The sequence below is a fragment of the Metabacillus sp. 22489 genome, assembly GCF_052044855.1.
In the GTDB taxonomy this organism is placed as follows: domain Bacteria; phylum Bacillota; class Bacilli; order Bacillales; family Bacillaceae; genus Metabacillus; species Metabacillus niabensis.
In genome coordinates this window covers 1-57671 of sequence record NZ_JBQENT010000019.1, presented here as the reverse complement: position 1 = coordinate 57671, position 57671 = coordinate 1, and the positions used below count along the sequence as shown (strand labels likewise).

Here is a 57671-nt window from a genome sequence, read left to right as displayed (position 1 = left end):
TGGTGATGACGTACATCATATTTCACGTGTCCTTCGCATGACACAGGGGAATAAAATTGTATGTTGTACAAAAGATGGATATGAAGCTCTATGTGAAATTGCTGAAATTACCAGTGATCAAGTGAACTGTTTTATATTAGAATGGATGACAGTTAATCGTGAATTACCTGTTTCTATTTCCATTGCGAGCGGGTTGCCTAAAGGGGATAAGCTTGAATGGATTATACAAAAGGGTACCGAATTAGGTGCTTCTTCCTTTATCCCTTTTAATGCTGCCCGTTCTATTGTGAAAATTGAAGATAAAAAGGTTCAAAAAAAGCTTGAACGTTGGCAAAAGATAGCGAAGGAAGCGTCAGAACAATCATATCGCAATAAGGTGCCAGATGTTTCTGAACCTTTGCAATTTAATCGTTTATTAGAGATTTCTAACAACTACGATGTAAAAATCGTTGCATACGAAGAAACAGCTAAACAAGGTGAAAGTAAAAATCTTGCTAAATCACTTTCTGCTTTAGAAGAAGGTGGATCATTAATCGCTGTATTTGGTCCTGAAGGTGGATTAACGGAAAAGGAAGTAGCAAGTCTTGAAGAGATAGGTTTTGTAACCTGTAGCTTTGGACCTAGAATTTTAAGAACTGAAACAGCCCCTTTATATTTATTATCAGCTGTTTCTTATTATTTCGAACTATCGAGGTGAGAACATGCCTACTGTTGCATTTCATACTTTAGGTTGTAAAGTAAATCATTATGAAACAGAAGCTATATGGCAATTGTTTAAAGAAGCAGGCTATGAAAGAACTGATTTTGAACGAATTGCTGATGTATATGTAATTAATACTTGTACTGTTACGAATACAGGCGATAAGAAAAGTCGTCAAGTTATCCGTAGAGCGATCCGGAAAAACCCAGATGGTGTTATTTGTGTAACGGGTTGTTATGCTCAAACATCTCCTGCAGAAATTATGGCAATTCCAGGAGTTGACATAGTTGTTGGTACTCAAGACCGTGTGAAAATGTTGGAATATATTGAGCAATATAAACAGGAACGCCAACCAATTAATGGTGTGCGAAATATTATGAAAACAAGAGTATACGAAGAGCTTGATGTTCCGGCTTTCACAGACCGTACAAGAGCATCGTTAAAAATCCAAGAGGGTTGTAACAATTTCTGTACGTTTTGCATAATCCCTTGGGCTCGTGGTTTAATGCGTTCAAGAGATCCGAAGGAAGTTGTATCACAAGCAAAACAATTAGTACAAGCCGGTTATAAAGAAATTGTATTGACAGGAATCCATACTGGTGGATATGGTGAGGATTTAAAGGATTATAACTTGGCAATGCTTTTACGTGACTTAGAGGAGCAAGTGGATGGCTTAAAACGGATACGTATTTCTTCAATTGAAGCTAGCCAAATTTCTGATGAGGTCATTGAAGTATTAAAGAATTCTAAAAAAGTAGTTAGACACCTTCATATTCCAATTCAATCAGGATCTGATACGGTATTAAAACGTATGCGCAGAAAATATACAATGGAATTTTTTGCAGAAAGAATTGAACGCCTAAAAGAGGCATTGCCTGGATTAGCAATTACTTCTGATGTTATTGTAGGCTTTCCTGGTGAGACTGAAGAGGAATTTATGGAAACGTATAATTTTATTCAAAAACATAAATTTTCTGAGCTACACGTTTTCCCATATTCAAAACGTACGGGTACTCCTGCAGCAAGAATGGATGATCAGGTCGACGAAGAAATAAAAAATGATCGTGTACATCGACTCATTCAATTATCAGATCAGCTAGCTAAAGAATATGCTTCAAAATTTGAAGATGAAGTGTTGGAAGTGATTCCAGAGGAACGTTTTAAAGAGGAAGAAAATGATGATTTATTTGTAGGGTATACAGATAATTATTTAAAAGTTGTTTTCCAAGCGACTGAGGAAATGATTGGGAAAATTGTGAAAGTGAAAATTTCAAAAGCTGGATATCCATATAATGAAGGACAATTTGTTAGAGTTGTAGAAGATTCATTTGATACATTATCTCAAGTTCGTTTATCTTCATAAGTGTAAATAAAGGATTGGTGATATTAATCATCAATCCTTTATTTATGTGGAGTATCTTGGATTTCGAATCCATTAATGATAAGATGTTAGAAGTCAGACATCTTATTTAATGAAAGGAGATATACATATGGTAAATATAGCAAATATGATTGATCACACTGCACTAAAAGCTGATACAACTGCCGCTACAATTAAGCAACTTTGTGAGGAAGCAAAAGAATATCAATTTGCATCTGTCTGTGTTAACCCAACCTGGGTAAAGAAAGCTGCTGAATTACTTCAAGGGAGTGACGTAAAGGTTTGTACGGTAATTGGCTTCCCATTAGGAGCATCTACTACTGAAACAAAGGCTTTTGAAACAAAGGATGCTATTGAAAAGGGTGCAACAGAAGTTGATATGGTTATTAATATCGGCGCTCTAAAGGATAAAAATGATGACTTAGTGGAACGTGATATTAAAGCTGTTGTTGATGCAGCAAGAGGAAAAGCATTAACAAAGGTAATTATCGAAACAAGCTTGTTATCAGAGGAAGAAAAAATACGTGCTTGTCAACTTGCAGTAAAGGCAGGCGCAGATTTTGTAAAAACATCTACAGGATTTTCTACCGGTGGTGCGACAACAGAAGATATTAGTCTTATGCGCAAAACCGTCGGAGAAGGAATTGGTGTAAAAGCTTCTGGAGGAGTTAGAGATACGGCTGGTGCCGAAGCAATGATTAAAGCAGGGGCTACTAGAATTGGTGCTAGTTCAGGGGTATCGATTGTAAAAGGTGAAACATCAAATTCAGATTATTAATAAGGTAAATAAAGCAAAAAAATATCGATACAAACAGTTGAATACGAGCAAAAGAATAAATTATATAAAATAAACAACATTTAACACGGATCTTTTTACTATATGAGTTGACCTTAATAATTCGTTATATTATAATTGCAAAGTACATGTTATCTTTTAAGACATGTTTTATTTAAAGATGTCGATTGGTTGTATTCGGAGGGAGGGAAAGAGAATGTCAAAAACGGTCGTTCGTAAAAACGAGTCGCTTGAAGATGCTCTTCGTCGTTTCAAACGTACTGTATCTAAAAGTGGTACAATACAAGAAGCAAGAAAGCGCGAATTCTATGAAAAGCCTAGCGTAAAGCGTAAGAAAAAGTCTGAAGCAGCTAGAAAGCGCAAATTCTAAAAGAGGGTGTACTTATGAGTCTTCTTGAGCAATTGAATCAAGATATGAAACAAGCGATGAAAAATAAAGAAAAAGACAAGTTAATTGTCATTCGAATGGTCAAGGCTGCGTTGCAAAATGAAGCAATAAAACTTGGTAAAAATGAATTGTCGGAAGAAGATGAATTGACAGTTCTTTCTCGCGAATTAAAACAACGTAAAGACTCCCTCCAGGAATTTAAAAATGCTGATCGTTTGGACTTGGTTGAAAAAACACAAGCGGAAATCGATATTTTAGTCGATTATATGCCTGAACAGCTTTCTGAAGAAGAAGTATCGGAAATTGTTAAACAAACAATTGTAGAAGTAAATGCTACTTCTAAAGCAGATATGGGGAAAGTTATGGGAGCACTTATGCCCAAGGTGAAGGGAAAAGCAGACGGAAGTCTTGTTAATAAACTTGTGTTAAAACAGCTATCATAAAATAATAAAACACCTTGCTATGCAAGGTGTTTTTTATTTTGTAATTCAACGAAACTTCACAAAGTATTCTTTTTTATAAAAAACATGAAACTATCCTTATTTATAAACGTATTACATATTACATAAGTCAAAGGAGAAAGGAGGGAGAAACTACATGAGAAAACCCTTTTATCAATTTTTATTTACTTTTGCAATTATTCTTGCTCTTTTCAATAGTTCACAATCTATCATAAAGGCTGATACTGGAAATGAAGTATTTGTCATTAAATTAGAGGGTACTGTAGAAAAAGGATTGTCACAGTATATTAAAAAAGCAATTTCTGAGGCAAAATCAAATAATGTAAGCCAGATTGTATTAGAAATAGATACATTAGGCGGAGAGGTTGAAGCAGCATTAGAAATAGCAGATTCACTCCGCGCTAGTGATATACCAATAACTGCATTTATTAATAAAAGGGCTATCTCAGCGGGGGCATATATTGCCTTAAATGCAGATGACATTTATATGGCTCCTGGAAGTAAGATCGGTTCTGCTGCGATTATTACTGGAGATGGAAATGCTGCAGATGATAAATCACAATCATTATGGTTAGCCGAGATGAAGGAAGCTGCGGAACATAATGGGAGAGACCCTAAGTTTGCATTAGCAATGGTAGATAAGGAAATTGATCTACCTGAATATGGTGCAGCAAAAGGGGATTTGCTTACACTAGAAACTAAACAAGCTAAAGATGTTGGTTATTCTGAAGGAACGGTCGAAAATATCCATGAACTTTTGGAGAAAAAAAAATTATCAACTGATGCAATTACTTATGCAGATGAGGGTTTAGCTGTTAAGATCGCTCGATTTTTAACTAACCCTGTAGTTGTACCGATATTATTATCGATCGGAAGCTTAGGGTTAGTTGCAGAACTATATTCTCCAGGGTTTGGATTACCAGGGCTCACAGGTTTAACTTCTTTGCTGTTATTTTTTTATGGTCATTATGTAGCAGGATTAGCTGGGATGGAGGCAATTGTCTTTTTTGTATTAGGGATTGCTTTTATCGTTGCAGAATTATTTGTTCCTGGTGGTATACTAGGTGTATTAGGATTTGCAAGTATTGTTGCAAGCCTTTATATTGCTTCTGGAAATGTTATGAATATGACTATCTCATTATTGATTGCATTTGTAATTGCAATCGTAGCATCTATTTTATTAGTAAAGGTGTTTGGAAAGCGTATGAAACTGTTTAATAAATTTATCTTGCGTGACTCTACAAATACTAAAAGTGGCTATGTCTCAAATAAGTCAAGAAATGATTTAATTGGTAAAGAAGGTACTGCATTGACGATATTAAGACCGTCTGGTACAGCTCTCATTATAGATGAACGAGTAGATGTTGTATCAGAAGGGACATATATTGAAAAAGGGCAAAAGATCAAGGTAGTGAAAGTTGAAGGCTCACGTATCGTTGTAAGAGAAATTTAACAATGGATGAAAACGAAAAACAAGTTGGAGGTTCAAAATGGAAGCATCGTTAATTTTACCAATAGGATTAATTATCCTCGGAATTATTGTATTAAGTGTATTTTTTACATTTGTACCAATTGCACTTTGGATTTCTGCATTAGCAGCTGGTGTGAAAATTAGTATTTTCACATTAATTGGAATGAGGCTTCGAAGAGTTATTCCAAGTAGGGTTGTAAATCCCCTTATCAAAGCACATAAAGCTGGCTTAAATGTAACGACAAATCAATTAGAGAGTCATTACTTAGCAGGGGGGAACGTTGATCGCGTCGTAAATGCGCTTATTGCTGCAGAACGTGCGAATATTGAGTTAACCTTTGAACGTTGTGCTGCAATCGATCTTGCTGGACGTGATGTATTAGAGGCTGTACAAATGAGTGTAAATCCAAAAGTAATTGAAACACCTTTTATCGCTGGTGTTGCAATGGATGGTATTGAAGTGAAGGCGAAAGCTAGAATTACTGTAAGAGCAAATATTGAACGCTTAGTCGGGGGAGCCGGAGAAGAAACAATTATTGCTCGTGTCGGTGAAGGGATTGTTTCAACGATAGGTTCGCAAACGGATCATAAAAAAGTTCTAGAAAATCCAGATATGATTTCGCAAACTGTTTTAGGTAAAGGGTTAGATTCAGGAACAGCCTTCGAAATTCTGTCCATTGATATTGCTGATGTAGACATCGGTAAAAACATTGGGGCTGAGCTTCAAACTGAGCAAGCTGAAGCGGATAAAAAGATTGCTCAAGCTAAAGCGGAAGAACGAAGAGCAATGGCTGTTGCACAAGAGCAAGAAATGTTAGCGCGAGTACAGGAAATGAAAGCAAAGGTAGTTGAAGCGGAAGCGAAAGTACCTTTAGCAATGGCTGAGGCGTTACGTTCAGGAAATATAGGTGTTATGGATTATATGAATTTTAAAAATATATCTGCTGACACTGATATGAGAGATTCTATCGGAAAAACTAATCAAGACTATAATGATAATAATGAGTATTAAAAAGTAAAGCTTAGTAATGTAACTAAATCTTAAGGTTGTTTACAGGTAAAGAAAAACTGGCTGTTAATTGCTAGTAAACACTTATAGACCGAAAAAAACGTGTTAAATGATGATGGAAGTACCGAATGACATGGACAATGTATTTTCGGCTCAAAATCCTTCATAAAAAGGAGGGATCTCGTATGGATTTGTTTGAGATTTTTACAAATCCTTTAGTTTGGGCAATAATAGTAGGTTTGATTACGAAGCTATTTTTTTCAAAAGATGAAGATTCTAACAAGAAAAAGGAACAGACGAACAATAAACCGAAGCAAAAACTACCAAAGCCAGTTATGACAACCGTTGAACGCCCTAAAGAAAAAAGAGAAAAACACAAAACGAGACAAACTGTACAGCAGGCATATGAGAAAATGCAAAAAGCAGAAGTTGGGAACTATCAAAAAAACATAGATGCTACGCAAAAAATTCGGGGAAAATCAAATAAGCAAGTGAAGCAAAATCCCTCCCCAGTTAGAGATAATCGATTAATAGTAGACCGCAGGAATGCAATACAAGGTGTAATCTGGAGTGAAATATTAGGGCCACCAAGGTCAAAAAACCCACATTATACAAGAAATAAACGACATTCTTAACTTCTCATCATAATCATGTTATAAGACTCTACTTTCTCTCATACATATGAGATGAAAGGGGGTCTTTTTTTTGGCGAAAAAATGGCGACAACAGCTAACAAAATGGATAACAAATACAATTGACCTTCCTCCCGACGTCATGATGGATCTTCCTAGAATTACGATGGTAGGACAGCTTCATATATACATAGAAAATCATCGCGGACTCCTTGCTTTTACCGATACAGAGCTTCGACTTTTATTAAAACAAGGACAATTATTAATTAAAGGTGAGGCTTTTGTCATAAAAACAATTTTACCGGAAGAAATCCTTCTAGAAGGAAAAATAAGTCAAGTGCAATTTTTAAATGAATAAAGATATATCGTCAGAAATAAAAATGCACAGATTCGTCTGCTGTGTTTCCCAAAAAATGCACAGCAGATCTATTTACATATAAAACAGTTAAGATAGGGGGAGAAGGATGAGAAATCAATGGACGAGTTATTTATACGGTATAATTAAAGTTAGTATTAGTGGTAGGGGAACAGAGCGGTTCTTAAATGAATGTGTACGGGAAAAAATTGTTGTTTGGAAAGTGAAAAGAACGAGTAAGGAAACAATGAGCTTTTTTGTTAGCCTCAAAGATGTACATGCCTTAAGAAAGGTTGTAAGAAATCATGACTGTTCATGTAAATTTGAGCGGCGAATCGGAATGCCATTTTTTGTAAAAAGGACATATCGTAATAGTGGCTTTGTAATAGGATTACTTGCTTTTTTACTTGTTATTTTCGCTTTATCAAATATGATTTGGGGGATAAAAATTGAAGGCGCAACTCCTGAGACGGAACATTTAATCAAAAAAGAACTTTCTCGAATTGGAGTAAAAACTGGTAAATTTCAATTTTTCGTTGATAATCCAGATGAAATTCAAAAATCCTTAACAGATAATATTAATCAAATTACATGGGTTGGGGTAGAACTTACTGGAACCACATACCATTTAAAGGTTGTAGAAAAGAATCAACCAGAAGAAACAGAAAAGGTAAGTCCGAGACATATAATTGCTGAAAAGGAAGCAACTATTGCTAAAATGTTTGTTGAACAAGGACAGCCAATGACAACTTTACATGAGCATGTGAAAAAAGGGCAAATATTAGTATCTGGATTGATAGGGAAAGAGGATGAACAGCAGCAAGTTGCTGCTAAAGCAGAAATTTTCGGGGAAACCTGGTACAAATCAACAATTACAATTCCATTAAAGACATCGTTTCAAGTTTTTACTGGTGAAAATAAAGTTAAACATCATATTAAGGTGGGGTCACTCAACATCCCTGTTTGGGGTTTTGGTAAACCGGAATATGGAGAGTATGAAGTTGAAGATGATGTTAGATATTTAAAGTTTTTAAATTTTACTTTGCCAATAGCTTATTCAAAAGATATTTATCGCGAAAAGGAAGAAGTATCTAGAGATTATTCTGTAGAACAAGCTAAAGAGGCTGCATTAGATCGCGGCAAAAAGGATATTGAAAAAAATTTAGATGAAAAAGAACAAGTAATTGGAGAAAAAATTTTGCACGAGACTACAGAGAATGGTAAAGTTAAATTAACCGTTCTTTACCAAGTGTTAGAAAATATCGTAAAAACTACACCAATTGTTCAGGGAGATTAAAGAATGCCAGAAGAATTAGTGACATTAAACCAGCAGTTAGAAAATCCAAATGAAGCAGTTGCTCTATTTGGTAATCATGATGTTCATCTTAAACGAATTGAAGATGAACTAAATGTCTCCATCGTTACGCGTGGTGAAGCAGTATTTGTTTCCGGAGAGTCGGAAAATGTTAATTTGGTCGATGAATTACTAAAATCGCTACTGCTTATTATTCGTAGAGGAATAAATATTAGTGAGAGAGATGTTCTTTACGCAATCACTATGGCGAAAGAACAGCAGTTAGAACAGTTTGAACAATTATATGTACAGGAAATTTCAAAAACTGCTAAAGGGAAATCAATAAGAGTTAAAACTCTAGGACAGCGCCATTATATTGCTGCAATTCAGAAAAACGATTTAGTTTTTGGAATTGGTCCAGCTGGAACTGGTAAGACTTATTTAGCAGTTGTGATGGCTGTTAATGCATTAAAAAATGGGAGTATTAAAAGAATTATTTTAACTCGTCCTGCTGTAGAAGCAGGGGAGAGTCTTGGTTTCTTACCAGGGGATTTAAAGGAAAAGGTAGATCCTTATTTAAGACCCCTCTATGACGCCTTGCATGATGTTTTAGGGATGGAACATACTCAAAGGTTAATCGAGCGGGGAACAATTGAAATTGCCCCCTTAGCTTATATGCGTGGGAGAACATTGGACGATGCATTTGTCATTCTAGATGAAGCGCAAAATACAACACCAGCTCAAATGAAAATGTTTTTAACAAGATTAGGATTTGGATCTAAAATGGTGATAACAGGCGATATTACTCAAGTAGATTTACCAAAGGGAGTAAATTCTGGCTTAGCAGTAGCAGAAAATACCCTTTCAAATGTTCAAGGAATATCGTTTATAACTTTAGAGCAATCAGATGTAGTTCGACACCCACTCGTTGCAAAAATAATTGCTGCATATGAAAATTCAAATGAAAGCAAGTGACCCGAACCGATAATTCGGGTCACTTTTCTGTTATTCTTTTAAAACACGAGATAATGTCACCCATAAAAAAGGGGTTAAAAAGTCATGATTTTAATTGTAAAATGATTTTAAGAGTTGAACAATGACTGATAAAAGAAAATAATGGACAAGAAACGACTATTGAATGATGATAATATGGAGCTTTATTTGTAGATAAGGTGGTGTCTTTCCTTGAAAAAAGAGAAGAAAAATAATAAAAAACCAAATGTATTAGAGAAGTTTAAAAATCATAAATTTTTACATGCTATGATATATGTCGTACTTGCAATTATCATTTATGCTGCATTGTTTAGCAATGTAAAACCTGAAACTCTCGATATTGAACCTTTTACACCTTCAAAAGAAACAATTTATGCACCAACGACTGTTGTTGATAAAGAAGAAACAGAAAGGAAAAAGAAGGAGGCATATGACTCTGTTGAGGATCAATATGTTCTAGATAAGAATATTTCTGAAGATCAAGTAAATCTTATCTCATCGATTTTTGATGCAATAATCGAGGTAAGAAAAGAAGGCGCCAACACTGAAACCTCTGATAAAGAGGAAACCATTCTTACTCCAGAAGAAAAAGTTAACCGCCTAGTAAACGAAAAATTAACGGATACCATAAATGAAAAAATTCCTAAAGAAACGTTCTTGCCATTGATGAGTGCGTCAGATGAGGATGTAACACTAGCTAAGAATGCTGTTGTTACTGCAGTAAATAATGCTATGAGCAAGGAAATACCTATCGTCCAGTTAACGGAAGCAAAGAATCAGGTGGAGGAGGAATTAAAGTCCTACTCTTTAAAAAAGGATGTCCTCCAATCTTCAATAACCCTTGCAAGATTTGCTATAGCCCAGAATTACTTCCTAGATTTGGATGCTACTAATCAGAAAAGGCAACAGGCATCAGAAGAAGTTAAGGAAGTACAAATTAAACAAGGTCAAATCATTGTAGATGAGGGCGAACTTATTAGTCGGGAAGTATACCGTAAATTAGGCTTGGTTGGCTTACTAGATGACCAGATATCTTACAAACCTTTCATAGGATTAGGTATTCTCGTTTTACTAATAATAACGGGTATCATTTACTTTTTTGAAAAAAAGGATAATAAAATTAAAAATAATTCCTTACTTCTATATTGTTTTATTTTTACAATTACCCTTTTATTAATGAAAATTTTAAGCTTATTTCAGAAAATCGATTATAACCATATCGGTTATATAGTACCTGTTGCAATGGGCGCTATGCTTGTAAAGCTACTGCTTAATGAGAGAATAGCCTTTTTAACCTCAATGATTTTTGCAATTTGTGGCAGTATCATTTTTAATGAAGGAGTTACAGGGAGCTTTAATTTTTCAGTAGGTGTTTATTACTTATTTGCTTGCCTAGTAGGTATATTATTTTTAGGTGACCACAATCTCCGTTCAAAAATCTTACAAGCTGGTTTATTTGTTTCAATTATGAATTGTTTAGTTCTTCTTGCGATATTGCTAATCCGAAATGGAAGCTATACAAATGTTGAAATTGGAACTTACTTTATTATGGCATGTGTTTCTGGGTTAGTGGCATCTGTGTTAACAATAGGCTTTATGCCATTTTTCGAAACCGGATTTGGTATATTATCAACAATGAAATTAATTGAGCTGTCGAATCCGAATCATCCATTATTAAGGAAGATTTTAACGGAAACACCTGGAACGTATCACCATAGTGTAATGGTTGCAAATTTAAGTGAATCTGCTTGTGAAGCAATAGGGGCAGATGGGTTATTAGCGAGAGTTGGTGCTTATTATCACGATATCGGTAAGACAAAGCGGCCACAGTATTTTATTGAAAACCAAATGAATATTGAAAATCCACATAATAAGCTGTCACCACAGTTAAGTAAAAATATTATTATTGCACATGTGACAGATGGTGTGGACATGCTAAAAAAACATAAAATGCCTAAGGAATTTATTGATATTGCAGAACAGCATCACGGTACTTCCCTGTTAAAATATTTTTATCATCAGGCAAAACAAACAAATGATTCAATCTATGAGGAAGAATTTCGATATCCAGGTCCAAAACCACAAACGAAGGAAATCGCCATCATCTCAATTGCTGATAGTGTTGAAGCAGCTGTTCGATCAATGTCAAATCCAACTCCGGATAAAATTGAAAAATTAGTCCGTTCGATTATTGCTGATCGACTACAGGATCATCAGCTGGATGAATGTGATTTAACGTTAAAAGAATTAGATATTATTGCGAAGTCATTTTGTGAATCACTTAAAGGGATATTTCATTCAAGAATTGAATACCCCGAATTAACGAAAAAGCAGAAGGTGAAACAATCATGAGATTAATCATCGATTTAATTGATGAAACGAACGAATTAGTCGAAGAACAACTTAAAACAATAGAGGATTTATTACAATATGCTGCTGACATGGAAGAGGTTGCCCAAGATGCTGAAATTTCAGTCACGTTTGTAACGAATGAGCGTATACAAGAAGTAAACCGTGAATATCGAGATAAGGATCAGCCTACCGATGTTATTTCATTTGCTCTTGAAGAAATGGGAGAGGGAGAAATTGAAATCATTGGTATAGAGCAACCACCAGTATTGGGGGATATTATTATTTCTATCCAACGAGCAAAAGAACAGGCTGAAGAATATGGACATACCTTTTTAAGAGAACTTGGCTTCCTTGCAGTCCATGGATTTTTACATTTATTAGGTTATGATCATATGACAGAGGAAGACGAGAAAGTAATGTTTACTAAACAAAAGGAAATTTTAAATAGTTATGGACTTAAAAGAACCTCGGAACTCTGAATGGAAGCGTTTTTACAAAAGCTTTTGGTTTGCTTCGACCGGTATCGTACAGACATTTAAAACAGAGCGCAATTTTCAAATACATGTTGTTGTATCAATTTTGATGCTTATTATCGGTTTACTGCTGTCATTTACAAAACTTGAGTGGGTTATTTTACTATTTTTAATCGGTGGGATGCTCTCACTTGAGTTAATCAATACAGCTTTAGAGCATGTCGTGGATTTGGTTACAAAAGAAAAAAGACCCCTTGCAAAGGCTGCAAAGGATGCAGCAGCTGGTGCGGTTTTGGTGTATGCAATACTTTCGGTTATAATAGGATTAATTATTGTTTATGGACATTTACCTATTTGAATGAAATCCAGTTTTATTGTGGTGGATTTCGAAAATTCTTACAATTAAATAACAAAATAGAAGAAAACGTGAAATTACTGATTGGTTTAGGTAAAATAATAGTAAGAAATGGATAGTTAATTTAGAAAGGAAGAAATGTTGTGAATATTGAACATCTCATCAGTGAAGCGAAAGAAGCACGTAATATGGCTTATACTCCCTATTCTAAATTTAATGTTGGTGCGGCTTTGTTAACAAAGGATGGAAAAGTCTATAAAGGTTGTAATATAGAAAATGCATCATATAGCATGACAAATTGTGCTGAGCGCACAGCATTGTTTAAAGCCATTTCTGAAGGAGACAAAGACTTTGTTGCATTAGCAGTTATTGCTGATACGAAAAGACCTGTTTCCCCTTGTGGAGCTTGTCGTCAAGTTATTTCAGAGCTTTGTCCCAAAGATATGAAGGTAATACTAACCAATTTACAAGGTGATATACAGGAAATAAATGTAGAAGATTTACTACCAGGAGCGTTTTCAGCGGAGGACTTAGATGAGTAATAATCAAGGATTTAAATCAGGATTTGTATCAATTATTGGAAGACCAAATGTAGGGAAATCTACATTTATAAATAGAGTTATTGGTCAAAAGATAGCTATTATGAGTGATAAACCACAAACAACACGTAATAAAATTCAAGGTGTTTATACTACTGAAAATTCACAGACGATATTTATCGATACACCAGGGATTCATAAACCAAAGCATAAGCTTGGAGATTTTATGATGAAGGTAGCCCAAAATACATTAAAAGAGGTTGACCTTATACTTTTTATGATTAATGCGGAAGAAGGATATGGCAGAGGGGATGAATTTATTATTGAACGGTTGAAGCAGACGAATACGCCTGTTTTTCTAATCATCAATAAAATTGACCAAATTCACCCAGATGAGCTTTTACCAATTATCGAAGAATATAAAAATTTATATCCTTTTAAAGAAATCATTCCGATATCTGCTTTACAAGGTAATAATGTTGATACTTTATTAAAACAAATTGAATCATTATTACCAGAAGGACCACAGTATTACCCAGATGATCAAGTAACAGACCATCCAGAAAGATTTATTATAACAGAATTAATTCGCGAAAAAGTACTTCATTTGACTAGAGAAGAGATACCGCATTCTGTTGCTGTTGTAATGGATTCACTTGAGCGAAGGGAAAATAATAAGGCTATATATGTTGCAGCTACAATTATTGTAGAGCGAGATTCACAAAAGGGAATTATTATTGGAAAACAAGGAAGTATGCTAAAAGAAGTAGGGAAACGCGCACGCGTCGATATCGAAGCACTTCTAGGTTCAAAAGTATTTTTAGAGCTATGGGTAAAAGTTCAAAAAGATTGGCGTAATAAGGCATCACAGTTGCGAGACTATGGATTTAGAGAAGATGAATATTGAGGATAAAAGAATTATTCATAAATGTTGTTAGCAAAAAATGTTTGACATGAAATGATGAAATGCAGGTCAAGATAATGGTAATGAAATTGGATTTATTGTTTGCTAGTCTTAACAACTGAAAGGTGGGGTTTTTATGTTGGATTTTACCTGGAAAGTTTTTTCTCAGACAGGTAGCATTGATACTTATCTTCTTTTTAAAGAATTAGAAAAGGAGAATGAAGAAGGACCCGATTCTCAAGAGGATGAACTAGCTGAAATGGATTTTCCAATTTCCTGATCTTGCCTAAACCTTTGGAAGGTGAGGGAATTTGCTTCAAAAATGTGAAGGTATCGTCATTCGATCGACGGACTATGGTGAAACAAATAAAATTGTAACAATATATACGAGAGAACTTGGAAAAGTTGGGGTTATGGCGAGAGGCGCTAAAAAACCGAATAGCCGCCTTACGTCTATTACCCAACTTTTTACTTATGGAACGTTTTTGTTTCAAAAATCAACTGGTTTAGGAAGTTTGCAGCAAGGTGAAACAATTTTTTCGCATCGGTTTATACGTGAGGATATTTTTTTAACAGCTTATGCCTCTTACATATCAGAATTACTTGATAAAAGTACTGAGAACTTTGAAAGCAATCCTTTTTTATTTGAATTATATAAGCTGACCCTTGATTATTTGAATGAAGAAGTTGACCCGGATATTTTAATGAGCATATTTGAAATAAAAATATTACCTTTGCTAGGATTGAAGCCACAATTTGATTGCTGCACTAATTGTGGAAATAAAGAAGGAACATTTCACTTTTCAATTAGAGAAGCAGGATTCATTTGTCATCGTTGCTTTGAAATTGATCCGTATAGAATTCCTATTTCCCAAACAACCGCTAAATTACTTAGATTATTTTATTATTTTGACTTAAATCGATTAGGGAAGATTTCCTTGAAATCAGAGACAAAAAAAGAGATCAAACATGTCATAGAAGCGTATTACCAAGAGTATTCTGGTCTGACTCTTAAATCAAAGCGTTTCTTAAACCAATTAGATTCCTTAAAGGGGAAGCTATGATACCTATGTACAAAAATATACAGTATATTGACATCGGAGAATTTTTAGATTAATATGCAATTAGAATTTAACAGTTTGCGTTGAAGGAAAGAAGTAGTTACGAATAACCATTAATAGCGACCTTAGGACGGTGAAAGCTAAGGATTGGCTCGTAATGAAAGGCGTTCTGGAGCAGTAATTGAAAGTGGCTTGCCTTTATAATTAGGTGAGCAAATAGGGTGGAACCGCGGGTAAGCTCTCGTCCCTATGTCGATTTTTGGCATAAGGATGGGAGCTTTTTGTTTTCTTCACTAATTATTTATAATATGGAAAACTTTATGGAGGTGTATCAATAATGAATATACAAGAAATGATTCTTACACTACAAAAGCATTGGTCTGATCAAGGGTGTATTTTAATGCAGGCATATGATACTGAAAAAGGTGCTGGAACAATGAGTCCATATACATTTTTACGAAGTATCGGGCCAGAACCATGGAATGTTGCATATGTGGAACCGTCAAGACGACCTGCAGATGGGCGTTATGGCGAAAATCCAAACCGTCTCTATCAGCATCACCAATTTCAAGTTATTATGAAACCATCACCAGACAACATTCAAGAGCTTTATTTAGATTCCTTACGTGCTTTAGGAATAGACCCATTGGAGCATGATATTCGTTTTGTAGAGGACAACTGGGAAAACCCTTCTTTAGGCTGTGCAGGATTGGGATGGGAAGTATGGTTGGATGGAATGGAAATTACTCAGTTTACATATTTCCAACAAGTAGGTGGAATAGAATGTAAACCCGTTTCTGCCGAAATTACCTATGGGATTGAGAGATTAGCTTCATATATACAGGATAAAGAAAATGTATTTGATCTTGAATGGACTGAGGGATTTACTGTTCGCGACATCTTTTTGATGCCGGAATATGAACATTCTAAATATACGTTTGAAACATCGGATACAGAGATGTTGTTCCAATTGTTTTCAACTTATGAAAAGGAAGCAATTCGTCAAATGGATGAAGGCTTAGTCCATCCAGCTTATGATTATGTTTTAAAATGCTCCCATACATTTAATTTATTAGATGCTAAAGGAGCCATTTCCGTCACTGAACGCACAGGCTATATTGCTAGAGTGCGGAACTTAGCTCGTAAAGTTGCAAAAACATTTTATGAGGAACGAGAAAAACTAGGTTTTCCAATGTTAGTGAAGGAAGGAGGAGAAGCAAATGAGTAAACAGGATTTACTTATTGAGATCGGGTTAGAGGAAGTACCTGCACATTATGTGACAGATGCGTCTAATCAATTTACTACTAAAGTTTCTGAGTGGCTAAATGATAAAAAGCTTTCTTATGGAGAGGTCAAATCTTATTCTACACCTCGTAGATTAGCTGTCTTAGTAAAAGAGGTTGATGAAAAACAACCTGATATTGAAGAAGAAGCAAAAGGCCCTGCAAGGAAAATTGCTGTTGATGAGAATGGGAATTGGACAAAGGCTGCAATTGGTTTTTCAAAGGGTCAAGGTGCAAATGTAGAAGATATTTATTTTAAAGAAATAAATGGTGTCGAATATGTCCATGTGCAAAAATCGATTAAAGGACAGGAAACAAAAACATTATTAACAGAATTACGTCAAATTATCATAGGACTAACATTTCCTAAAAATATGCGTTGGGGTAACCAAGACATGCGTTACATTCGTCCAATTAAGTGGATTGTTGCCTTGTTTGGCAAAGAAATCATCCCATTTGAAATAGCTGGAGTAACAACTAATTCATATACTTTTGGCCATCGCTTTTTAGGAAGTCAGGTTGAAATAGCTGCACCTTCTTTATATGAAGCGCTATTGTTAGAGCAATTTGTATTAGCAGATCCTATCAAAAGAAAAGAAGCAATTGTTAATCAGCTTTCTGAGATGGAAGCAGAGCAAAATTGGGTTATTCCAATTGATGCTGAATTATTGGAAGAAGTAAATAATCTTGTTGAGTATCCAACTGCGTTGTTTGGAAAATTCGAAGCGGATTATTTATCTTTACCTGATGAAGTATTAGTTACGACTATGAAAGAGCACCAACGATATTTTCCTGTAAGAAATCAGAGCGGAGAATTACAACCATTTTTTGTCACAGTTCGAAATGGTGACCACAATCATCTTGAAAATGTAGCAAGAGGAAATGAAAAAGTTTTACGTGCAAGATTATCAGATGCAAATTTCTTTTATAAAGAAGACCAAAAGCTAAAAATTGAAGATGCTGTTTTGAAATTAGATAAAATTGTCTTCCATGAGGAATTAGGAACACTTGGAGAAAAGGTAAAACGAATTGTTAAAATTGCAGAAATATTATCAGATAAATTAAAGGTATCTGAAGAAGAAAAGAAAGATGTTGCCCGTGCTGCATCAATTTGTAAATTTGACCTCGTTACACATATGGTTTATGAATTCCCTGAATTACAAGGAAAAATAGGTGAAAAATACGCAAGAATTAGTGGGGAAAAAGAGGCAGTTGCATTAGCTGTAAACGAACATTATATGCCAAGACATGCTGATGATGAGATCCCGAATTCAAATGTCGGTGGAATAGTTGCCCTTGCAGACAAACTTGATACAATTGTTGGTTTTTTCGCAATTAATAAAATTCCTTCTGGTTCACAGGATCCTTATGCATTAAGAAGGCAGGCTAGTGGAATTGTCCAAATATTGCTAGCTAAAAACTGGAAACTTGCATTGCCTGAATTATTCGATTTGACATTGGACTTCTATAAGGAAATAGCAAAGTCTGATACGAAGCAAGATCTTTTATCTTTCTTTAAATTACGTCTAAAACACGTATTTGCGGAAGAGAAAATTAGACATGATATCGTTGATGCAGTATTAGAATCGTCAAATATTGAAGTAACCTCATTAGTGAATCGCGCAAAAATTCTTAACGAAATCTCTAAGACTGAGCGATTTAAAGAGGAAGTAGAATCGTTATCTCGTGTAATGAATATTGCAAAAAAAGGTATTGAAAAGGAAATTAACCCACAATTATTTGAAAATGAATACGAAGAAACATTATATAAAGAATATTTACGTATATCGACAGATGTATCTACTCTTTTGACAAATGGTCAAGAGAAGGAAGGTTATCAGCTATTAGCTAGTCTTAAAGAGGTAATTAATGCTTACTTTGACCATACGATGGTCATGGCTGAAAACGAAATTGTAAAAGAAAATCGTTTAGCACAAATGGTTAAATTATCAAAATTAATTCAATCTTTTGCGCAAATAAATAATATTATAGTTAAGTAACAGGTAATTAGCAGTACGGATGAGGATTTTAATTTAACCTGAGAGCTGACCAATTGTCAGCTCTTTTTCTAAAGAGTAAATGTGTTAGAACATATTTCTTTTCAAAAATGAAGGAATGTATATAATATTTCTATAAAGAAGTGGGTAATACATTCATTTTGAATTGACGATATTAGAGATAAAAGGGGAAAAACATTAACTGAAATGAAATTGCTTCAATAGCGTTTTTGAAAATAAATAAGATGTTATAGAGGGAAATCTTCTAAAGTCTAAAATGATGAGATCCTCGTAACTTATTGCTAAAAAGTTTAGTTCAAATAATGAAGAGGGGTAAAATGATGAATTACCGCATGGTGTATATTGTTTCGGACTCTGTTGGAGAAACGGCAGAATTAGTTGTAAAAGCAGCAGCTAGCCAATTCAATGGAGTGTCGGTAAATACAAAAATAAAACGAATTCCTTATGTTGAGGACAAAGGGACAATTTTAGAAGTATTATCACTTGCAAAAGAGGATAATGCAATAGTTTGTTTTACGTTGGTCATACCAGAATTAAGACAATATTTAATAGAAGAAGCTGTTAAACAGGGAGTTGTTTACTATGATATCATTGGCCCTCTTATTGATATTATGGAAAACTCATATGGAAAAGCGGCAAAGTATGAACCCGGTAGAGTCCGTAAACTTGATGAAGAGTATTTTAAAAAGGTTGAAGCAATTGAATTTGCAGTCAAATATGATGATGGTCGAGATCCTAGGGGAATCCTCAAGGCGGATATCGTATTAATTGGTGTATCACGTACTTCGAAAACCCCACTTTCTCAATATTTAGCGCATAAGAGATTTAAAGTAGCCAATGTTCCGATTGTACCTGAAGTTGAACCACCAGAAGAACTTTATAAAGTTTCAGCACAAAAATGTATAGGACTGCGAATTAGTCCTGATAAGCTAAATCATATTCGCAGAGAGAGATTAAAATCATTAGGACTTAATGATGAAGCATTTTATGCGAATATTAATCGAATTAAAGAGGAATTAGACTACTTTGATAAAATAGTTGATAAAATTGGCTGTCAGGTAATTGATGTATCAAATAAAGCTGTTGAGGAAACGGCAAATATTATTGCAAAGCTTCATGAATAAAATCGGTATACTAAACGATTTATACTTTTTGACGATATAAGCCATCACTATGATTGATCTTAATTTGGAACTAAAAACAAAAAAACAATAGATATTTGTAGAATTTTATATTATAATAAAAAATTGTGATAAAATTATTTTTTTTAGGTTTAGAACTTGACTTTGAGGAATAAACTATTAATTGTAAACTGTCAAGAAATATCCCAAAAAATAATTCGACAAAAGTCTTTTATTTCCGAAATTGTTTTGATTTGAATGCATTCAAAAGAAGGAATTTGTCGGAGTAATGTAGAATAGAGGATTATGACGAAAAACAATGAATATTTATGTTGATGCAGATGCATGTCCTGTGAAACAAGAAATAATGACCATTGCAAATGAATACCAATTTGAAGTGGTTTTTGTTGCCTCTTATAACCATGTTTCAGAAAAAACCTATGGAGGGAAATGGGTCTTTGTTGATACAGGCAAAGAAGCGGCAGATTTATACATTGTCAACCATGTGAAGAAAGGTGACTTAGTCGTTTCTCAGGATATAGGCTTAGCAGGTCTGTTATTAAAAAAAGAAGTTCTAGTTATTACTCCAAGAGGTAAAATTTATACAGAGAGTAATATTGACACTGCATTGCAATTTCGATATTTATCAGCTATGGAAAGACGTGGTGGCAAGTTTACAAAAGGACCGAAAAAATTCACAGAAGCAGATATTATAAATTTTATCACAACAATGAAAAAAATTTTGTCGAAAGATGCAGGAGATTTGAAATGAATCTCGAATATCTTTAAATACGGAGTTGTTTATATGGGAAATCGAATTCCCGAGGAATTAATCGAAAAAATACAACGAACTTCTGACATTGTTGATGTGATAAGTGAATATGTTCAATTGAAGAAACAAGGTCGTAACTACTTTGGATTATGTCCTTTTCATGGAGAAAAATCTCCTTCGTTTTCCGTTTCGGCAGATAAACAGATTTATCACTGTTTTGGCTGTGGCGCTGGTGGAAATGTCTTTTCGTTTCTTATGCAGCATAATGGCTATACATTTATTGAAGCAGCACAACATCTTGCTGATAGGGCAAATATTGAATTGCCTAATATAACTGTACCATCTGTAAATCAAACAAGCGTTTCAAAAGATGCTGATAAAATGATTGAAGCGCATGAGTTATTAAAAAAATTCTACCACCATTTATTGATAAATACAAAAGAAGGTCAGCCTGCATTAGATTACCTTATAAACAGAGGGTTTACTAAAGAGATAATCGATAAGTTTGAAATTGGATATGCCTTAGATTCCTGGGATTTAATAACAAAGTTTCTTAAGAGTAGAAATTTCGATTTATCAGTAATGGAAGAAGCTGGATTGGTAGTAAAAAAAAATAACTCAGAGGACTTTTTTGATCGATTTCGAAATCGAATCATGTTCCCAATTTCGGATCACCATGGAGCTACGGTAGCATTCTCTGGAAGAGTTCTTGGAGACGAAAAGCCGAAATATTTAAATAGTCCTGAAACAAAAATATTTAATAAAAGTAAGCTACTTTATAACTTTAATCGAGCAAGAGTACATATTCGAAAAAATCAACAGGTAGTATTATTTGAGGGATATGCAGATGTAATTTCAGCCGATCGTTCAGGTGTGGAATATTCAATTGCAACAATGGGTACTTCACTTACAGAGGAACAGGCAAAAATTATCCGTAGAAACGTAAATGAAGTGACTCTTTGTTATGATTCTGACTCCGCTGGAATTGAAGCAACAATAAGAGCTTCAAAGATCTTAACTGCTGCAGGTTGTACAGTAAAAGTGGCTCTTATTCCAGATGGATTAGACCCTGATGACTACATCAATAAATTTGGTGCAGATAAATTTAAAAATGATGTAATAGGGGCAAGCGTTCCGTTAATGACATTTAAAATGAAATACTTCCGTAGGGGCAAAAACCTTCAAAACGAAGGGGAAAGGCTTCAATATATTGACAATGTCATGATTGAGATTAGTAAATTGGAGAATGCGATTGAGAAGGAAATATATTTAAAGCAGCTTTCAAAAGAGTTTGACCTTTCGATGGATGTATTAAAAGAGCAGCTTCAGCAAAAAGAATCACAATACAAACCGAAGCAGCAAGGCTCAGTCCAAAAACGTGTAGAAGAATCTCAGTACCAAAGAAAACCAATCAATACAAAACGTTTATTGCCAGCCTTTCATACTGCAGAAAGAATGCTTATTGGACATATGCTTAGAAGCAAGGACTTTGCTGAAAAAGTTCTCGAACGGTTAGGATTACAATTTAATATTGAAGAGCACAAAGCAATTGTAACTTATTTATATGCATATTATGAAGAGGGAAATCCAGAAAATGTTAGTTCGTTTTTATCCAGACTTCCAAATCCGGAGTTACAGCATATCGTATCAAATATTGCAATGATTCCTTTAAATCCGGAAGTTAGTGAGCAGGAGCTTACTGATTATATAAAACAGGTGTTGAATCATCAAAAAATGTTAATGATAAAAGAAAAAGAAGCAGAAAAAAATGAAGCTGAAAGAAATAAACAATATAAAGAAGCTGCTCAAATTGCAATGGAAATTATCCAATTAAAACAATCACTTAAAGTTTGATTTGTAGGACGAAAGTAAACAGAGTGAGTTAATCCTAGATGTGTCAGTTACTTTTTGTGACAAAAGCACATCGATTAATATAAATGGTAATAATGCTAAATAGTAATCCGATGCTTATCAGATAGTGATAAGTTTGGAAGGAGGGGATCCAATGGCTGATAAACAAACCCATGAAACTGAAGTAACCTTTGAACAGGTAAAAGACCAGTTAACTGAAATAGGGAAAAAACGAGGAGTTTTGACATATGAAGAAATAGCAGAACGTATGTCGAACTTTGAAATTGAATCAGACCAAATGGATGAGTATTATGAGTTTTTAGGTGAACAAGGAGTAGAATTAATAGGTGAAACTGCTGGTGTAGAAGAAGATCCTAATGTAAAAGACCTTGCTAAGGAAGAAGAGTTCGACTTAAATGATTTGAGCGTTCCTCCTGGCGTAAAGATAAATGACCCAGTTCGTATGTACTTAAAAGAAATAGGGAGAGTTGATCTTTTATCTGCTGATGAAGAGATAGAACTTGCAAATCGAATTGAAAATGGTGATGAAGAAGCAAAACGTAGACTTGCAGAAGCAAACTTACGTTTAGTAGTTAGTATTGCAAAGCGTTATGTTGGCCGCGGAATGCTATTTCTCGATTTAATCCAAGAAGGTAATATGGGACTAATGAAAGCTGTTGAAAAGTTTGATTACCGTAAAGGATTTAAATTTAGTACGTATGCTACATGGTGGATTCGCCAAGCGATTACACGTGCAATTGCTGACCAAGCACGAACAATACGTATTCCAGTTCATATGGTAGAAACGATTAACAAGCTAATTAGGGTTCAGCGTCAATTACTTCAAGACTTAGGTAGAGAACCAACTCCTGAAGAAATTGGGGAAGATATGGAATTAACTCCAGATAAAGTCAGAGAAATTTTAAAAATTGCACAAGAGCCAGTTTCTCTGGAAACTCCAATCGGTGAAGAAGATGATTCACATCTTGGAGACTTTATCGAAGATCAGGATGCAACTTCTCCATCAGAACATGCTGCATATGAGTTATTAAAAGAACAGCTAGAAGATGTTCTAGATACGTTAACTGATCGTGAAGAAAATGTTTTACGTCTTCGATTCGGCCTTGACGACGGCAGAACAAGAACTTTAGAAGAAGTTGGTAAAGTATTCGGTGTTACTCGCGAACGTATACGTCAAATCGAAGCGAAAGCACTTCGTAAGCTACGTCATCCAAGCAGAAGCAAACGTCTTAAGGACTTTTTAGAATAGGATAAGGCGGACACATTGTCCGTCTTTTTAATTAGTAACAGACGAGATTTAAGAAGGATGACTAACATGAATCTAGAAAAAAAGAAAATAATTATAAATGAAATCCACTATTGGAAAAACAACAAGTTATTACCTGATACTTATTGTAACTTTCTTCTCGCTTTATATACAGAAGGTAATCATAATGAAGATGACCAATTATTAAGTAAAACTAAAAAGAGTGGCGCAAAGTTTTTGTTGCTTACGTTATTGGCTCTTTTATTAGTAATTACGCTTCTTGTCATTTATTTTACTGAATTGTCATTTGTTTTGCAAATGGCCATAGCAGTTTTTTTACTCTTAGTTTCAATTGTTGTTACCGCTTACTTTAATAAATTCGGGAAAATATTTCAAGTGCCATTAAGCATAACTCTTATTCAATTTTTAATTTGTTCTATAACTTTAATAGAGAAAATATCCTACAGTAATCAAATATGGATTGCTGCAACTGTTTTAGGGAATTGTATTTTGTGGATGACATTAGGGAAATTTTATCGAATGGTATATTTAATAATTAGTGGTACGATTGGAATCATGATTCTTTTTGGTATTATTATCTTATAAAATTTGCATTATGTATAGTAATGTCAATCTTTTATTTTGAATATTAGGACAAAAATCACTTTTTTGTCTAAATTGTGAAAATCTTTAAAGTGATGAAAGATAAGGCTTTCACTAATCGGGAATATAAAGTAAAATAGAGGTTGTTTAAAATGAAATTATGTAGTTTATCCTTCAATTTAGGCAGTGTATATCTATTAATGCATTTTGCCTGTAAAGATTCATTCAAATATTAGATGGGCAACTTATCTAATAGGAAAAATTTTTTATTTACATAAGGGAGGTTACATGATGAATCGCAATCCACTTATTCCATTTTTATTAATCGCAGTTCTAGGAATCGGCCTTATGTTCCTTTTATCTTTTAAAGGTCTTGGCGATCATGAAAAGCTTGCAAACGGCGGCGAAGAGGAAAAAGCAGAGGATCTTGCAAACGCTACACCTGAAGAATTATATCAACAAGCAGGTTGTATCGGTTGCCATGGGGAGAATTATCAAGGACAAGGTTCTGCACCTTCATTAATCGGTGCTGGTGAAAGATTAGGGGTAGATGGGATTAAGAAAACAATTCAAGAAGGTAGAGGCGCTATGCCAGGTGGTTTAATCCAGGATGCTGAACAATTAGATAAAATGGCTGAATGGGTATCAAAGTTAAAATAGTTAGTTTACTTATACAGAATAATTTAAGTGCTTTCTATGCTTAGCTGAATACTTGGAAAGATCATTTCTTCCACGGTAGTTATTTCACCGAAGCATAAATAAAGTGGTGGACAACTTACTTTGAGAGGTAACAGGGATAGTAATCATCTATTCTTTAAGAAACACTAAAAATCCTTTGCTTTTGTAAAGGATTTTTTTTTATAATATTTTGTAAAGCTCTTTTTCGGATTTATTTACAACGATTTGATATATTTAATATTTAAGGAAATAATGACAGAGAATCTTAATGATAGTGGTGAGAATATGAATGAATTAAAATTATCGCAAAGATTAGAAAAAGTTGCGAATTATCTACCGGAGAACTCAATATTTGCTGATATTGGCTCAGACCATGCTTATCTACCTTGTCACGCTGTGTTAGAAGGGAAGGCACAGGGGGCAATTGTAGGTGAAATTACAGATGGACCTTTTTATTCTGCTCAAAAACAAGTATTAAGGTGCGAGCTTTCAGATGTTATCTCAGTTCGAAAAGGAGACGGGTTATCAGTCATTGAAGATGGTGAGCATCTTGACTGTATTACGATAGCTGGGATGGGCGGAGGCCTCATAAAAAAAATACTTGAAGAAGGTAAAAAGAAATTAGTTAATGTAAAAAGGCTTGTTTTACAACCAAATATCCATGCAATTTACATAAGACAATGGTTGTTAGAAAATGATTGGGAATTAATCGATGAAACTATTTTAGAAGAGGATAATAAAATCTATGAAATACTTGTAGCTGAAAAAGGAGATCCGTTGAAGCCTTATCAAAATATAGAGCTTCAAGCTGGTTTATTGGTTGGTCCTATTTTAGCTAAAGAGAAATCGCCTATTTTTCAAAAAAAATGGTCACATGAAATAAATCATTGGAAAACAATTCTAAAGCAGCTTGAAGATGCGGGCTATACATATGGAAATAATGATAAGTATAGAGAGGTAACAGGCCAATTACAATTGGTTCAGGAGGTTTTATCATGAAGAATAAGATACCTAACGGAAATGAGGTAATTCAATTATTTGAGCAATTTTCTCCGAAGTCGTATGCCCTAGAAGGAGATAAGATTGGTTTGCAAATTGGTAAACTTAATAAACCGATTCAACATGTCATGATTACTCTAGATGTTGTTGAAGAAGTAATTGATGAAGCAATTGAAAAAAAGGTTGATTTACTTATTGCTCATCATCCTCCAATTTTTAGGCCGCTAAAAAAGCTTACAACGGATACAACTTATGGGAGAATGATTGAGAAATGTATTAAACATGATATTGCAGTCTATGTAGCTCACACTAATTTAGATGTAGCATTTGGTGGAGTTAATGACTTACTAGCAGATGCGCTTCAATTACATAATACTGAGGTATTAATCCCTACTTACGAGGATAAATTAAAAAAATTAGTTGTTTATGTACCAGTAACACATGAAGAACAGGTCCGAAAAGCCATCGGGGATGCGGGAGCAGGTCATCTAGGAAATTATAGTCACTGCACATTTAAAACAATCGGTAATGGCAGCTTTTTACCTGAAGAGGGTGCTTTACCTTTTATCGGCAAACTTGGAGAAATTGAAGTTGTTGAAGAAGCACGTATAGAAACGGTTATTCCTGCTTCAATTGAAAAAAAGGTAATTCAAGCTATGCTTAAGGCACATCCTTATGAAGAGGTTGCCTATGACATTTATTCACTTGAACAACAAGGAACCCAATTAGGACTTGGTAGAATTGGTTATTTAGAAGATGAGCTTACACTAAAAGAGTTTGCTGAACATGTTAAAAACTCATTAAAGGTTGACCGTGTAAGAATGGTTGGAAATGAAGGGGATATAATAAAAAAAGTTGCTGTATTAGGTGGAGACGGAAATAAATATATACAGCAAGCGAAATTTAAAGGTGCAGATGTTTACGTTACAGGTGATTTGTACTTTCATGTAGCTCATGATGCGTTAATGTTAGGATTAAATGTAATTGATCCAGGACATCATGTTGAGAAAGTAATGATAGATGGTGTTGTACAAAAATTATCAAAAATGTGTAACGAAAAAAAATTAGCTGTGAATGTAGTTGGTTCCAGCATTGATACAAATCCCTTTCAATTTGTTTAATTCATATAAGAAAGCCCATTACATTAATTAAGATGTAATGGGCTTTCTGAGCATTTATTTTTTTGTTTTAACTTTTGGGAGAATTTTTGAAAGTGGAACATGATGATTTAAATCCCATGTAGAAGGATCATTATGATCGTATTGCTCCAAAAATTGAATGACCTTTTTTGTAATTGGAGTAGGTGTTGATGCACCAGCTGTTACGGCCACTTTTTTAACATTAGTAAGCCATTCTAGCTTAAGCTCACTTAAATCTGAAATTCGATATGCTTTCGTTTTTGCTATTTGTTCAGATACTTGTGCTAAACGGTTTGAATTATTGCTTTTAGGATCTCCAACAACGATTGTTAAATCAGCTGCACCAGCTTGTTCAGCAACAGCCTCTTGTCGAACTTGTGTAGCTAAACAAATTTCTTTATGAGTTTCTGCATGTGGAAACTTTTCTTTCACTTTCTCCATAATATCTGCGACATCCCATTGGCTCATTGTTGTTTGATTAGTCACAATGATTTTTTCATTTTCAATCTTTAGATTGTCTACATCTTCAGCTGATTCTACAAGATGAACAATATGTGGAGCAACACCAACAGCTCCTTCTGGCTCTGGGTGTCCCTTTTTCCCTATATAGATGACATGATAGCCTTCTGCCTCTTTTTCCCGAATGAGATCATGTGTTTTTGTCACATCAGGACAGGTTGCATCAAGTGTTACTAGTCCTTTTTCTTTTGCGATTCTACGTACTTCTGGAGATACACCGTGGGCAGTGAAAATAATCGTACCCTTATCAACCTTTTCAAGAATATCTAAACGGTTTTTCCCATCAAGAGTAATGATTCCATCTTCCTCGAATGCATCGGTAACATGTTTATTATGAACAATCATACCTAAAATGTAGATTGGTCTTGGTAATGTTTTATCTAATGCAGCATTTTTGGCGATAACCATAGCATCAACAACGCCATAGCAATATCCACGTGGAGCGATTTTTATTACGTCCATTTTGTGTTGCCTCCTTAAGAGATCATTAGGCTTTGTTAAATATTGTTGATTTTTTGCCTTGATGAAAATAGCATAAGACGTACTCTGAAGCTAAGACTCAGAGTTTTCTCTAGCACTTGGACATATAGCAAATGATCAACAGATAAGTTTTAACAGCATGCCTTTTCATTAAAAAAAGCCGAAAATCGGCTTAAACTCTTATAATCTCTTAATATTATATCGAAAATATGGGAAGAATACAAAGTGGAAAAATTAGATATACATTTTTGGCTTAGAACTTTTGGGTTGTGAAGTGGCCTTTTTTCTAACAGGTGATGATTCAGATTCTTTTTCTTCATTTAATGGACTTAGCTTCTTGGTTGATTTTTTGCTTTTTACCTTTTCTGACTTTTGTTGTTGAACTTCACTGTGTTTAGTATCACTTGATTGAAATGTTTCGTTGCTGTTACCATTTTCAATTTCTTTTTCAATTTCTTTTTCATTATTAGCTTCTGTACTAGTATCTTCACTATTTAATTCACGATATATTTTAATCATTGCAGGTAAGTTTTTAATTAATGGTCCGTATTGCTGAACCATTGGTGTCACTTGTTGAGCCATACCTAGTACTTTTTGAACATTCCCAAGCATACTAGAAATATTCGATGGGTTTGTCAGTCCTTGGAGAATTCCAGGTGCACCTGAGCGGGTAGCGGTCGTAACTCCTTGTATAAGCCCTTGAGGGTTAACGGGGCCAACTGCTTGGTTTCCTGGTATGATTCTTGAAAGAATTCCTTTTAATCCTCCACCTCTTGCAGCAGCCTGTGGAGCAAATTGTCCTCCTCTCATTATTGGTAATGTTGGTTGCCGCATTATAGGCATCTGTCTTGGTTGTGGTGGATAAAAGCCTCTAGTGTTCATTGGAGGCATAGGTCTATTTTGAAACAATATAAGTCCTCCTCTCATTTAAAGTTCCTCTATGGATAGATTATGCAGTTAGATGAAGAATGGTTTCTTTATTTAACAGTAGATATTTAAGGTAAATTTTGAGTTTTTACGAGAATCGTATATAATGAAATGATGGATAAATAAAGTGATACATATATATTTGCATTAGCTTTATCCAAAAGGAGATGACAAGAATGGTCGAAACTAAATTTGAGCGTTTTTCGCTTAAACCTTTTATTATAGAGGCAATAACGAAAGAATTAAACTTTTTTGAACCAACAGAAATTCAAGAAAGATTAATCCCATCAATTTTGAGGGGAGAAAGTGCTATCGGACAATCTCAGACAGGGACTGGGAAGACACACGCATACTTATTGCCTTTACTTAACAAAATTGAGCCTGAACGGAAGGAAGTTCAATTAGTCATTACCGCACCAACACGGGAATTAGCAACACAAATTTATAATGAGGTTGTTAAAATTACTTCCTTTTCTAAGGAAGAGATGACCGCTAAATGCTATATAGGGGGTACAGATAAACAACGGGCAATTGAAAAGTTAAAATCGCAACCTCAAATTGTTGTTGGAACACCTGGAAGAATTAATGATTTAGTCAATGAGCATGCACTTATTGTTGGGAAAGCTCGGGCCTTTGTTGTTGATGAAGCCGATTTAATGTTAGATATGGGTTTTATAAAAGAAGTAGATATGATTGCTGGACAAATGCCTGAAAATCTACAAATGCTCGTTTTTTCTGCAACAATACCAGAAAAACTAAAACCTTTTCTTAAAAAATATTTGGAAAATCCAAAGTTTACTCATGTAGCACCTAAACAAGCGACTGCAGCAAAAATTGAGCATGTCTTAGTTCCTACTAGACACCGGGATAAAATAAAGCTAGTTTATGAAATGTTAGTAGGATTTAACCCTTTCCTAGCAATAGTTTTTACGAATACGAAAAAGAGAGCTGACGAAGTTGCAGATGCGCTAATTGATCAAGGGTTAAAGGTTGGGCGTATCCATGGTGATTTATCACCTCGCGATCGGAAAAAAATGATGAAGCAAATTAACGATCTTGAGTATCAATATGTTGTTGCTACAGATTTAGCTGCAAGAGGGATTGATATTAAAGGAGTTAGTCATGTCATTAATTTTGAAATACCGACAGCTGAATTGGATTTTTATATTCATCGTGTTGGACGAACAGCAAGGGCAGGAAGCTCAGGGATAGCTGTGACACTTTATGAAGCTTCAGATGAGGATGCGTTAAATAAACTAGAGAAATTGGGAATAGAGTTTATTAATCGTGATTTTGTTAATGGAGAATGGAAAGACATTGAAGATCGAAAAAGACGTAAAAATCGAAAAAGAGTAGCTGATGAAGTAGATGCTGCAGTAAAAAGTATTGTTCAAAAGCCTAAAAAGGTAAAACCTGGATATAAAAAGAAAATGAGTCAGGAAATGGAACAAATTAAAAAGAGAAAGAGAAGATTAAATCGAAGAGGGAAATAGGAGGAAGATAAATGCTTAAACTAGGTTCACATGTATCGATGAGTGGAAAGAAAATGCTTTTAGCATCTAGTGAGGAAGCTGTTTCATATGGTGCAAACACGTTTATGATCTACACAGGTGCACCGCAAAATACTCGGCGAAAAAAGATTGAGGAATTAAATATTGAGGCTGGACAAGCCCATATGAAGGAGCATGGAATTGAAGAGATTATCGTTCATGCCCCATACATTATTAATATTGGTAATTCTACAAACCCAGCTACATTTGAATTAGGAGTTAATTTTTTACATTCAGAAATTGAAAGAACACAAGCGATTGGAGCAAAGCAAATTGTTCTTCATCCTGGTGCACATGTTGGGGCAGGAGCAGACGTTGGAATTAAAACAATTATTCAAGGGTTAAATGAAGTGCTAGAGCAGAATCAAGAGGTACAAATTGCCCTTGAAACGATGGCAGGAAAAGGGTCAGAATGTGGTCGTACCTTTGATGAGCTAGCAAAAATAATTGATGGTGTAACACATAATCAACATTTATCAGTATGTTTTGATACATGTCATACACATGATGCTGGATATGATATTGTCGGAGATTTTGATGGAGTATTAAAAGAATTTGATTCAATTATTGGCTTAGATAGAATAAAGGTTCTTCATATTAATGATAGTAAAAATCCAATGGGTGCGAGAAAGGATCGTCATGAAAACATTGGATTTGGTCATATCGGTTTTAAAGCTTTAAATCAAATCGTTCACCATCCTGCACTGATGGATGTCCCTAAAATTCTCGAGACACCATTTGTTGGTGAAGATAAAAAATATAAGAAACCACCATATAAGTTTGAAATAAACATGTTAAGGGAACAAACTTTTGAGGAAGATTTGCTTGAAAAGATTTTAAATCAGTAAGAGGTCAAGGTAGATTCAATAATAGAGGGCTGTCTAAATTTGACAGCCCTCTTCAAATTTCTGATATAAAATTTCATACTAGGTAAGTATATATCATGATTCTATTTGATAAACTTTTGAAAGATGGCATTCACTTCATTTGCAGTTTCAGGTGATGTAATGGCAGCTATTTGATTAAGTAATTGTTTTCGCTCAACATGATTGAATATATTTATATTCTGTCCATTTATAATACTTACAACCTTTGCAGCTTGTGTCCGATCAATGGCAACATTAAATTGCTTTGCGTACTGCAAAAGCTCTTCAACAGAAATGCTATTAAGCTTTTGATTGATTATTTTTTGAAATAAAATCATCTTTATTCAAACCTCCTCTCATACAATGTATGGAGGATTCATAGATGTGTGATTTTTTTTTTAAGCTTGTTTAATGAAAGTTTTTATAGTCAATTATTAGTAAGAAACCCTAATGATATGACAAAATAAACAAATTTCTCTTTCGATGAATTATGAAGGATGAGGAAGTATGCAGTTAAATTTTAAAAGGCTTGAATTATTTCTTTACATATAATTTGATTTCCAGTATAATTCTTATGTTAAAGTATTGTAGATATATTTTATGTAAATCGGAACGATTCTTAATTTAAAGGATGAAATAAATTGAAAAAACCAATTATTGAAGTTGAACATTTACATTTCACATATGAAAGGCAAAGAGTGTTAGAAGATATTACGTTATCAATAAATGAAGGAGATTTTCTTGGCCTTGTAGGACCAAACGGATCTGGTAAAACGACACTTCTTAAATGTATTTTAGGTTTATTGAAACCAGAAGCTGGCAGTATTAAGCTGTTTGGCCAACCAATTCAGAAATTTAAGGAGTGGCATGAGGTAGGCTTTGTGTCACAAAAGGCAAATAGCTTCAATACTGGTTTTCCAGCATCCGTTTTTGAGGTTGTTTCTAGCGGTTTAACCTCAAAGCTTGGGTTATTTAAGTTTATGACGAAACAAGACCGGATTAAAGTCATTGAAGCGATAGAGGCCGTTGGCTTAAGCGAGTTTAAAAGAAGGAATATTGGAGAATTATCTGGCGGACAGCAACAACGTGCCTTTATAGCACGTGCGATTGTTAGCAATCCAAAACTTCTCATCTTAGACGAGCCTACCGTAGGAGTTGATGCACAAACAGTGCAAAGCTTCTATGAAATGCTTATGCATTTGAACCGAAACTTAGGAATTACGTTGTTATTAGTAACTCATGATATTGGAACAATTACTGATAAAGTCTCACATGTGGTATGTATAAATAAACATTTACATTTTCACGGTAAATCGAATGAATTTGAATCATTAAAAGAAGAAGAAATGTCTGATTATTACGGGCACACATTACGTGTGCTAACACATAATCACTCCCATTAATGGAGGAAGTAAAAAAATGATTAGTAGTATTTTTGAGTATGAATTTTTACAAAATGCATTTGTTTCAGGAATGTTAATAGGAATCATCGCTCCGCTGTTAGGAGTTTTTATTGTTGTAAGAAGAATGTCATTGATTGCAGATGCATTAAGTCATGTAACATTAGCAGGTATTGCTGCTAGTCTGCTTCTCGAGAAGAAAGTTATGGCCTTTACAGGGTTGAATCCTATTTACTTTGGTATGGCCTTTTCTGTTATAGGTTCTCTATTTATTGAAAAGCTAAGAACTGTTTATAAACATTATCAAGAGCTCGCAATTCCGATTATTTTATCTAGTGGTGTTGGAATTAGTGTTATTTTTATTTCATTGGCAGACGGCTTTAATACAGATTTATTTAGTTATTTATTTGGAAGTGTTAGTGCTGTTAGTCGAACAGATTTATTTGTTATCATTATTGTTGCAATAACAGTTATTACAATTATATTTTTCCTATATAAGGAACTATTTTTATTATCATTTGATGAAGAGCATGCTTCTGCATCAGGAATTCATGCAAAATGGATTCATTTTATTTTTATATTAATTGTAGCGCTTGTTATTGCAGCATCAATGAGAATTGTTGGTATTCTTCTCGTGTCATCGTTAATGACACTACCTGTAGCAGCAAGTATTAGAATTGCTAAAGGTTTTAAACAAACAATTTTCTTTTCTGTACTATTTGGTGAGTTATCTGTTATTATTGGATTATTCCTAGCATATTATTTAGATTTAGCTCCAGGTGGTACAATTGTTGTATTGTCTGTTATCATATTAATATTAGCGATTTTATGGACAAAAATAACAAAGGGGAAAGTTTCATGAACGTTCAAGAAGCTCTCGACTTACTAAAAGAAAAAGGATATAAATATACAAATAAAAGAGAGGAAATGCTTCAACTATTTGCAGATCATGACAAATATTTGACAGCAAAAGATGTGTTAGAATCAATGAAGGATGACTATCCTGGGTTAAGTTTTGATACTATATATCGCAATTTATCTTTGTTTGCAGATTTAGGTATTTTTGAAATGACTGAATTATCAGGGGAAAAACACTTTCGATTCTCATGTGATACGAAGCATCATCACCATCATTTTATTTGTTTACAATGTGGGAAAACGAAAGAAATTCCAGGTTGTCCAATGACAAACTATGCTCAAAATTTAACAGGGTATGACATAAGTGGCCATAAATTCGAAATATATGGAAAATGCCCACAATGTCATTAAAATTAAAAGCCTCTGACACTTATGTCAGGGCTTTTTTACGGTTTTTTATAACACTTTTACATCAGACCAATGATTAACCCATTTTTTTGCCTCATGCCAATTATTAACGCGGATAACGCCTTTAGGAATAGGATCTTGATTATAAGGGGTATTAAATAAAATAACAGGAATATCATGCTCTTCACTTATCATACACGCATTATCATGCTTGTCCTCAAAAAAGATCGAAATTTCATTTTGTTTAACAGCCTCAAGTTTATTATGGTGACCTATTAATTCTATGTGATGATAATATATTTCATTTTCTTTGAACCAGTTATAGGTTATATCCAATAAGTGCTCTCTCCGTGCACTAATAAAGTATAGTTGATGTTGTAGCTTCCATTCATCTAACACTTCTTTGGCATATGGTGCAAGTGGTGCCTCTTTATAAATAATTGGCTCAAATTCATCCATCCATTCCCAAAAGCCTTGTTCTGAAATATTTAACACTTTTGTTAAATCATATTCTGTTAAGTCATTGTAAGTTAATGATTTTTTAAATGATTTATTTAAATAAGGTACAAACGTTTTTGGGTCTGTAACAGTTCCGTCAATATCAATTCCTAGTCGTAGCATCATGTACTCTCCTTTGAAGTTAACTACTATTAGTGTACCATATAGATTTTTTATTGAGCAGAAAAGTTTTACAGTTATAGTTCTTTTATTAAAGCTCATAATAGTAATGCTCCTTTATTTTAGAAAGGAAGGGATATGAATGCCAGACAATAATAAAATGGACATTCCTGAACGAGATCGGTACAGTAATTCCGAATATAAAGGAATTACACCACTTGATCGTGAAATTGTGAGTGATGTACAAACTGGTTCTGCTATAAATTATTCAGAGCCAGTAAATAATAACAATCCAAGAACTACAACAAATACAGATACAGAAACAGCTGCAGAAATTGCAGCACCAGTTAATTTAAGAAGAGAAGTAATAAGAGGTAGGGAAACAGATGGGCGTTTAGATGACGGTAGAGCAGTTGAAGGAAGAGGTTTAGGGATACTTGCCTTAGCTTTATCGATTATCTCTCTCTTTTTTCTACCGGTTATATTAGGAGCAGCGGGGATTATTGTCGGTTTCATTGCAAGAAGAAGAGGAGCAACGGCTACAGGAGCATGGGCTATTGGTATAGGGATTGTTTCAATAATTTTAGGTATTTTTATCATGCCATTTTTCTAAATGGTACGTTAAAAATAAATCAAGGGATTGGCCATTTGGTCAATCCCTTCATTATGAATTATGCTTTTTCTGCTGCTAATTTTGCAAAATGCTCTTCAGCAATTAAATCAATTTCCTTTTTCAACTCTTCAACCATTGTTTCTTCAGGAACTTTACGTACAATTTTTCCCTTTCGGAATAATAAACCTTCTCCACGTGCCCCAGCAATACCAATATCTGCTTCTCGAGCTTCTCCGGGACCATTTACAGCACATCCAAGTACAGCAACTTTTATTGGTGCTTTTATTTTTGAAATATATTCCTCAACTTCATTTGCAATACTGATTAAGTCAATTTCAATTCGACCACATGTAGGGCAAGAAATTAAAGTTGCAGCATTTGCTGCTAACCCAAATGATTTTAATAATTCACGAGCAACTTTAACTTCTTCTACAGGATCAGCACTTAAAGATACGCGTAATGTATTTCCGATACCTTTATTGAGAATAACACCTAATCCTGCTGCACTTTTTACTGTTCCTGCAAATAAAGTTCCAGATTCAGTAATACCTAAATGTAAAGGATAGTCAAACGCACGAGCTGCTTTTTCATATGCTTCAATAGCCAAGTTAACATCTGAGGCTTTCATTGATACGATAATATCATGGAAGTCTAAGTCCTCAAGAATTTTTATATGATGGAGGGCACTTTCTACCATTCCGTCAGCTGTAGGGTAACCATATTTTTCTAAAATTCTTTTCTCTAATGAGCCGGCATTTACCCCAATTCTAATTGGAATACCACGTTCTTTTGCAGCTTTAACAACGGCTTCAACCTTTTCTTTTCTTCCAATATTACCAGGGTTAATTCTAATTTTATCTGCTCCACCTTCAATAGCTTTAAGGGCAAGCTTATAATCAAAATGAATATCTACTACAAGTGGAATATTAATTCGTTTTTTTATTTCAGCAATCGCATTAGCGGCACGTTCATCAGGACAGGCAACGCGAACGATTTGACATCCAGCTTCTTCTAACCGATTTATTTCAGCAACTGTTGCATCAACGTCATGTGTTTTTGTAGTTGTCATACTTTGAATAACAACTTCATTATTCCCACCGATGGTTAAGTTTCCCACCTTTACTGGGCGTGTTTTAGTACGATGTATGATTTCACTCACGTGTAATCGCTCCTTAAAAATAAATATAATTCGAACCAACTATATATAATGATACGATTTTTTTGTCTATATTACTAGTAATTGTGCTTTCCATCACTCATTGTACTAGTGAGTATTCGAAAAAACAAGAATGAATTATTCGCTATAATCAGGGAAACGATAGGTTTTTCCAATAATAATGGATTCTGCCTTCACATTGTCATTTAATGTTTCAAAGTCATTTATAATTTTTTCAATCGAAGTTGGAAGACCACCATGATATTTCTCTATAATTGATAGAACAGTTTCACCTTGTTTTATTTTCATTTCATAATAAGGAATTGTTGTTTTTTGAACAATTTTTTCATCTTGTTTGGAAGCTTCTATATTAGTAATGCTAACTACAGGTAAAGTGCCAACTTTAATATCATAATAAATGATATAACATAGGAAAATCGCGATTAAAAACAATGATAGTCGTTTCATCATCGTTCCTCCAATAAAAAATAATAATAGCTTATTACCTTATATATATGGCTTGTCTTAATTATTATGATCGCTTTGTAAAAAATAGTGAAGTAGAACTACCTTCATCACAGGGGAATCTTAAGGATCCTTTTATTTATTAAGTAGGAAAATCTAATGTAAGTTATCGAGAATTAACTAATATTTTTTAAAATGTAAATGGAACATTACCAAAGGATAAGAATAATCAGCAGGATTTGTAATAGTATTACAAGAAATGTTAATTAGATTACAGAAAATTTCTAGAACTTGGGGAGATTAAATGCTTAAATTAATCTAACCTACAATTAGATTTTAGTTTGACAGAGTAATCCAAAGAAGAAAGTAATGGAATAGTTTGTCCTGATAAAAAACGAGTAAAAGGACTGTTCAGTATCAAAATAACTGATCAGCCCATTTTAGACAACTATTTTATTGAAGTGCTTTAGTAGTAGGCGGTATTTCTTTTAATGACAAGAAAAGCACAATGATATTTACAAACCAATTAAGTAAAAATCCGCTTGGCACGGAAATTTGTAAACAGTCCATAATAAAGAAAAAAGCTGTCGCTAGTGTTGTTGCATATGCTGATACAATCCAAATTTGTTTAAAATTAAGCTGACGTTGCAAGCTGTTTTTAAACATTAATCCAAACAATGCTAATAAGGTTACTTCTAAAAATTTAAAGAAAGCACCAAATAAAAACATAAAGACGATAAATACAGTATTAACAATAGGAAGAATTTGATTTAAGCCTTCAGAAAAATTAATTATATCCTCATTTGTTAGTGTCATATTTAATAAACGATATTCGTAGGATTGAACTTGACCGGCAGCGGCAATTACAAACCGATCCTTTAAAATGCCAATCGCATTCTCCATTTCTTCGAGTTCCTCAACTCCATTTGTTCCTGTATCATCTAACACAATAATAAAATCATCGTGCCTAATTTCTATTGGGGTATCAGAATCAGCTGAAAGCTCTCCATCTTTTATTGAAAAAGCAGGTAATTCATTTTTAATTGTCTCATGAAACCCTTTCAATCCATTAGATATTTCGGTACCGAAATAATACGCTGAAGGAATTGTACTAACTAATGTTAATATAAATACAAATAGAATAGTCTTACCAATCCCTTGGAATCGAAAAGTGGAGATTGTCCTTGGGGAATAAATACTAGTAAAAAGTTGTTTAAATATATTCATGTTTTTTTCAACACATCCTTCTAAATATGTATAGGTATTAAGATCCTTTTTAACTTCGACAAAGTTTTTCTAAAAATTTGTTATTCTGAGCATATGTTTTTATTTTATATCTCGATAATTGATAATACAAGAAAAGAACAAATAGTTGAGTTTTTGACTTGTATAAAATTTTTCTAATATTAATTATTCAAAATATCTTTACAAAAAAACAATAAATCGTTAATAATTGTAGAGGTTGTAGATGTTTGTCGATTATAGACGAAGTATATGAGGGGTTGGACATTTTGGAAATAGATATCCAGAAGATCGTGTTTGAATTTGTTGGCGGCCTTGGTATCCTTCTCTTTGGTATCAAATTTATGGGTGATGGTCTTCAAAAGACTGCTGGTGAAAAAATTAGGGATTTACTAGATAAATATATCTCTAATCCAATAATTGGAGTATTGATTGGAATTATTTTAACAATAATTTTACAATCAAGTGGGGGAACTACAGTTATAACAGTGGGGTTAGTAAGCGCTGGTTTTATGACACTTAGACAAGCCATCGGTGTTATTATGGGAGCGAATATAGGAACTGCACTTAAAGAGTTTTTAGTTGGTGTAGAAATAGCTGATTATTCCTTACCAATTATATTTATCGGTGCGTTATTACTTTTCTTCTATAAAAGAAAAAAGATACATAATTTTGGGCAAATTGTTTTTGGGTTCGGTACATTGTTTTTTGGGTTGGAACTAATGTATGACGGGTTAAGACCATTGATAAATTTGCAAGTATTTCAGGATTTGACAATTAGTATAAGTGACATTCCTATTCTAGGAGTTTTTGTTGGGACACTTTTTACGGTTATTGTCCAAAGCTCGAGTGCAACAATTGGTATTTTACAAGACTTATATAAACAAGGTGTCATCGATCTTTATTCTGCTCTTCCAGTATTATTCGGGGACAATATCGGAACTACTATTACAGCAGTTTTAGCTTCTATTGGAACCTCGATTGCAGCGAGACGAACAGCATTAACCCATGTTATTTTTAACGTTATTGGGACGATCATTTTCATGATATTCCTTCCTTTATTTTCTATCGTTATGGAATATTTGCAAGGCATTTTCAATTTAAGACCAGAAATAACAATAGCTATTGCACATAGTACGTTTAATATTACAAATACTGTTATTTTGTTACCTTTTATCGGATCAATCGCGTGGTTAGTGACAAAGATTATTCCGGGTAAGGACAATATGAATGAGTATAAAACAAAATACATAAATCCTGTATTTGTGGAACAGTCGTCATCGATTGCCTTAGGTCAAGCGAAAGAAGAGGTTTTACGTGTCGGTAAGTTAGCAGCTATTGGTTTAGAGGAAGCAAGCCTTTATCAAAGGACGTATTTACAGAAGCACGCAGATACAGCTATTCAGATAGAAGATATTATAAATAATTTAGATAAAAAAATTACTGATTATTTAGTTTTAATTTCTAAGAGTAAAATGTCTCATACGGAATTTCAAGAACACAGTATGTTAATGGACACAATCAGAGACATTGAACGAGTTGGGGATCATTTTGAAATTGTTGTAGATTTGGTAAGTCAGCAATTGTCAAATAAAGTGAAAATGACTGAATATGCTAAAGAAGATATTGAGAATATGTTTAATTTGACAATAAAAATTTTAAAAGATGTTATTACAGTGCTTGATGATAAGGACATAGCACTTGCAGCAAATGTTCAAAAGATAGGTGAGCAACTAGATAAAATGGAACGGAGCTTGCGGAAGAAACATATAAGTAGAATTAATCAAGGAATTTGCACTGGAACTGCAGGTATTATTTTTGTCGATATCATCAGTAACTTAGAACGCATCGGAGATCACTGTGTCAATATAGCTGAAAATATTTTAGGATATCGGAGCTAATTTTTATATTATAGATAATAATTTTATTGAAGAAGGGTTATACCTTTCTTTTTTTTATCATTTTTCCTATGTTTCTTTATAAAGAAATAGGTGCTTGAATAGGTTAAATAGATTTTTACATTGATATTAATTGCCATAATGTTCTTGTTTTTTTGGCGAATTTTGTGGATATTTTTATCTATCATGATAGTAGATATAGAATATTATGCATATAACAATAAAATAAGCATAAAATGATAGTTGGGATTAAAGCTTTTCAATTGAAAGAAATCAACAATTTTGGTAATCTTAAATTGAAAAGCTAAATGGCTTTCTCGCTAAAAGTTGTACATAACAAAGGAGGATATTTAAAATGGCTTATGAATTACCACAATTACCTTATGCATACGATGCACTAGAACCACATATTGACAAAGAAACAATGAATATTCACCACACAAAGCATCATAATACTTACATTACAAATGTTAATGCTGCATTAGAAGGTCATTCGGATCTTGCAAGCAAAAGTGTTGAAGAATTAGTTTCTAATTTAGATGCTGTTCCTGAAGCAATCCGTACCGCAGTTCGTAACAATGGTGGTGGACATGCTAACCATAGCTTATTCTGGACAATTCTTTCACCAAATGGCGGTGGTGAGCCAACAGGTGAACTTGCAGAAGCAATTAATGCTAAATTTGGAAGCTTTGAAAGCTTTAAGGAAGAGTTTGCAAAAGCTGCAACTACTCGTTTTGGTTCAGGTTGGGCTTGGTTAGTTGTTAACAATGGTGAGTTAGAAGTTACAAGCACTCCGAATCAGGATTCTCCATTAATGGAAGGAAAAACTCCAATTCTTGGATTAGATGTTTGGGAGCATGCTTACTATTTAAATTACCAAAACCGTCGTCCTGACTACATTGCATCATTCTGGAATGTAGTAAACTGGGATGAAGTTACAAAACGTTTTAACGCTGCAAAATAAGTATTTGTCTTTAAAAAGGAGTTAACCTAGGTTAGCTCTTTTTTTATGCTCTTTTTTAAAAGATTGTAGTTTTTGACACTATTATATAAGGGTTGATTGTAGCTACTCGTAAGACAGCTACTTCAATGAGTGGTACAGGTAAATAGGTAAGCAGGTGTTTATAATAAATGATTCTCGCCGTCCACCGTGGAAAGCGGAAGCGAACTATACGAAGAAATCAAGCAAAACGTAATTTAATAAGATGCAACAAAGTTTACGAAAACAGCCTTTATTATATTTAGCTTATTATCCGCTTGTTAACATAAAAACTCCTCCAATATATAGTCGATTAAAATAAGTATACATATCTACAAAATGATAAGACAGACTATGTAGTAGAAGTTGAAGGGGAGTTTTTTTATGTTTAAATTGCAAAAGATTTTTGGAGATGTTCAAGTAAGTAAAGATTTATTATTGTTATTAGCAATAGGTGGGTTATATTCCTTAAGCATCGCTTTATCAAATACCTTCGTTAATGTGTATTTATGGAAACAATCAGGTGAATTTCTTGACTTGGGTATTTACAATCTTTCCATAGTGGTTATGCAGCCATTAACATTTATTTTTGCAGGAAGATTAGCCAAAAAAATAGACCGTGTCATTATTTTGCGTTTAGGAGTAATTTTTTTAGCAATATTTTTTCTAACTGTATTAGTAATTGGTGATTTAGCAGCGAAGCTCTTAGTTGTAATTGGTGGTACGTTAGGAATTGGCTATGGTTTCTATTGGTTAGCCTTTAATGTACTTACGTTTGAAATTACTGAGCCCGAAACAAGGGATTTTTTTAATGGTTTTTTAGGAATTATGAATTCCACTGCTGGTATGGTTGGTCCAATAATTGCGGGATATGTAATTTCTCGATTGAAAAACTTCACAGGGTACACTACCATTTTCACAATTTCCTTAATACTATTTTCGGGAGCAGTTATATTAAGCTTTTTTTTAACAAGAAGACCTGCAGAAGGAAGTTATTTACTCAAACGAATAATACAAGAACGCAAACATAATCAAAATTGGAAAAGAATTACGAATGCCCATTTTTTTCAAGGATTACGTGAGGGGACATTTGCTTTTGTTATAGGTGTATTTGTTTTTATAACAACAGGCAGTGAATTAGCTTTAGGGAAATTTGGATTAATCAATTCAGCAGTTGCGTTTTTAGCCTATTTTTTAGCAGCAAGAATAATAAAAAAGTCAAAAAGAAAAATCTATATTCTAATGGGAGGCATCCTATTATATTTATCGATTTTTATCATCTTGTTCGATTTGACTTATCAAAAGTTAATTATTTATGCTGTATTAATCGCGATCGGTTATCCAATGCTTTTAGTTCCATACTCTTCTATAACGTATGATGTAATAGGGCATGCCTGGAATATTGCAAAAGCAAGAATTGAGTATATCGTAGTAAAAGAAATTTTTTTAAATGCTGGTAGGATTGGCTCAATAGTGTGTTTTATTATTGCCGTAAGATTTTTTAATGAAAAGCAAAGCATTCCTATATTATTAGCAATTATAGGGATCGGCCATTTACTCATTTTCTTTTTTGTAAGAAAGATACACCTTAAGGGAGGCAAAGAAACAATTGATGAAACAGGACAAAAGCCAGTAAGAAAAGCAAATTTAGTTGATGGTGATAGTGGAGCATAAAAAATATCTTTAATAGATAACTCATGTTTGTAGGCAAAAGAGGGTAGCTCAAAACCAAAGGTTCAGACTCCTCAAACACAATATCTAGACTAATGACTATATATCAGTGTTTGTTGGCGGGTAACCCTTTTGAGAAACCCTCTTTTTGTATATTTATTTAGAATATAAATAAAAATTTAAGTTAGTATGAGAAAGTCAATCTGTTTTCTGGGAAGGTGAAATAATCAAACTTGCTACCTTAAAGTCTTATAAACATATTTAAGTCATTACTTTTTAATTGCATTCAACTCTAAAAGTAATGTACAGTTTTAAAATTTTCATCCTCTCTTGCCGTTCTTCGAAAGTTAACTCCGTTATTAAACAAAATATGACAAACTCCATCACGAATTTACAAAACCTTTACATTTACTTAAAACGTCATTAATACTCAAACGTTATTCTAATACTCGTAGGACAAAACAAAAACAGTATTTAGGGGGAATATGGCAATGAAAAGCTTTAAGAGCTTAGTACTACTTTTAGTAATGGGATTTTTAGTAATATTCTCAGCTGCATGTGGCAGTGGAACAACTTCAGAAGAAGATACAAGCACAGGCTCTGGAGATACTAAAGAAAAAGAAACTGCATTAGAAGGTAGTGTCGTAATCGATGGCTCTGGTACAGTTTATCCTTTCATGTCAAAAATGGCGGAAAATTACATGTCTGAAAACGAGGAAGTTTCTGTTGAAGTGAGTCGTGCAGGTACTTCTGCTGGATTCGAAAAGTTTCTTGTAGCTGATAACGGAACTGATTTCAACGATGCATCTCGTGAGATTAAAGATGAAGAAAAAGCTAAAGCTGAAGAATTAGGTATTGAATACAAAGAATTCCAAGTTGCTCTTGATGGTTTAACATTTGTTATCAACAAAGAAAACGATTGGGCAACTGAAATGACTCAAGAAGAAGTAGTGAAAATCTTCCTTGCTGAAGGTGGAGTAACAAAATGGTCTGATATTAACCCTGATTGGCCAAATGAAGAAATAAAGCCAATGGGTCCTAACGAAAACCATGGTACAAACGAATTTATGTTTGAAACTATTATGGAAGAAAAAGATTTTGTTGATACAGTAAATTTACAACAAGAATACTCTACTCTAGTAGATCTTGTTTCTAAAGATAAAAATGCAATTGCGTTCTTTGGATATGGCTACTACGATAGCAATAAAGATAAACTAAACGCAGTAAAAGTTGACTTTGGTAATGGTCCAGTTGCTCCAAGTTTAGATACAATCGGTTTAGATGATGATGCTGCTTACAAACCATTTACTCGTCCAGTATTCACATACTTAAACGTTGGAATGGCAAAAGAGAAGCCTCAAGTTCTTGATTATGCTATCTACACAATGGAGAATGCTCAAACAGTAGCTTCTGAAACTGGATTTGCTCCATTAAAAGATGAAGTAATTGAAGAGTCTATCAAATACCTAGAAGGATTAAAATAATCATCTTTACCTAAATTATAAGAAGATGAGAAGTAGATGAGAAGTTTTACTTCTCATCTACTTAAGTGTTTCCTCTAAACTAACTATCTACTAATATTCACCTCACATAATGTCATCATATATGGAGGATGAAAGGGGTTTTCGATCTTGGATAATAAGGTAAGCATCCGTGACATGATTGAAAAAAAGAGAAGCTCTACAAATCTAACTTCTGTCACAGAAAAGGTTATACCTAAATTCTTATTAATTATTGCTACTATATCAATACTCACAACTCTCGGAATAGTTATTACTCTTTTAACTGAAACAATAAACTTTTTCAAAGATGTTCCATTTTTAGATTTCTATACTGGAACAATTCTAAAACCACTAGGTGATGATGCACAATTTGGAGTACTGCCATTGCTTACAGGAACAATTTATTCAACAGTTATTGCAATGTTTGTAGCAATTCCTGTTGGTTTAATGGCAGCAATTTATTTAAGTGAATATGCTTCCGATAAAGTGCGAAGAATTTTAAAGCCTATACTTGAGATTCTTGCAGGTATCCCTACAATTGTATATGGATTCTTTGCATATACTTTTGTTACACCGCTATTAAGATCATTTATTCCAGCTTTAGATCCAACAAATATTTTAAGCCCAGGAATTGTAATGGGAATCATGATTATACCTATGGTTGCTTCACTTTCAGAGGATGCTATGAGTTCTGTTCCAAACTCAATGCGGGAAGGTGCTCTTGCTCTGGGTTCAACCAAACTTGAGGTAACTTGGAAAGTTGTTATTCCAGCAGCTATATCTGGAGTTATAGCCTCATTTGTCTTGGGAATTTCTCGTGCTATTGGGGAAACGATGATTGTTGCAATTGCAAGTGGAAGTAATAAGGACTTTACTTTTGATATAACACAATCAATGCAGACGATGACTGCTTATATCGTTGAAGTAACAGGTGGAGAAGCTCCTGCTGGTTCAACGATTTACTACAGTTTGTACGCTGTTGCAATGACATTATTTGTTTTTACACTCATAATGAACCTCATTGCCCAGTATATTTCTCGTAAATATAGGGAGGAGTATTAATTATGAAGTATGTAGATGTCGAACAAGTACAAAAGAAGATGGGGTCCCGTTTACTTGTAAATAATCTTGCAAGAACTCTTTTTCTATTAGCAACGCTGTTCGGTTTAGTCGTTTTATTAACACTGATTTATAGAGTGGTATCAGATAGTATTGGATGGATTGATTTTCAATTTATCACAAGTAAGCTGTCAACAACTGCCGAACGAGCAGGAATAATGGGTGCAATTGCAGGTACATTATGGTTAATGGTCGTTGTTGCACCTGTTACAATGTTTTTAGGAGTGGGTACAGCAATTTATTTAGAAGAGTATGCAAAGAATGGAAAATTAAAATCTTTTATTCAAACAAATATTTCTAACTTAGCTGGTGTTCCATCCGTTGTATTCGGTATATTGGGATTAACTGTATTTGTGCGTGGCCTAGAGTTAGGAAACATTGTTCTTGCCGGTGGTCTAACAATGTCTTTATTGGTGCTTCCAATAGTTGTAGTTGCAAGCCAAGAAGCTATTCGTGCCGTACCACAATATCTTAGAGAAGCATCTTATGGTATGGGAGCTACAAAATGGCAAACAATTAAAAACATTGTCTTACCTGCAGCGATTCCAGGAATTTTAACTGGTCTTATCCTCTCTCTTTCAAGAGCTATTGGTGAAACAGCTCCACTCGTTGTTATTGGTATTCCAGCATTGTTAATTCCACTTCCAGATGGAATTTTTGATAAATTTACTGTTTTACCAATGCAAATTTATTATTGGACTGTTGACTCAGCACTTGTAGCTGAGTACGCAAATCTTGCTGCTGCTACAATTGTTGTTCTATTAATTGTCCTATTTTTAATGAATTCAATTGCAATTTTTATTAGAAATAAGTTTCAAAATAGATTTTAATTTATTTGGGGGTTTTTAAATATGGCAGTTTTATCCGATAGCAAAAAGAATAATGTTATGAATTTTGAAAGAGATGAGAAGCCAATGGATAAAAAAGATATAGTTTATGATACAAAAGATTTAAATTTATGGTACGGTGAGGATCATGCATTAAAGAATATTAATCTCTCAATTTTTCAAAATGAAGTAACAGCAATTATCGGTCCTTCTGGTTGTGGAAAATCAACATTTATTAAAACTTTAAATAGAATGGTTGAATTAATACCGGTTGTTCGAATTTCAGGAGATATCCGATATAGAGATAAGAGTATATTAGATAAAAGTTATAAGGTTGAGGATTTAAGAACTAGAGTAGGAATGGTTTTCCAAAAACCAAATCCATTTCCTAAGTCAATATATGATAATATAGCTTATGGACCTAAAATACACGGTATAAGAGATAAAAAAATTCTAGATGAAATTGTTGAAAGAAGCTTACGTGGAGCAGCAATTTGGGATGAAGTTAAGGATCGATTAAAAGAAAATGCATATGGCCTTTCCGGAGGTCAGCAGCAGCGTCTATGTATTGCTCGATGCTTAGCTATTGAACCAGATGTTATATTAATGGATGAACCAACATCAGCTCTTGATCCAATATCAACTCTTAAGGTTGAGGAGTTGATTCAAGATTTGAAAAAAGATTATAGTATTATCATTGTTACACATAATATGCAACAGGCTGCTCGTATTTCAGATAGAACGGCGTTCTTCTTAAATGGGGAAGTTGTTGAATTTGATGTAACTGATAAAATCTTTGCAAATCCAAATGATAAAAGAACAGAGGATTATATAACAGGTCGATTCGGTTAATCTAAATAGAAAAAAATCGTGCATGTCCAAGATGCACGATTTTTTTCATTATATCTATTTTTTATTATGAAAGAGTGATGATGGGAATATATATAAGTACGTAGGAGGTAGTGAATATGAGTATAAGAGAACGGTTCGAAATTGATCAAAAAAAATTGAGAGATAAATTAATCGAAATTGGAAGTCTTACTGAAGTGGCACTTAGTAAGTCAATTGATGCATTAGAAAAGCAAAATATTGAAGAGTCATTACGAATAATAAAAGAAGATTCTAGAATTGATGATTTGGATGAAGAAATTAATGATTTAGCAATTATATTAATAGCTAAACAACAGCCCGTAGCGGTAGATTTAAGACGAATCATTGCTACTATAAAAATATCATCTGATATTGAACGAATGGCAGATTTTGCAGTAAATATAGCAAAATCAACAATAAGAATTGGTGATCAACCGTTAGTAAAGCCAATTCATCATATTAAGAAGATGCATACAATTGCTTCTAGTATGTTATCGTTATCGATTAAAGCATTTAATGAAGAGGATATAGTATTGGCAAAAAAAGTAGCTGATATGGATGATCAAGTTGACGCATTGTATGGAGAGACTTTAGTAGAAATCATCGAGCTAATGGAGACGAAAAAAGAATTTTCTCAGCAACTCATTCAATTATTATTTATTTGTAGATATATAGAAAGAACTGCCGATCATACTACAAATATTTCAGAGAGTATTATGTATTTAGTAAAAGGCAAAAGGTATGATTTAAACGGATAAAAGTTTAAGTTTTATTGGAGTAAATATAGTTGAGATATGAGAAAAACCAGCCATTGAGGCTGGTTTTTTTAAAATTATCTTGTTATTGCTTCTGCAAGTTGATGGAAGTCCATTCCTTTTTTAACTTGGAATGTTCCTAATTGAACTTTTTGGTGATAATTATTTTTTATAAGGTATTGATCAAATTGGAATGAATCTTCGATTATACCGTTTTGTTCAAGTAAATCAGAAACAGTACTTGTTGTCATACCTTCCGATATAGTTAAGTTGTAGGTAACTAGTTCTTCTTTCTTTTCTTCAGCTGGAGCTTCTTTAGCTGGTGTTTCTGTTGTTGTTTCTTTCTGTGCTGTATCTTCTTTTGTATCTTTAGCTGTGTCTGTTTTTGGTTCAGAAGAATTTTTTGCTGCTAATAATTCTTCATATTCTTCAGCCTCAACAGCCATTCTCCCATTTTCGGCTAAGTATTTTTCGACATTTTTTTCGGTAAGTTGTTTTTTATCATCAGCAGATACTGATTTATTATCTGTTAGAAGGTATGTTCCTCCTAATAGAGTTGTCGCCACAATCATTCCTGCTGCAAACGCCTGAAAACTGGTTTTACTCATGTTAAAACCCTCTCATTCTTTTCAACGATTGAACGAATGTTATCTACTGAAGTTCCTTCAGATAAGGCGATAGCTTCTAAGGACATACCTTGGCGATATTTTGCAAGAATGCGTGACTTGTTTAATTGATTATCCTGATCTTCTTCTTTTGTTTCTACTTTTAATGGGGCATCGTTTTGTAGGAGCTCTTCTTCAACGATTCGCATTTTCTTTTTTAACTTGTAGATTTCTTGCATTGCTGATAATTGTAAATGGTCAAGCTCTTGCTCAAGTTCTTTTACATTATCACGTTGTAAGAACGATATCCCAAGCAGGACGATACTTATAATAAATAATATTATAATCATCACTGTCATATTATCACCTTCTTTGATTATTTCCCTTTAATCTTTATAACATAAAATTTGTTCTTAAAGAAGTACTTTTTCAAAAAGTGTAGGTTTTTGACGAATTTTTTCTGAAACTTAATTAAGTTTAGGTAAAGATTACATGATATGATTAATTGAAACCGAAAATAAGGAGAGAATGAATGGATTTTCCATCTTTTAATCAAACAGAGCAATATAAAATTCGAAATGAATCGACATTTTATGAGGATCACTTGAAAATAATTTTATATCCTAATAATTCTATACTTTCCTGGAAAATTTCCTTAAGAACACAAAGAATATTAAGTAATCTCCTTAATGAAGACTTTAATGATCTCCTGCTTCGTATTAACATTATTCCTCATATAAAACAGCATTTATTCGAAGATATTTATCTTCGGGAACCAAGTGGAACATTATCATTATACTTTTTGAAAAATGGGATATTTGATTTTGAATTGGTAGTAAGTAATTCTTTAAATGAAAACATTACAATAAAAAAAATACAGGTTTATTCTCATTGTCATCGTGTGAATGAATTAACTGAAGGATTAATAAATCGTGGAAAAGGGGAGCCGAAATGGCTTTATAATTTTTCTGGATATACATTTTATGAGTAGAGGTAATATTTTGACATGAAGATAAATCCGACAATTTTAGTTTTAGCAACAGAATACTCACCTAATATAGTAGGAGGGCTCGGTAGACATGTAAGTGACATAGTAGCAGAAGGAAATAGAAAGGGTCTTAAGTTTATTGTTGTCACAACTTCTTCTAATGAAAATGAATCATATACGTTTGAGAATGGTATTCATGTTTATCGTTTAGTATCTTTACAACATCCTCCTAGAACGTTTATAGATTATATATTAAACGTGAATTTTAGATTTATTCAATTTGTCCTTTATGAATTAAAGCTCTCATTTGATATTATACATGTCCATGACTGGTTGACAGGGATTGCTGGGGTTGAACTGAAAACTGAAATAGGAAAACCCTTATTGGCAACCATTCATGCAACTGAAAATGGGAGAATGAATAGTAAAACTCATTTTTCTAATCGAATTCATTCCTTTGAGACAAGTCTAATAGAAGCATCTGATAATATCATCGTATGTAGTCGCTATATGGAAAATATTCTTATTAAGGAATTTAATTGTACTAAAGATAAATTAACATTAATACCGAATGGAATTATTCCTAAAAGTTATCTTCCACCTATTTCAAATGTTAAACTACCATTTTCTAACTCACCTTACTTGTTGGGAATGGGTAGGCTTGTAAAGGAAAAAGGTTTTCAATATCTCTTAAAGGCCTTTTCTATATTTCATAAACAATTTCCTGAATTTCGATTAATTATTGCTGGAGAAGGGCCTTTTCATGAAGAGTTAGTTCAATTAGCTTATGGGCTACATATAGATAAATATGTTTCATTTATTGGATTTGTTCAAGAAGAAAAAAGGAATGTATTATTACATCATTGTGAAATGTTAGTTGTACCAAGTTTATATGAACCATTTGGTATTATTGCTTTGGAAGGAATGGTCGCTGCTAAGCCTATAGTTTCATTCCAAATAGGAGGATTAGCAGAAATACTTAATGATAGCAGAGGGATTTTGGTGAAGGATACCTCAAGTAGTTCTTTAGCAGACACTATATGTGATTACTTTAGTGAACCGCAAAAATATAATGCGATCGTTCAGAAGGGCTTTTATGCGGCAAATACAATTTATAACTTATCCTATTTAATCGAAGAAACTATACTATTATATAAGAAATTAGCGAAATAATTCTTGTTATATGAATTTATTCATTTTGATGTGGAATTTGTCTAATAAAAATGATATTATATTAAAGTCTGATTTGTTTTATTAGTTTTTTTATGTTTGGAGGGAAAGATAACATGCGTGTAAATATTACATTAGCTTGCACTGATTGTGGCGAACGTAACTATATTTCTAAAAAGAATAAACGTAATAACCCAGATCGTCTTGAGCTTAAGAAATATTGCTCAAGAGAGAAAAAAATGACATTACACCGTGAAACAAAGTAACAGTAGGGATTTATTTTCCTACTGTTTTTTTATACCCTGTATTTAGCATAAGGCTTATAAAGAAATACGTCCTTATAAACCTCATACTTTGTATCATACTCTATTCTAAATTTCCACATAAAAAACGGTCGGAATTGTTGACTACAGAAACTAGATATCCTCCTTATTAAAGCCTCGATTAAATGAATAAGGTACATATATAATGAAAGAAGGAGGTAATATGAAATGAATAAACAAGAAATCCGAAAAAAAATAAAGAATAAACTCGATAAAATGTCTTTGGAGGATTATTGGAGTAATAGTTTTGAGATACATAAAAAATTATTCAATCATGCTGTATGGAAGAATTCATCAATTGTAGCCATTACTGTTTCTAGAGGAAAAGAGGTTGATACAGCATTCATTATAAAACAGGCATGGAAGGAAAATAAGACAGTAGCTGTACCTAAGTGTGACCCTGCTACGAAAACAATGGTATTTAGGGTAATTTCTACCTTTGAACAGCTCGAAGAAGGATATTTTGGGATTTTAGAACCGATTGTAACCGATACAAAAGGTCTAACTTCAAAGGAAATTGAATTAATGATTGTTCCTGGTGTAGCATATGATTTTAATGGATATAGAATAGGTTATGGCGGTGGTTATTTTGACCGATATTTAAGTGATTTTCACAACAAATATTTATCATTAGCATTTACACAACAATTCGTTGATCATATTCCTGCAAAATCATTTGATATTGCAATTCCGATAATTATAACTGAAAAGAGTGTATTTACATGGAATTAATTGTTGTTTGTTTCATTATTGCTATTGCTTCCGTAATGGGATGGAAGGCGAAATCTATAACGAAAGTTGGTGCAATTGCAGCTTTTATAGTTGGCCTTTTAATTTATCTTGGGTTTTCCTATCAAGGATTATTTTTATTAGGTTGTTTTTTCTGCAGTTCTAGTTTCTTTAGTAAGTATCAAAATAAAAGGAAGCGAATAGCAGCAGACATTTTGGAAAAGGGTGAGCAGAGAGATATTATTCAAGTGTTTGCGAATGGAGGAGTTCCAGCTTTTTTAGGTTTTATTTATTCATTTGGATTTATTTCTCAGCAAACTGCATTAGTATGCTTTTGTATATCACTTGCTGCAGCAAATGCTGATACATGGGCTTCTGAAATAGGTACTATGAGTAAAAAGGAGCCTAGATTATTACTAACTATGAAAAAAGTTCCAAGAGGTACTTCTGGTGCTGTATCAATGCTCGGTACGACAGCGGCAATAGGTGGGGCATTATTTATTGCTTTCATATCTTATTTATTATTTTCTCTTTCATTAGTATGGGTAGTCTACATTGCTTTATTTGGATTTTTAGGAAATTTACTTGATACGATAATTGGACAAACGGTACAGGTAAAATATAAATGTACTTATTGTGGGAAAATAACTGAAAAACAAAACCACTGTAATTTTAAAGGCGTAAAAATATCTAAGTATAGCTTCTTAAATAATGATGCAGTAAATTTTCTCTCGATTATATTAGCAACAGCTTTAGGTTTTCTCTTTTCATAAAATGTTCATAAAAACGATGAAAAATACGTTAAAGATCATGTAAAATATAATTGTGAAGTATTTCACAAAGTTTAACAGCAAATTTCATTAGTTCAATAAGCATTGAAAGGGTTTGATAATATGGCTAATCATGTTAATCGAGTTGCACTTATAGGTACAGGCTTTGTAGGCTCTAGTTACGCCTTTGCTTTATTAAATCAAGGAGTTACAGAAGAGTTAGTTTTAATTGATTTAAATAAAGAAAAATCTGAAGGAGATGCAATGGATCTAAATCATGGTTTAGCCTTTGCACCTAAACCGACGAAAATTTGGTATGGAAGCTACAAAGATTGTGAGTCTGCTGATATTGTTGTTTTATGTGCTGGTGCTAATCAAAAACCTGGTGAGACCCGACTAGATTTAGTTGCTAAAAATTTAAAAATTTTTAAATCAATAGTCTCAGATGTGATGAATAGTGGATTTGATGGGATCTTTATTGTCGCTACTAACCCAGTGGACATTTTATCATATGCTGTATGGAAATATTCTGGATTACCACAAAGTCGAGTAATTGGTTCTGGAACAATACTAGATACAGCTAGATTTCGTTATTTATTAGGAGAGCATTTTAATGTAGATACACGGAATGTGCATGCATATATCATTGGAGAGCATGGGGATACTGAACTGCCAGTTTGGAGTCACGCTGATATTGGCGGTATCCCAATTCTTGAGTCATTGAACGATGAAAAGGAAAAGTTAGAGGAAATCTTTGTGAATGTAAGAGATGCAGCATACCATATTATTAATCGTAAAGGTGCGACTTATTACGGAATAGCTATGGGTTTAGTTCGATTGACTAAAGCAATTTTAAATAATGAAAATTCTATTCTAACTGTTTCTTGTTACTTAGATGGTGAATATGGAGTAAACGATGTTTATATTGGTGTTCCAGCAATTGTCAATCGAGATGGAATTAAAAAAGTGATTGAACTTCGGCTAAATGAAGAAGAGAAAAGTAAATTTGAACATTCTGTTAGTGTGTTGCAAGAAACAATGTCACCTTTTTTTAAAGGATAAAAACATGTAATCCTACTCAAAATATAAGTAGGAGGGATGTTTTTATGAAAAGACTAATTATGTTAATTGCTGGATCATTTGCTTTGTATCGTTATAGATATCAGATTGTAAATGCGGTTTTGGGGCAACCCCAATTACGTAGGTTTTTCATTCGATTATCAATGAGAATTCCTTTTATAAGAGATCGTTTTGTTCAACGAGCTTTTCATTAAAGTTCAAAGGGGAGGCTGATTTGCAATAGCAATCTCAGCCTCCTGTTTGTTTATCCTTAACAAATAAACAATGAAACGAGGAAAAAACATGAGCCTTCCTTTTCGTTTATAGTTATTGATATAATAAAGGAAAAATGATGTCGGAGCGGATAAAATGGTTTTAGAGCAAGATTTTTTATATTGGTCAATCATTGAGAAGCTAGTTTTAAACGAAAAATATTCAATACTAGCACTTTCTCAAGATGGAGGAGAAATTTTACTTCAGCCGTATCGTCAGAAGCACTTTACGATAGTAAGATTAAAAAGAATTGACGTTGATTGGGGAAATACACTATCTATTGATATTGAGCAAGCAGGGAGGAAATTTGAACAATTACTAAAAAATGGTGTAAGAGGTCCAATTCGCGTAATGAATGTTTACATATCATCGTTACCCCCTGTTGATGATTATCCAAGTGTATTTGAAGATGGATATAGCATACTAAAAGGGAAAATTGATATTAGTTCAATATTAATACATAGTGAACAACGTTTAGAGGGTATAAGTAAACTAGCCGATTTATTAAATGTACCATTAAAGATTGAAATGGACTCATTCATTGAAGAGGATGATGTTCAAAGAATACGAAACCATGTCATTGCATCCCATAATAAACAAAGAGAAGAAGAAAAGAAAATTTTTCAACATGGAAAGCCATTTTTTACTTATATATTTCTAGGAATACAAATCATCATGTTTCTCATATTGGAAATGTTCGGGGGCAGTACAAATAATCAAACCTTAATTGATTTTGGTGCTAAATTCAATCCACTTATATATGAAGGTGAATGGTGGCGCTTTTTTACCCCTATTATTTTACATATTGGCTTTTTGCACCTTTTTATGAACAGCCTTGCTCTTTATTACATAGGTCCAGCAGTAGAAAAGGCATATGGACGTTTTAGATTTTTACTTATATATATTATCGCTGGTGTTGCTGGTACATTTGCAAGTTTTGCATTTAGTCCTAATTTATCGGCAGGTGCATCAGGAGCAATATTTGGTTGTTTTGGTGCATTATTATATATTGGAGTACAAAATCGCCAGGTGTTTTTAAGAACAATTGGTCCAAATATATTAATGGTTATCGCAATTAACTTAGCCTTTGGATTTGCAGTTCCTAATATAGATAATGCTGGCCATATTGGTGGCTTGGTTGGTGGTTTTCTAGCTGCTTTTATCGTTCAATTGCCAAAAAAGAAAAATGTTTCTTTTAGACTAATAGGAGTGATTGCGACAGCTTTACTTTTTATTATTTTGTATCGATACGGATATCCACAAGCAGAGGAGCAATATTCTCAATATACAGCAATGCAAGGACAAGAATTGATACAGAATAATAAGTATGATGAGGCGTATGATTATTTAAATAATGCAATTTCGAATAATACCCGCTCAAATGATATTATCTTCATGTTATCTGTGGCTGAAATAGGTATAGGTAAATTTGATGAGGCTTTAAAGCATTTACAAGAGGTTGTTGAAAACGATGACTCATATCACCAAGCTCATTTTAATCTTGCATTTCTATATGTTAACACAGGAAATTCATCTGAAGCGTTAAATCATATTAATAAAGCTCTACAATATGAGCCTGAAAATGAAAATTATAAGAACTTGAAAAATGAGATTACACGATCAAATAATGAAACATGATTCAACACAAAAATGAGCATTAGACAATTGAGTATAATTGTCATGCTTAATTTTTTATCATGAAACGACCAGAACAAATAGGAACAGATTTAATATTTTTCCAACTTCAAAATTTCATACTCATCCCAGTCTATGTACTCCATCAATTTATACAGGTATGTTTTACCATTCTTTCGTCAATGATGATGATAAATTGTTGTGAAATGGAGAAAGCGTATGACTTTTGAAGGTGAGAAAAAACTTGTTTCAGATGATTTTAAAGAAAATACAACGTATATTGCAGAACAATTAGGGGTTAAAAAGAGCTTTGATGTTATTCAACTCGATGTTGAATACGCTGAACGAAAAATGACTCTTTTTATGGTTGATGGTTTTGTTAAGGATGATATTCTTCATTTGTTAATGAAATATTTAGCCCGAGTTACAACAGAACAACTAGAGGGAAATACGTTAGACAAACTCCTTAAAACCCATTTACCGTATGTTGAACTGGATAAAACAGATGATTTAAATAAGGTAGTACATATGGTACTGGCAGGTCCAACAGCATTAGTGGTTGAGGGAGTTAATGAGGTTATCTTAATTGACGCCAGGACTTATCCGGTAAGAGGGCCACAGGAGCCTGATACTGAAAGGGTAGTAAGAGGTGCAAGGGATGGATATGTTGAAACGATTGTCTTTAATACAGCACTTACAAGAAGAAGAATAAGGGATCGTTCATTAAGAATGGAGTATCTTCAAGTTGGAAGGCGTTCAAAAACAGATGTTGTAGTCTGTTACTTAGAGGAGATTGCGGATTTAGAACATGTTAAGGATTTAAAGAAATCGCTAGAAGCAATTGATACCGATGGACTACCAATGGGTGAAAAAACAATTGAAGAATTTCTTGGAGGACGTCATTTTAATCCCTATCCAACTGTTCGATATACGGAAAGACCTGATACAGCAGCCTCTCATTTGTATGAAGGTCATGTAATTGTGTTTGTAGATGGGTCACCAAGTGCTATTATTACACCAACGACCTTTTGGCATCATTTGCAGCATGCCGAGGAATATCGAAATAAACCGATTGTTGGTGCTTATCTTCGACTAGTTCGATTTGTCGCGGTTTGGGTGTCGATGTTTCTATTACCATTATGGTATTTATTTGCACAAAACCCAGAGCTTTTACCACCAGGTCTTGATTTCATTGGAATTAACGAACATGGCCATATCCCATTATTATTACAATTTATAATAGTGGAACTAGGTATTGATATGCTGAGGATGGCCGCTATTCATACTCCATCTTCATTAGCAACTGCTCTAGGGTTAGTTGCTGCCCTTATGATTGGTCAGGTTGCTGTCGAAGTTGGATTATTAACGTATGAAGTCGTCTTGTATTTATCGATTGCTGCAATTGGTACATTTGCAACTCCAAGTTATGAGCTTAGTTTAGCAAATCGTATGTTCCGAATGATTCTATTATTATTTACTGCATCGTTAGGGGTTATTGGATTTGTTGTTGGTATAGTGCTATGGATCATTTTACTGGCAAAAACGAAGTCATTTAATGTACCTTATTTGTATCCATTTATCCCATTTGACTATCGAGGCCTAAGAGATGTTTTATTTAGAGCGCCAATGCCTTTGAAAAATAGACGACCACGCTTTTTGCATCCTAATGATCCTGATCGATAAAGCAATTAATGTAGAATTGTCATTTAGATGACAATTCTTCAGACTGTAGACAAACTCGATAAAATCGAGTTTGCATACAGTCTTTTTTTATTTAAAATATTTATTAATAGATATTTTAGAGGTGATGGATAATGATGACAAGAAACAATAATACTGAAAGAGATCAGTTAGAAGTTATCGCAATTGACCAATTAGTACCACAAGATCATTTGGTGCGTAAAATTGAATCTGCTATTGATTTCTCCTTCATTTATCCATTGGTTGAAAAACTCTATTCAACACTAGGTCGTCCGAGTATTGATCCTGTTGTATTGATTAAAATGACATTTATTCAATATGTATTTGGTATTCGTTCTATGAGGCAAACCATTAAAGAAATTGAAACAAACGTGGCATATCGCTGGTTCTTGGGATTCGGTTTTTATACAGAAGTTCCTCATTTCTCTACCTTTGGTAAGAATTATGAGCGTCGTTTTAAAGAAACGGATCTATTTGAACAAATCTTTTATCGGATTCTAAAAGAGATTACAGATAAAGGTTTATTGAGCGCAGATCATGTATTTATTGATTCAACTCATGTTAAAGCTAGTGCTAATAAACGTAAATTTGAAAAGAAAACAGTGAGAAAAGAAACTCGAGCTTATGAAGCGAAACTTCAGGCTGAATTAAATCAAGACCGTATTGATAACGGAAAGAAGCCTTTTCCACCTGAAAAGTTTGAAAAGGAAGAGATAAAGGAAATTAAGGAAAGTACTACTGACCCTGAAAGTGGGTACTACGTAAAAGATGAAAGAACAAAACAGTTTGCTTATTCTTT

At 33.6% G+C, this 57671-nt stretch carries 61 protein-coding genes and 1 other annotated feature (1 of these 62 running past the window's edge); of the genes, 52 read left to right on the top strand and 9 right to left on the bottom strand.

Annotation, left to right across the window (positions count from 1 at the left end):
• From ACTJJ9_RS12935 to ACTJJ9_RS12800, 28 genes are all read left to right on the top strand, one after another.
• Positions 1 to 697, top strand: partial view of a 16S rRNA (uracil(1498)-N(3))-methyltransferase gene (locus ACTJJ9_RS12935; protein ID WP_095302536.1) — the 3' portion only. Its footprint begins 59 nt before the window's first position; the window shows 697 of its 756 coding nt (coding positions 60-756); the start codon falls outside the window, past its left edge; the stop codon is at positions 695 to 697.
• A 4-nt stretch (positions 698 to 701) separates the two neighbouring features.
• Positions 702 to 2063 carry a tRNA (N(6)-L-threonylcarbamoyladenosine(37)-C(2))-methylthiotransferase MtaB gene (mtaB, locus tag ACTJJ9_RS12930; protein WP_095302535.1) on the top strand — a complete coding sequence of 454 codons (1362 nt, stop codon included), beginning with the start codon at positions 702 to 704 and terminating at the stop codon, positions 2061 to 2063.
• Between the two features lie 127 nt (positions 2064 to 2190).
• Complete coding sequence (gene deoC / locus ACTJJ9_RS12925) at positions 2191 to 2859, top strand: deoxyribose-phosphate aldolase (protein ID WP_145581470.1); 669 nt, start codon at positions 2191 to 2193, stop codon at positions 2857 to 2859.
• Between the two features lie 214 nt (positions 2860 to 3073).
• On the top strand, positions 3074 to 3247 hold the full coding sequence (gene rpsU / locus ACTJJ9_RS12920) for a 30S ribosomal protein S21 (protein WP_015595024.1): 174 nt from the start codon (positions 3074 to 3076) through the stop codon (positions 3245 to 3247).
• 14 nt (positions 3248 to 3261) lie between these two features.
• Entirely contained in the window at positions 3262 to 3708 is a 447-nt protein-coding gene (locus ACTJJ9_RS12915; RefSeq protein WP_095302533.1) for a GatB/YqeY domain-containing protein, read from the top strand.
• Positions 3709 to 3862: 154 nt separating this feature from the next.
• Positions 3863 to 5179 (top strand): NfeD family protein, encoded by a 1317-nt coding sequence (locus ACTJJ9_RS12910; protein WP_440768683.1) that lies wholly within the window; start codon positions 3863 to 3865, stop codon positions 5177 to 5179.
• Between the two features lie 37 nt (positions 5180 to 5216).
• Positions 5217 to 6209 carry a flotillin-like protein FloA gene (gene floA / locus ACTJJ9_RS12905; protein WP_145581471.1) on the top strand — a complete coding sequence of 331 codons (993 nt, stop codon included), beginning with the start codon at positions 5217 to 5219 and terminating at the stop codon, positions 6207 to 6209.
• A 182-nt stretch (positions 6210 to 6391) separates the two neighbouring features.
• Positions 6392 to 6841: a hypothetical protein gene (locus ACTJJ9_RS12900; RefSeq protein WP_145581472.1), complete on the top strand. Its 450-nt coding sequence runs from the start codon at positions 6392 to 6394 to the stop codon at positions 6839 to 6841.
• A 70-nt stretch (positions 6842 to 6911) separates the two neighbouring features.
• Positions 6912 to 7196, top strand: coding sequence for a sporulation protein YqfC (yqfC, locus tag ACTJJ9_RS12895; RefSeq protein ID WP_095302492.1), 285 nt, complete (start codon positions 6912 to 6914; stop codon positions 7194 to 7196).
• 106 nt (positions 7197 to 7302) lie between these two features.
• Positions 7303 to 8490, top strand: coding sequence for a sporulation protein YqfD (gene yqfD, locus ACTJJ9_RS12890; RefSeq protein WP_145581473.1), 1188 nt, complete (start codon positions 7303 to 7305; stop codon positions 8488 to 8490).
• Positions 8491 to 8493: 3 nt separating this feature from the next.
• On the top strand, positions 8494 to 9462 hold the full coding sequence (locus ACTJJ9_RS12885) for a PhoH family protein (RefSeq protein ID WP_095302490.1): 969 nt from the start codon (positions 8494 to 8496) through the stop codon (positions 9460 to 9462).
• Positions 9463 to 9672: 210 nt separating this feature from the next.
• The gene (locus tag ACTJJ9_RS12880) at positions 9673 to 11832 is read left to right on the top strand and encodes an HD family phosphohydrolase (RefSeq protein ID WP_440768682.1); all 2160 of its coding nucleotides are present in this window, start codon (positions 9673 to 9675) and stop codon (positions 11830 to 11832) included.
• Positions 11829 to 12311, top strand: coding sequence for an rRNA maturation RNase YbeY (gene ybeY / locus ACTJJ9_RS12875; protein WP_095302489.1), 483 nt, complete (start codon positions 11829 to 11831; stop codon positions 12309 to 12311). The genes ACTJJ9_RS12880 and ybeY overlap by 4 nt, the downstream gene beginning before the upstream one ends.
• Positions 12283 to 12663 (top strand): diacylglycerol kinase family protein, encoded by a 381-nt coding sequence (locus tag ACTJJ9_RS12870; protein ID WP_095302488.1) that lies wholly within the window; start codon positions 12283 to 12285, stop codon positions 12661 to 12663. Before ybeY ends, ACTJJ9_RS12870 begins: the two co-directional genes overlap by 29 nt.
• A gap of 140 nt (positions 12664 to 12803) precedes the next feature.
• The gene (locus tag ACTJJ9_RS12865; RefSeq protein WP_095302487.1) at positions 12804 to 13202 is read left to right on the top strand and encodes a cytidine deaminase; all 399 of its coding nucleotides are present in this window, start codon (positions 12804 to 12806) and stop codon (positions 13200 to 13202) included.
• Positions 13195 to 14106 (top strand): GTPase Era, encoded by a 912-nt coding sequence (era, locus tag ACTJJ9_RS12860; protein WP_145581474.1) that lies wholly within the window; start codon positions 13195 to 13197, stop codon positions 14104 to 14106. The genes ACTJJ9_RS12865 and era overlap by 8 nt, the downstream gene beginning before the upstream one ends.
• Positions 14107 to 14239: 133 nt before the next feature.
• Positions 14240 to 14383, top strand: a complete 144-nt coding sequence (locus ACTJJ9_RS12855) for a YqzL family protein (protein WP_095302485.1) — start codon at positions 14240 to 14242, stop codon at positions 14381 to 14383.
• A gap of 31 nt (positions 14384 to 14414) precedes the next feature.
• Complete coding sequence (gene recO, locus ACTJJ9_RS12850; RefSeq protein ID WP_440768681.1) at positions 14415 to 15167, top strand: DNA repair protein RecO; 753 nt, start codon at positions 14415 to 14417, stop codon at positions 15165 to 15167.
• Positions 15168 to 15238: 71 nt separating this feature from the next.
• Positions 15239 to 15416, top strand: a binding site (T-box leader).
• Positions 15417 to 15501: 85 nt separating this feature from the next.
• Positions 15502 to 16392 (top strand): glycine--tRNA ligase subunit alpha, encoded by an 891-nt coding sequence (gene glyQ / locus ACTJJ9_RS12845; RefSeq protein WP_095302483.1) that lies wholly within the window; start codon positions 15502 to 15504, stop codon positions 16390 to 16392.
• On the top strand, positions 16385 to 18448 hold the full coding sequence (gene glyS / locus ACTJJ9_RS12840) for a glycine--tRNA ligase subunit beta (protein ID WP_440768680.1): 2064 nt from the start codon (positions 16385 to 16387) through the stop codon (positions 18446 to 18448). Before glyQ ends, glyS begins: the two co-directional genes overlap by 8 nt.
• A 338-nt stretch (positions 18449 to 18786) precedes the next feature.
• Positions 18787 to 19590, top strand: a complete 804-nt coding sequence (locus tag ACTJJ9_RS12835) for a pyruvate, water dikinase regulatory protein (protein WP_095302481.1) — start codon at positions 18787 to 18789, stop codon at positions 19588 to 19590.
• 316 nt (positions 19591 to 19906) lie between these two features.
• Positions 19907 to 20359, top strand: coding sequence for a YaiI/YqxD family protein (locus ACTJJ9_RS12830; protein ID WP_145581477.1), 453 nt, complete (start codon positions 19907 to 19909; stop codon positions 20357 to 20359).
• 33 nt (positions 20360 to 20392) lie between these two features.
• Positions 20393 to 22213 (top strand): DNA primase, encoded by a 1821-nt coding sequence (dnaG, locus tag ACTJJ9_RS12825; RefSeq protein ID WP_095302479.1) that lies wholly within the window; start codon positions 20393 to 20395, stop codon positions 22211 to 22213.
• A 151-nt stretch (positions 22214 to 22364) separates the two neighbouring features.
• A complete protein-coding gene (rpoD, locus tag ACTJJ9_RS12820; RefSeq protein ID WP_095302478.1) occupies positions 22365 to 23480 on the top strand; it encodes an RNA polymerase sigma factor RpoD in 1116 nt (371 codons plus the stop codon).
• Positions 23481 to 23546: 66 nt separating this feature from the next.
• On the top strand, positions 23547 to 24083 hold the full coding sequence (locus ACTJJ9_RS12815) for a hypothetical protein (protein ID WP_145581478.1): 537 nt from the start codon (positions 23547 to 23549) through the stop codon (positions 24081 to 24083).
• Between the two features lie 288 nt (positions 24084 to 24371).
• A complete protein-coding gene (gene cccA, locus ACTJJ9_RS12810; protein WP_095302476.1) occupies positions 24372 to 24740 on the top strand; it encodes a cytochrome c550 in 369 nt (122 codons plus the stop codon).
• Between the two features lie 303 nt (positions 24741 to 25043).
• Entirely contained in the window at positions 25044 to 25757 is a 714-nt protein-coding gene (locus tag ACTJJ9_RS12805) for a tRNA (adenine(22)-N(1))-methyltransferase (protein WP_145581479.1), read from the top strand.
• Positions 25754 to 26878, top strand: coding sequence for a Nif3-like dinuclear metal center hexameric protein (locus tag ACTJJ9_RS12800; protein WP_145581480.1), 1125 nt, complete (start codon positions 25754 to 25756; stop codon positions 26876 to 26878). The genes ACTJJ9_RS12805 and ACTJJ9_RS12800 overlap by 4 nt, the downstream gene beginning before the upstream one ends.
• Positions 26879 to 26932: 54 nt before the next feature.
• On the opposite strand, the gene ACTJJ9_RS12795 is transcribed toward ACTJJ9_RS12800, so the two are convergent.
• Both ACTJJ9_RS12795 and ACTJJ9_RS12790 read right to left on the bottom strand, forming a co-directional pair.
• Positions 26933 to 27877, bottom strand: a complete 945-nt coding sequence (locus ACTJJ9_RS12795) for a 4-hydroxy-3-methylbut-2-enyl diphosphate reductase (RefSeq protein ID WP_095302474.1) — start codon at positions 27875 to 27877, stop codon at positions 26933 to 26935.
• A 252-nt stretch (positions 27878 to 28129) separates the two neighbouring features.
• The gene (locus tag ACTJJ9_RS12790; protein ID WP_255451844.1) at positions 28130 to 28804 is read right to left on the bottom strand and encodes a YqfQ family protein; all 675 of its coding nucleotides are present in this window, start codon (positions 28802 to 28804) and stop codon (positions 28130 to 28132) included.
• A 194-nt stretch (positions 28805 to 28998) separates the two neighbouring features.
• On the opposite strand from ACTJJ9_RS12790, the gene ACTJJ9_RS12785 reads away from it, so the two are divergent.
• Together ACTJJ9_RS12785 and ACTJJ9_RS12780 are read left to right on the top strand one after the other, a co-directional pair.
• Entirely contained in the window at positions 28999 to 30315 is a 1317-nt protein-coding gene (locus ACTJJ9_RS12785) for a DEAD/DEAH box helicase (protein WP_095302473.1), read from the top strand.
• Positions 30316 to 30326: 11 nt separating this feature from the next.
• Positions 30327 to 31220: a deoxyribonuclease IV gene (locus ACTJJ9_RS12780; protein ID WP_145581481.1), complete on the top strand. Its 894-nt coding sequence runs from the start codon at positions 30327 to 30329 to the stop codon at positions 31218 to 31220.
• A gap of 101 nt (positions 31221 to 31321) precedes the next feature.
• On the opposite strand, the gene ACTJJ9_RS12775 is transcribed toward ACTJJ9_RS12780, so the two are convergent.
• Entirely contained in the window at positions 31322 to 31576 is a 255-nt protein-coding gene (locus ACTJJ9_RS12775) for a DUF2624 domain-containing protein (RefSeq protein ID WP_095302471.1), read from the bottom strand.
• 303 nt (positions 31577 to 31879) lie between these two features.
• On the opposite strand from ACTJJ9_RS12775, the gene ACTJJ9_RS12770 reads away from it, so the two are divergent.
• From ACTJJ9_RS12770 to ACTJJ9_RS12760, 3 genes are read left to right on the top strand one after another with little or no spacing between them, the layout of a single operon-like run.
• Positions 31880 to 32641, top strand: coding sequence for a metal ABC transporter ATP-binding protein (locus tag ACTJJ9_RS12770; RefSeq protein ID WP_440768679.1), 762 nt, complete (start codon positions 31880 to 31882; stop codon positions 32639 to 32641).
• Between the two features lie 16 nt (positions 32642 to 32657).
• On the top strand, positions 32658 to 33500 hold the full coding sequence (locus ACTJJ9_RS12765; protein WP_095302469.1) for a metal ABC transporter permease: 843 nt from the start codon (positions 32658 to 32660) through the stop codon (positions 33498 to 33500).
• Positions 33497 to 33907 carry a Fur family transcriptional regulator gene (locus ACTJJ9_RS12760; RefSeq protein WP_095302468.1) on the top strand — a complete coding sequence of 137 codons (411 nt, stop codon included), beginning with the start codon at positions 33497 to 33499 and terminating at the stop codon, positions 33905 to 33907. The genes ACTJJ9_RS12765 and ACTJJ9_RS12760 overlap by 4 nt, the downstream gene beginning before the upstream one ends.
• Before the next feature lie 45 nt (positions 33908 to 33952).
• Here the strand turns inward: ACTJJ9_RS12760 and ACTJJ9_RS12755 are convergent, their stop codons facing one another.
• Positions 33953 to 34525: a hypothetical protein gene (locus tag ACTJJ9_RS12755; protein ID WP_145581482.1), complete on the bottom strand. Its 573-nt coding sequence runs from the start codon at positions 34523 to 34525 to the stop codon at positions 33953 to 33955.
• A 139-nt stretch (positions 34526 to 34664) separates the two neighbouring features.
• Here ACTJJ9_RS12755 and ACTJJ9_RS12750 point away from each other — a divergent pair, with 139 nt between their 5' ends.
• Positions 34665 to 35135, top strand: a complete 471-nt coding sequence (locus tag ACTJJ9_RS12750; RefSeq protein ID WP_370877239.1) for a hypothetical protein — start codon at positions 34665 to 34667, stop codon at positions 35133 to 35135.
• A gap of 58 nt (positions 35136 to 35193) precedes the next feature.
• Here the strand turns inward: ACTJJ9_RS12750 and ispG are convergent, their stop codons facing one another.
• The 3 genes from ispG to ACTJJ9_RS12735 all read right to left on the bottom strand — a co-directional run bounded on the left by ispG (position 35194) and on the right by ACTJJ9_RS12735 (position 37983).
• Positions 35194 to 36285 (bottom strand): flavodoxin-dependent (E)-4-hydroxy-3-methylbut-2-enyl-diphosphate synthase, encoded by a 1092-nt coding sequence (gene ispG, locus ACTJJ9_RS12745; protein ID WP_170944319.1) that lies wholly within the window; start codon positions 36283 to 36285, stop codon positions 35194 to 35196.
• Positions 36286 to 36429: 144 nt separating this feature from the next.
• A complete protein-coding gene (locus ACTJJ9_RS12740) occupies positions 36430 to 36759 on the bottom strand; it encodes a hypothetical protein (RefSeq protein WP_145581483.1) in 330 nt (109 codons plus the stop codon).
• A 450-nt stretch (positions 36760 to 37209) separates the two neighbouring features.
• Positions 37210 to 37983, bottom strand: a complete 774-nt coding sequence (locus ACTJJ9_RS12735) for a DUF1189 domain-containing protein (protein ID WP_145581484.1) — start codon at positions 37981 to 37983, stop codon at positions 37210 to 37212.
• Positions 37984 to 38267: 284 nt separating this feature from the next.
• Here ACTJJ9_RS12735 and ACTJJ9_RS12730 point away from each other — a divergent pair, with 284 nt between their 5' ends.
• The 8 genes from ACTJJ9_RS12730 (at position 38268) to phoU (ending at position 47622) form a co-directional block, all read left to right on the top strand.
• Positions 38268 to 39899: a Na/Pi cotransporter family protein gene (locus tag ACTJJ9_RS12730; protein WP_186324172.1), complete on the top strand. Its 1632-nt coding sequence runs from the start codon at positions 38268 to 38270 to the stop codon at positions 39897 to 39899.
• Between the two features lie 352 nt (positions 39900 to 40251).
• Positions 40252 to 40860, top strand: coding sequence for a superoxide dismutase SodA (gene sodA / locus ACTJJ9_RS12725; protein WP_095299794.1), 609 nt, complete (start codon positions 40252 to 40254; stop codon positions 40858 to 40860).
• Between the two features lie 399 nt (positions 40861 to 41259).
• The gene (locus ACTJJ9_RS12720; RefSeq protein WP_095299795.1) at positions 41260 to 42549 is read left to right on the top strand and encodes an MFS transporter; all 1290 of its coding nucleotides are present in this window, start codon (positions 41260 to 41262) and stop codon (positions 42547 to 42549) included.
• 488 nt (positions 42550 to 43037) lie between these two features.
• Positions 43038 to 44030, top strand: coding sequence for a PstS family phosphate ABC transporter substrate-binding protein (locus ACTJJ9_RS12715; protein WP_095299796.1), 993 nt, complete (start codon positions 43038 to 43040; stop codon positions 44028 to 44030).
• Positions 44031 to 44204: 174 nt separating this feature from the next.
• A complete protein-coding gene (gene pstC / locus ACTJJ9_RS12710; protein WP_095299924.1) occupies positions 44205 to 45110 on the top strand; it encodes a phosphate ABC transporter permease subunit PstC in 906 nt (301 codons plus the stop codon).
• A gap of 2 nt (positions 45111 to 45112) precedes the next feature.
• Entirely contained in the window at positions 45113 to 45997 is an 885-nt protein-coding gene (gene pstA, locus ACTJJ9_RS12705; protein ID WP_095299797.1) for a phosphate ABC transporter permease PstA, read from the top strand.
• Between the two features lie 57 nt (positions 45998 to 46054).
• Positions 46055 to 46846, top strand: a complete 792-nt coding sequence (gene pstB / locus ACTJJ9_RS12700; protein ID WP_255451846.1) for a phosphate ABC transporter ATP-binding protein PstB — start codon at positions 46055 to 46057, stop codon at positions 46844 to 46846.
• Positions 46847 to 46962: 116 nt separating this feature from the next.
• Complete coding sequence (phoU, locus tag ACTJJ9_RS12695; RefSeq protein WP_095299799.1) at positions 46963 to 47622, top strand: phosphate signaling complex protein PhoU; 660 nt, start codon at positions 46963 to 46965, stop codon at positions 47620 to 47622.
• A gap of 74 nt (positions 47623 to 47696) precedes the next feature.
• Here the strand turns inward: phoU and ACTJJ9_RS12690 are convergent, their stop codons facing one another.
• Positions 47697 to 48227: an endolytic transglycosylase MltG gene (locus tag ACTJJ9_RS12690; RefSeq protein ID WP_145581486.1), complete on the bottom strand. Its 531-nt coding sequence runs from the start codon at positions 48225 to 48227 to the stop codon at positions 47697 to 47699.
• A complete protein-coding gene (locus ACTJJ9_RS12685; RefSeq protein ID WP_095299801.1) occupies positions 48224 to 48583 on the bottom strand; it encodes a hypothetical protein in 360 nt (119 codons plus the stop codon). The genes ACTJJ9_RS12690 and ACTJJ9_RS12685 overlap by 4 nt, the downstream gene beginning before the upstream one ends.
• Positions 48584 to 48756: 173 nt before the next feature.
• Between ACTJJ9_RS12685 and ACTJJ9_RS12680 the strand changes: the two genes are divergently transcribed.
• The 10 genes from ACTJJ9_RS12680 to ACTJJ9_RS12635 form a co-directional block, all read left to right on the top strand.
• Positions 48757 to 49215 carry a hypothetical protein gene (locus ACTJJ9_RS12680; RefSeq protein WP_145581487.1) on the top strand — a complete coding sequence of 153 codons (459 nt, stop codon included), beginning with the start codon at positions 48757 to 48759 and terminating at the stop codon, positions 49213 to 49215.
• A gap of 15 nt (positions 49216 to 49230) precedes the next feature.
• The gene (locus ACTJJ9_RS12675) at positions 49231 to 50385 is read left to right on the top strand and encodes a glycosyltransferase family 4 protein (protein WP_145581488.1); all 1155 of its coding nucleotides are present in this window, start codon (positions 49231 to 49233) and stop codon (positions 50383 to 50385) included.
• Positions 50386 to 50498: 113 nt separating this feature from the next.
• Complete coding sequence (gene rpmG, locus ACTJJ9_RS12670) at positions 50499 to 50648, top strand: 50S ribosomal protein L33 (RefSeq protein WP_046590706.1); 150 nt, start codon at positions 50499 to 50501, stop codon at positions 50646 to 50648.
• Positions 50649 to 50873: 225 nt separating this feature from the next.
• The gene (locus tag ACTJJ9_RS12665; protein WP_145581489.1) at positions 50874 to 51437 is read left to right on the top strand and encodes a 5-formyltetrahydrofolate cyclo-ligase; all 564 of its coding nucleotides are present in this window, start codon (positions 50874 to 50876) and stop codon (positions 51435 to 51437) included.
• Positions 51428 to 52207 (top strand): DUF92 domain-containing protein, encoded by a 780-nt coding sequence (locus tag ACTJJ9_RS12660; protein ID WP_145581490.1) that lies wholly within the window; start codon positions 51428 to 51430, stop codon positions 52205 to 52207. The genes ACTJJ9_RS12665 and ACTJJ9_RS12660 overlap by 10 nt, the downstream gene beginning before the upstream one ends.
• Positions 52208 to 52327: 120 nt before the next feature.
• On the top strand, positions 52328 to 53266 hold the full coding sequence (locus ACTJJ9_RS12655; protein WP_145581491.1) for an L-lactate dehydrogenase: 939 nt from the start codon (positions 52328 to 52330) through the stop codon (positions 53264 to 53266).
• A gap of 44 nt (positions 53267 to 53310) precedes the next feature.
• Positions 53311 to 53478 (top strand): hypothetical protein, encoded by a 168-nt coding sequence (locus ACTJJ9_RS12650; protein WP_174880471.1) that lies wholly within the window; start codon positions 53311 to 53313, stop codon positions 53476 to 53478.
• Between the two features lie 154 nt (positions 53479 to 53632).
• Complete coding sequence (locus ACTJJ9_RS12645) at positions 53633 to 55174, top strand: rhomboid family protein (RefSeq protein ID WP_145581492.1); 1542 nt, start codon at positions 53633 to 53635, stop codon at positions 55172 to 55174.
• Positions 55175 to 55390: 216 nt separating this feature from the next.
• The gene (locus ACTJJ9_RS12640; protein ID WP_095299809.1) at positions 55391 to 56854 is read left to right on the top strand and encodes a spore germination protein; all 1464 of its coding nucleotides are present in this window, start codon (positions 55391 to 55393) and stop codon (positions 56852 to 56854) included.
• 131 nt (positions 56855 to 56985) lie between these two features.
• Positions 56986 to 57671: transposase (locus tag ACTJJ9_RS12635; RefSeq protein ID WP_440768678.1), on the top strand; the 686-nt coding region annotated here is incomplete at its 3' end.

Coding starts and splice junctions, on each gene's coding strand:
- mtaB (WP_095302535.1), top strand. CDS start 702: ATGCCTACTGTTGCATTTCATACTTTAGGTTGTAAAGTAAATCATTAT.
- deoC (WP_145581470.1), top strand. CDS start 2,191: ATGGTAAATATAGCAAATATGATTGATCACACTGCACTAAAAGCTGAT.
- rpsU (WP_015595024.1), top strand. CDS start 3,074: ATGTCAAAAACGGTCGTTCGTAAAAACGAGTCGCTTGAAGATGCTCTT.
- ACTJJ9_RS12915 (WP_095302533.1), top strand. CDS start 3,262: ATGAGTCTTCTTGAGCAATTGAATCAAGATATGAAACAAGCGATGAAA.
- ACTJJ9_RS12910 (WP_440768683.1), top strand. CDS start 3,863: ATGAGAAAACCCTTTTATCAATTTTTATTTACTTTTGCAATTATTCTT.
- floA (WP_145581471.1), top strand. CDS start 5,217: ATGGAAGCATCGTTAATTTTACCAATAGGATTAATTATCCTCGGAATT.
- ACTJJ9_RS12900 (WP_145581472.1), top strand. CDS start 6,392: ATGGATTTGTTTGAGATTTTTACAAATCCTTTAGTTTGGGCAATAATA.
- yqfD (WP_145581473.1), top strand. CDS start 7,303: ATGAGAAATCAATGGACGAGTTATTTATACGGTATAATTAAAGTTAGT.
- ACTJJ9_RS12885 (WP_095302490.1), top strand. CDS start 8,494: ATGCCAGAAGAATTAGTGACATTAAACCAGCAGTTAGAAAATCCAAAT.
- ybeY (WP_095302489.1), top strand. CDS start 11,829: ATGAGATTAATCATCGATTTAATTGATGAAACGAACGAATTAGTCGAA.
- ACTJJ9_RS12870 (WP_095302488.1), top strand. CDS start 12,283: ATGGACTTAAAAGAACCTCGGAACTCTGAATGGAAGCGTTTTTACAAA.
- era (WP_145581474.1), top strand. CDS start 13,195: ATGAGTAATAATCAAGGATTTAAATCAGGATTTGTATCAATTATTGGA.
- ACTJJ9_RS12855 (WP_095302485.1), top strand. CDS start 14,240: ATGTTGGATTTTACCTGGAAAGTTTTTTCTCAGACAGGTAGCATTGAT.
- glyQ (WP_095302483.1), top strand. CDS start 15,502: ATGAATATACAAGAAATGATTCTTACACTACAAAAGCATTGGTCTGAT.
- glyS (WP_440768680.1), top strand. CDS start 16,385: ATGAGTAAACAGGATTTACTTATTGAGATCGGGTTAGAGGAAGTACCT.
- ACTJJ9_RS12835 (WP_095302481.1), top strand. CDS start 18,787: ATGAATTACCGCATGGTGTATATTGTTTCGGACTCTGTTGGAGAAACG.
- ACTJJ9_RS12830 (WP_145581477.1), top strand. CDS start 19,907: ATGAATATTTATGTTGATGCAGATGCATGTCCTGTGAAACAAGAAATA.
- dnaG (WP_095302479.1), top strand. CDS start 20,393: ATGGGAAATCGAATTCCCGAGGAATTAATCGAAAAAATACAACGAACT.
- rpoD (WP_095302478.1), top strand. CDS start 22,365: ATGGCTGATAAACAAACCCATGAAACTGAAGTAACCTTTGAACAGGTA.
- ACTJJ9_RS12815 (WP_145581478.1), top strand. CDS start 23,547: ATGAATCTAGAAAAAAAGAAAATAATTATAAATGAAATCCACTATTGG.
- cccA (WP_095302476.1), top strand. CDS start 24,372: ATGAATCGCAATCCACTTATTCCATTTTTATTAATCGCAGTTCTAGGA.
- ACTJJ9_RS12805 (WP_145581479.1), top strand. CDS start 25,044: ATGAATGAATTAAAATTATCGCAAAGATTAGAAAAAGTTGCGAATTAT.
- ACTJJ9_RS12800 (WP_145581480.1), top strand. CDS start 25,754: ATGAAGAATAAGATACCTAACGGAAATGAGGTAATTCAATTATTTGAG.
- ACTJJ9_RS12795 (WP_095302474.1), bottom strand. CDS start 27,877: ATGGACGTAATAAAAATCGCTCCACGTGGATATTGCTATGGCGTTGTT.
- ACTJJ9_RS12785 (WP_095302473.1), top strand. CDS start 28,999: ATGGTCGAAACTAAATTTGAGCGTTTTTCGCTTAAACCTTTTATTATA.
- ACTJJ9_RS12780 (WP_145581481.1), top strand. CDS start 30,327: ATGCTTAAACTAGGTTCACATGTATCGATGAGTGGAAAGAAAATGCTT.
- ACTJJ9_RS12775 (WP_095302471.1), bottom strand. CDS start 31,576: ATGATTTTATTTCAAAAAATAATCAATCAAAAGCTTAATAGCATTTCT.
- ACTJJ9_RS12765 (WP_095302469.1), top strand. CDS start 32,658: ATGATTAGTAGTATTTTTGAGTATGAATTTTTACAAAATGCATTTGTT.
- ACTJJ9_RS12760 (WP_095302468.1), top strand. CDS start 33,497: ATGAACGTTCAAGAAGCTCTCGACTTACTAAAAGAAAAAGGATATAAA.
- ACTJJ9_RS12755 (WP_145581482.1), bottom strand. CDS start 34,525: ATGCTACGACTAGGAATTGATATTGACGGAACTGTTACAGACCCAAAA.
- ACTJJ9_RS12750 (WP_370877239.1), top strand. CDS start 34,665: ATGCCAGACAATAATAAAATGGACATTCCTGAACGAGATCGGTACAGT.
- ACTJJ9_RS12740 (WP_145581483.1), bottom strand. CDS start 36,759: ATGAAACGACTATCATTGTTTTTAATCGCGATTTTCCTATGTTATATC.
- ACTJJ9_RS12735 (WP_145581484.1), bottom strand. CDS start 37,983: ATGAATATATTTAAACAACTTTTTACTAGTATTTATTCCCCAAGGACA.
- sodA (WP_095299794.1), top strand. CDS start 40,252: ATGGCTTATGAATTACCACAATTACCTTATGCATACGATGCACTAGAA.
- ACTJJ9_RS12720 (WP_095299795.1), top strand. CDS start 41,260: ATGTTTAAATTGCAAAAGATTTTTGGAGATGTTCAAGTAAGTAAAGAT.
- ACTJJ9_RS12715 (WP_095299796.1), top strand. CDS start 43,038: ATGAAAAGCTTTAAGAGCTTAGTACTACTTTTAGTAATGGGATTTTTA.
- pstC (WP_095299924.1), top strand. CDS start 44,205: ATGATTGAAAAAAAGAGAAGCTCTACAAATCTAACTTCTGTCACAGAA.
- pstA (WP_095299797.1), top strand. CDS start 45,113: ATGAAGTATGTAGATGTCGAACAAGTACAAAAGAAGATGGGGTCCCGT.
- pstB (WP_255451846.1), top strand. CDS start 46,055: ATGAATTTTGAAAGAGATGAGAAGCCAATGGATAAAAAAGATATAGTT.
- phoU (WP_095299799.1), top strand. CDS start 46,963: ATGAGTATAAGAGAACGGTTCGAAATTGATCAAAAAAAATTGAGAGAT.
- ACTJJ9_RS12690 (WP_145581486.1), bottom strand. CDS start 48,227: ATGAGTAAAACCAGTTTTCAGGCGTTTGCAGCAGGAATGATTGTGGCG.
- ACTJJ9_RS12685 (WP_095299801.1), bottom strand. CDS start 48,583: ATGACAGTGATGATTATAATATTATTTATTATAAGTATCGTCCTGCTT.
- ACTJJ9_RS12680 (WP_145581487.1), top strand. CDS start 48,757: ATGGATTTTCCATCTTTTAATCAAACAGAGCAATATAAAATTCGAAAT.
- ACTJJ9_RS12675 (WP_145581488.1), top strand. CDS start 49,231: ATGAAGATAAATCCGACAATTTTAGTTTTAGCAACAGAATACTCACCT.
- rpmG (WP_046590706.1), top strand. CDS start 50,499: ATGCGTGTAAATATTACATTAGCTTGCACTGATTGTGGCGAACGTAAC.
- ACTJJ9_RS12665 (WP_145581489.1), top strand. CDS start 50,874: ATGAATAAACAAGAAATCCGAAAAAAAATAAAGAATAAACTCGATAAA.
- ACTJJ9_RS12660 (WP_145581490.1), top strand. CDS start 51,428: ATGGAATTAATTGTTGTTTGTTTCATTATTGCTATTGCTTCCGTAATG.
- ACTJJ9_RS12655 (WP_145581491.1), top strand. CDS start 52,328: ATGGCTAATCATGTTAATCGAGTTGCACTTATAGGTACAGGCTTTGTA.
- ACTJJ9_RS12650 (WP_174880471.1), top strand. CDS start 53,311: ATGAAAAGACTAATTATGTTAATTGCTGGATCATTTGCTTTGTATCGT.
- ACTJJ9_RS12645 (WP_145581492.1), top strand. CDS start 53,633: ATGGTTTTAGAGCAAGATTTTTTATATTGGTCAATCATTGAGAAGCTA.
- ACTJJ9_RS12640 (WP_095299809.1), top strand. CDS start 55,391: ATGACTTTTGAAGGTGAGAAAAAACTTGTTTCAGATGATTTTAAAGAA.